Origin of the sequence: Flavobacterium sp. XS2P24 (assembly GCF_030010285.1) — a bacterium.
GTDB lineage: Bacteria > Bacteroidota > Bacteroidia > Flavobacteriales > Flavobacteriaceae > Flavobacterium > Flavobacterium algoritolerans.
On sequence record NZ_JASCRU010000016.1, the window covers coordinates 1 to 56967 of the forward strand.

Consider the following 56967-nt stretch of genomic DNA (forward strand, 5'->3'; position numbering starts at 1 on the left):
GAATAATGTTTCTTCAAGACTAATTCTGCGCATTCTAGCTTAAATGCGTAATCATACTTAACTTTTCTTTCCATAAAAAATGCCCCAAATAGTGTCTAACTTTTTGGGGCATGTTCAAAAAGGGGCTTTTTTTATGCATTTTCGCCAATTTTTATGCGCTTATTTAAACAATTGTCTTAGGGTAATTTCTTTTCTCTCTCTCAATTTGTTTAGAATTTTCAAAAAGGCAATTGCAGTAATATAAGCATCTCCCATTGCGGTATGCCTGTCTTTTTTTGAAATATCAAATTTATCGGCAAGCTCGTCTAAACTATAACTTTCTTTACGTTCTAATAAATTAGATACCAATAACGTTTTTTTATACAAAACTGCTGTGTCTAAAGTCTTGTTTTTTAATTCCGGCAATCCGTTTCTTTCGAGTGCCTTATTAATCATAGTAATGTCAAATATAGTATGATGTGCAATGATAATAGAATCTCCTAAAAAATCTAAAAACTGTTGTAAGGCTTCTAATTCTGTAGGGCGGTCTATGACAAATTCTTTCAGAATTCCATGAATTTTTGCAGTTGCCTGATCGTAATGTTCTTGTTGAATATAAACTTCAAAACTTCCATTAATAGGAATCGTATTGTTTTGAAGAACAATAGCGCCAATGCAAAGTATCCTGTCAGTTGTATAATCAAATCCGGTGGTTTCTGTGTCCAATACAACAAAACGTACCGCATCAATATCGTTTGATAGTTCCTCATCAGATGATTTTTCGGATTTCCCCAATAAATCAAATAAAATAGTTTTACTTTTTTCTATAAAATTTATCATCATAATATATTTGAAGGATTAAATCGGATGGTAATGAGTTCTTGGAGTTCCTTAATGGTTTTGAACGTTCGCTTTAGTTTAATCTTTTCTAATTTAGATAATGCATCGAGAGCAATAAACTGCCCGGAATCATTATGCAAAAGCCCTTGTTTGGTTCTGAATTTCAATAATGCTTTATAGGAATATGAACAGGCTAAATACAATTCTTTATTGTTGGGTTCTAATTCTGCTAATTTTTCAAAACGTTCGGGAGTATTGCTGATTGATTTTACAGAATGTGATAGAATTAAAACTCTTGCTGCATCAATTAGTGGCATTAAAGCGCGTCTTTTTATGTCAAAAAAATCTTTGTGTGCACCATCTTGTTCAACTAAAAACTGTCTGAAGAATCCTGTTGGAGAAGGACTTTGTAGCGCGCCACTGACCAGATGAATATAAAAAACAGGATTTGCTTTTATGTTTTCAAAAATAAATTCTGAAAGCTTGTTTACCAGTTCACTATCTCCATATGACAGACTGTAATCAAAAAATATAAAGGACAATAAGACTTCATTTTTCCCAGGATTTGTGATCCAATGATGAACCTGACTTTCCCATTCGCCAAGACTTAAGCACCACTTAGGGTTAGAAGCCATCATTTCTGCCGGACAGTAATCATAGCCAATTTCAAAAAGTCCTTTGTTGACATGTGTGGCAAATTCTAAAAAATAGTTCTTGGTTTTTTCTTTTAATTCTTCGGGTACATCCTCATAGACTAAGGCATTGTCTTGGTCAGTATGCAATAACTGTTCACTTCTTCCTTGACTTCCCAACGCAAGCCATCCAAATTTTACAGGTGGAGGCGATTTCATTTTCTTCAAGGCTATTTCAATGACTTGCTTGATACAAGCATCATTTAATTCTGTAATTATTTTAGAAGTCAGTGTCATCGGAATATTTTGGTCTAAATATCCTTGTAACAATTGCATTATACTAGCGCGTATTGGTTTTATCTGTTTGGCTTTTTTAGCTCTTTTTACCGCTTTAATCAATACTGCTGGATTATTACCAAGTTCTACCATAACATCATGTTTGGAGAGAATTCCAACAGCTTTGGAATTTGGCGTACCATCTTTCGTAAGGCATAAATGGCTGATATTGCTTTTCATCATGGCCATTTGAGCTTGTGTAACCGTCATTTTCTTTGGATACGTAATAACAGGAGTTGTCATTATTGAGGCCGCAGTTGTTGTGATGGGAAATTCTCCAGTCACAATTTTGTTTCTTAAATCCTTATCTGTAATAATACCGATGGGGAACGAATCTTCGACTACAAGAATGGCACCCACATTTTTTTTGGTCATGGTCTCCGCTATATCTTTTACAATAGTGTTTGAATAACAGGTGATTAGTTTTTTAGAATATTTTACAGGTTGTAAGTCTAATAATTTTCTACCTGTGTCCAGACCTTCCAGATCTATTGTTTCGCCATATAGTTTTCCGCTGTGACTTTTGGAATAAGGATTGTGTGTATTAGAAGCAAAGCTTTCGATTAAAAAATTCCCCACAGCCCTGTTTTCTAGCGCATAAGGTTTGAAAACAGCGATTGGAATTGCGTAAAGAATACTTTCTTCATGAGCTCTGGCTTCCATTTTATAGTTTTCATTGGCTATCAGTGGTCTAAGTCCAAAAATGTCACCTTCGTCACACATATCTAAAACATCATTTTCCAGACTTGTTTTAAGCGCTACTGCTCCTTTGTGAACAACATAAAAATAGGGGTGTGTTTCCTCGTTTTCGGCAAAGACGACGCTGTCCTTTTCTTTATAAATAATGGAGATTTGTTCAGAGATAACTTCGATGTCTTTTTGATGTAAAAAGGAAAAAGGAGGGAAGTTTTTTAAAAAGTCAGCAACTCTATGGGAGATAGTATTTTTCATGGTGCTTATTTGTGTCTAAGGTAATTTATAAAAAATAAAATAAAAAGAAAAAAGACCAAATTTGGGTCTTTTTAATGTTTCCTTATTTAAGGAGGCATATATTTTCAGAATAAAAAAAAAGCTCCCGAAAAGGAGCTTCTTTATCAAAAAATAGTTTGATTATTTATTTTTCTTCATTTTCATATTCAGTACTTCGACTAATAATGAGAAAGATATGGCAAAATATAAGTACCCTTTTGGTACTGGAGTAACGTGATTTCCAAAGATTAAAGCATTCGATAAATGAGCACTTTCAGTAAGCAACATCATTCCAATTAGTATCAAAAAGGATAATCCAAGTATTTGAATAGAAGGATGTTTGTTGACAAAATTCCCAACAGGAACAGCAAATTGCATCATAATTAATACAGAAATAACCACAGCAGTAATCATAATATATAAAGCACCTTCAACTCCGTTTGTCATACCTACCGCGGTAAGAATACTGTCAAAAGAAAAAACTAAATCAATCATGATGATTTGTAAGAGTACGTTCTGGAATGATTTTGTGGCAGCTTTTCCTATTTCTTTTTCTTCATGACCTTTCTCGTCTACTTTTTCACGAATTTCATTGGTACTCTTATAAATTAAGAATAATCCTCCGCCTAGTAAAATAAGACTTTGGCCAGTAATTCCCGCTGAAAACCAACTAAAATCAATATGAAACCAAGGTTCTTTCATTTGAATCAATAAATTGATACCAAACAAAAGTGCAATTCTCATAAACATGGCAAGGAACATTCCTATTTTTGTCGCTCTCTTACGTTGTTCAGCAGGTAATTTCCCTGTGGCAATTGATATGAAAATAATGTTGTCGATTCCTAATACAATTTCCAAAAATGTCAATGTTAAAAGGGCAATCCAAGCATCCGGATTTAAAAATACTTCCATGTTTAGTTCGTTATTATTTATTAATTTGAGTTTGTAAGCTTAATCGGAAATCTTAGTAATGGTTCCTCTTTGTTTTTCATCAACACCAACCATTCCAAATTCAAAGGTATAGGAATTTTTTGTGGTTGTCAAAATTTTCATACCAATAGCCTTTTCCTCAGCCATATTTTTTGGATGCAATTTCAGTAAAACATATTCACAATCATTTACCCATCGTATCGAAGCAGTATCAGTCTTTCCTTCAAAAGTTTCTATTTCAATACTGTCATTACGTTCAAAAAGGGCAATTTTTTTTACGCCGTCAACTTCATATTCAAACTTGAATTTTCCAGTTTTAAAATCCTTGCAATTGCGCTCCGCATCATAGCATGACATTAGTAATAGTAGTGGGAGGAGTAATAGTATTTTTTTCATTTCTTAGTATGTTTACTTTTTAACTATTGTATTTTGATATCGTATTTGTCCAAAAGTCCAATGATTCCTTGTGTAGAAAACTTCGCTTTTCTCATGGGATTGAATTCGGGATCAATTTTAAAATTAGATGCTTTTGAAAAATCGGCTGCGGCTAATTGTGTATTGTTAAAAATAGCACCATCCAAATTACTGTTATCAAAAACGGAACTCGTGAGATTGGTGCCAACAAAACTTACTTCTCTTAACGAGCAAGAATTAAATTTTGTCTTTGGCATTTTTTTATTGGCAAAAGAAGAATAATCCAAAACACATTCTTGAAAATTGACGTTAAACAAGAAATCATCGCATTCCTCAAATTGGATACCCAATAATTTACAGTTTTTGAATTGTACGCCTTTCAAACTTGTTCCTGATAATTTGGTCATAGCAAGATTACAATCAATGAACTCGCAATCCATAAAAGTGCTATAGGAAAAATCACTGTTCGATAAATCACAGTTTTTAAAAACGCAATCTTCAAATTCTCGGTTGTTTACTTTTTTATCGACATAGACGATTTTTTCAAATGTTTTTTGAACGTGAATTAGGTTTTCCATTAGTCGTTAAATAAGCTTTTCATAATTATTTTTAATCCCAAATACATCAAAAGCATAGCTGCTAAACAAGCAATTATTCCTATTGCTAAAACTAAATAATGCCACACATTCTGTTGATTCATAAAAGCATTATAAATCACTGCCGGTCCCAAGAATAATAATGGTAAAGCTCCCGCTAAATATTTAATTCCTTTAGATAATAGTTCTTTGTTCGTTGCCATAATTTAATAATTAAAATTCATAATCCACACAATATCTCAAATCTCTAATTTTACCTATCCATTCGGCAACAATATTATGTGTTGGATGATTTTGGTATTTCTCTAATGTTTCAAACGAATTAAAATAGGAGTGCAGCACGGCATCAAAGTTTGAATATTCACTTTCAATATTAATTCCTACTCGTATTTCAACTATTTCAGGAATATCCTTTTTTAAATCTTCAAGTCTCTCTTTTAGAATAATTGCATTTTCGGCTTTGCTTTTGCCTTCTGCAAAATCTTTTAATTTCCACATTACTATATGGTGAATCATCGTTGTTTATTTTTTAAAATTATCAACGGCTTTCCTTACACTACCGTGTTTTTTCAATAATTCGGCACCTTCTTCATAGGAAACGGGAATTTCTCCCATAATCATTTTCACACCGCGATCGACCAGTTTGCTGTTGCTCAATTGCATATCAACCATTTTGTTGCCTTTCACTTTACCCAGTTGAATCATAGTTGCGGTAGTAATCATATTCAGTACCAGTTTCTGGGCTGTTCCGGCTTTCATTCTAGAACTTCCGGTTACAAATTCTGGACCTACAACTACATCAATAGGGAATTTTGCTGTTTGCGAAAGCGGACTTCCTGCATTACAAGAAATACTTCCTGTGGTTATATTGTTCTCGTTGCACCTTTGTAATCCTCCAATAACATAAGGTGTTGTTCCCGAAGCGGCTATTCCTACCACGACATCATTTTCATTTACATCAAAAGCTTTCAAGTCAATCCAGGCTTGTGTTGCGTTGTCTTCGGCATTTTCTACGGCTCTGCGGATTGCGGTGTCGCCTCCGGCAATTATCCCAATTACCAAATCGAAAGGTACACCAAATGTTGGTGGACATTCCGAAGCATCAAGAATTCCCAAGCGTCCCGAAGTTCCTGCACCAATATAGAATAATCTCCCGCCGAGTTTCATTTTGGCAACGATTTCAGTGACTAAATTTTCTATTTGGGGCAACGCTTTTTCTACGGCAAGTGGAACAGTTTTGTCTTCCTGATTGATATTAGATAACAATTCTTGCACTGACATTTTTTCTAAATGTTCGTATTTTGAAGATTGTTCGGTGGTTTTTGTGAAGGTCATTTTTCGTATAATTGGACAACTCCAAAATTAACCTTTTTTATCACAATCTCGAAATTTTCTATTTTTAGTTTCAGGTTTTTTAGTGTCGAGTTTCTTTAAATTTGATATAAATTGATTTGTTTTTTTTAGTTTTTAATTTCTCATATGGAGAAAGGTTATTGAATCTTTGTTAGATGAACTAAAATATTATATTTGTTAAATATTAAAAAATAAATGGATAGAATAATCTTATTGCAAGGGATTGCACGGATTTCGGTTTTTGTGTCTTTATTGATGGCATTTTTTTTACTGACTGTTAAAACTGAAAATAAATTGGCCAACCGTTTATTTGCCTGGTTTTTTATTATTTCGGCTATTGATCTTAGTGGTTTTTTTGTTACTGATTATATTCAGGATTATATTGATTTGATGATTTTTAGATGGACAATCTGTTTGTTGGCAATGCCCTTATTTTATCTTTATGTATTGTCAGTTTGTTATTCTGATTTTAGATTGAAATGGAAACATTTAGTGCATTTACTTCCTATTTTACTAGTTAATTTAGTTTTTATTCCAAGACTTTATTTAGCCAGTAATTCAGATATGAAACTCTTATCCGGAGATCTTGAGCATATGCCTGAAATATATTTAATCCAGATTTTAATTGAATTTCAATATGTGTTTTATATTGTTAGCGCATTTTTAATTTTGAAGAAATACAGAGAAATTTATCTGGAAAACTATACCAATCCTAGTACTTCGACATACAAGTATCTTTTTCAGATGACTACTGTCTTCCTAATCGCGCACGGTTTGGTTGCATTAAAAAACCTCTTACGGTATAGCGATTACAGACAAATGTTTCTTTGGTTAAATGTAGTTGTAGGAAGTGTAGCTTTATTTATTACCTGTTGGTTAGTGATGAAAGCATTGAATCATCCGGAACTTTTTAGGGGAATTAATTCTAAATTACAATTGACAAAAGATATTCTGCCTGAAGTCGAAGAAAAGACAGCATCTAAAAATGTTCAAGACGATGCGATTTCCAGTCAAATTTCTACATTAAAACAATATATGGCTCAGAAAGAGCCTTTTCTTGATCCATCGCTTACCATACAGGAGCTTGCCAATCAAATTGATATTCCGGTTCGGGATTTATCGGTTTTGATTAATCATCATATAGATCAGCACTTTTTTGATTTTGTCAATGAATATCGTATTCAAAAAGCGATGGGTATTTTAAAAGATCAGTCAAGGAGTCAGCTTACCGTTCTGGAAATTTTATACGAGGTTGGTTTTAACTCTAAATCTTCTTTTAATACCTCTTTTAAAAAACACACTAATTTGACGCCTACAGCTTATAGAAACGCCTTATAATAAGTGGTTTGTAAAAAGTCGTACTTCATACCTGATAAAGTCGAACTGATTTTCTGAATAGAAATTGGTTCGACTTTTTTTTGTCGGTCGAATTCTGAAAATTTCTAAGGCAACTTTGCTTCAAATTAATCGAAACAAGTTTTAAAATTAGAAATCATGAAAAAAGTAAATCTCCTTGTCTTTTTATTATTGCCTTTATTTTGTTTAGCACAGGCATCATTTAAATTAAAAGGAAAAATAGCAAGCGAAACAATTCCATTAGAATGGGTAGATATTTCCATATCGAATTCAGAAGGAAAAATTATAGACGGTTCAACCTCAAAACATGATGGTAGTTTTGAAATCAACCTTAAAAAAGGATCTTATAAAATTGGGATCACCCTTTTACAATTTACAGATTATGAAAAAGAGTTTACAATAGAAAATGATATGGATTTAGGAACAATCATTTTAAAAGAAAGCGCAACCAATTTAAAAGAGGTTATCATTCAATCTAAAAAGAAAACAATCGAACAGAAAACGGATCGTTTGGTTTATAATCTTGAAAACAATGTTACAACAGTTGGCGGAGACGCTTTAAGCGCTATTAATACGGCTCCTGGAGTTGTAGTTCAGAATAATACAATTAATATATTAGGAAAAGGAACTTCCCGTGTTATGATAGATGGACGAATGATTGAATTAGTAGGTGAGGAACTGAATAATTTTTTGAAATCAATTTCGGCTAGTGATATTAAAAATATTGAAATTATCAGCAATCCGCCGGCAAAATATGATGCCGAAGGAACTGGGGGATTGATTAATATTATTATGAAAAAAGGAGTTCGTGATTCCTGGAAAAACACGACTACAGTTTCTTATGATCAAAATAAATATAGTATTTATACTTTAAGAGATAACTTTTTTTACAATAAAAACAAGTTTAGATTTTCTGCCAGCATTAATGCAAAAACAGGTTATTTGAATGCTACAGATGATTTAAAAATGTATTTTCCTGATGGACTTTCCCATATGAAAAGTGCAACAAAGGTAAAAACTGAAAATCTTTCGGGTAAATTGGCTTTAGATTATGATCTTTCAGAACGTACTACTATTGGATTTCAATATTTAAACGATAGAAATAACCCTGATTTTAAATCGGATATTAGAATTGAGAATTACAATATTCAAAACGAATTGGATAATGTTACACTGAACAATAGCTTCACTGATAAAGAATCAAGAAATCAAACGTATAATGCACATTTGATTACCAAACTAGATTCCTTAAAAAGGAAGTTATCTTTTGATGTAGATTATTTTAATTACAGTTCAAAATTCGATAGAAACTTTGTCGCTAATAATTTCACGCCAGATATGACATTTATTGATATAAATCAGTCGGGAAGAAACATTTCGAATCAGGATATTGACAATTGGAGTTTTAAGGCAGATATGGAACATCCGCTTCAAGCGTTGAATTTATCTTATGGTGCAAAAATGAGTTTTACAAATAGTGTAAGTGATGTATTTTATTTCAATACAATTACAGGAACTCCGGAATTAGATTTGAACCAATCCAACCGATTTAAATACACTGAAAACAATCAGGCGGTTTATGTAAATGCAGATAAAAAACTCAATGAAAAATGGAATTTCCAAATGGGATTAAGATTGGAGAACACTCAAACAAATGGATTTTCTGAAACAATGAATCAGGAAACAGAAAATAATTATTTGAAATTATTCCCAACGTTTTATGCTTCTTACAAGAAAAACGAAAACAATACTTTTAGTTTGAATTATGGAAAAAGAATTAACAGACCACGTTTTGACTTATTGAATCCGTTCAGAATTTACATCAACAGCAATAGTTATTCCGAAGGAAATCCGTTTTTAAGACCTTCATTTAGTGATAATTTTGAGTTGGCGCATTCTTATAAAGAGATTTTTAGAACGAGTGTTTTTGTAAATGCAATTACAAACGGTTATGGAGTTTTGTTTACCTCAAATCCGGAAACTAATACTCAGATTGTAACCCGCGAGAATTATTTTAAAAACTTAAATTATGGAATAGGGGAAAGTTACTCGGCAAGTTTTACAGATTGGTGGTCTAGTGAAAATTCATTGTACCTTTTGGGAGCAAAAACAGAATTTATTAAAGATATCAATGCTACACTATCAAACAGTCTACAAATTGATTTTTCTACAAATAATACTTTTTTATTAAGTAAAACGACAAAATTACAAATCGATTTTACGTATACAACGCCTTTTAAATCCGGTTTATATGAAGTAGGATATGCCTCGAGTTTTGATATTAGTTTCAAACAGGATTTGTTTAATAAAACCATGCAGATTGCATTTTTGGCAAATGATATTTTTAATACCTCTTATTTAAAAGACTTTACTTCAGTTATAAACGGTGTAAAACAGGTATATGAGCAGAAAGAAAGTAATCGATTTGTACGTTTATCTGTGGTTTATAATTTTGGAAACAAAAAGATCAATGTACAACAGCGTGATTTTGGAAATAAGGAGGAGAATAAAAGAACTGGAGGTAATTAGAAAATTAAAAGCTAAGAAACAGAAATCTGTTTCTTAGCTTTATAAATTTATATAAAATATGCCAACGCAATTCCTATCACAATCATCGAAACTTTGGCGATATTGAACTTGTGTCCTTCGCTGCTTTCGAAAATAATGGTAGACGAAATATGAAATAATATTCCTATTACAATGGCTGTAATTTCAGTATAATACACGTTTAATATTGGCAAATAATCAGATAAAATAGTTCCTAGCGGCGTCATGATTGCAAAGGTGACCATGAAGAAAAAAATGGCTTTTTTATTCAGACTTGCATTGATGAAAAAAGTAGTCAAAATAATAGCAATAGGTAAATGATGGATGGCAATTCCTATGGCTAAATCATGATGATGGCTTACTGGAAATCCTTCTAAAAATGCATGTATACAAAGGCTGATGAATAATAACCACGGGATTTGTGTCATTATTTCATGTCCGTGAACGTGACCGTGTTCAGCTCCTTTTGAGAAAAATTCCAATATAATCTGGAACAAGATTCCCAGCATGATAAAGAGTCCAATGTTTGGGTTTGCATTTTCATAAATTTCAGGTAATAAATGCATCACCGTTAATGAAAGTAAAAAAGAACCACTGAAAGCCAATAGCAATTTTAGGTTGGTTTTGTTCTTTGGACGTATAATCAATGCGACGATATATCCTATGATTACGGAAAGTAAAGGTAAAAGGTAATTCATTTATTTAAAAATCATGATTAGGCGTTCACTATCTGTTTTATGGAATTTTTTTAATTTGTAATCGCCAAAAATATCCAATCGATAAATTCCGGCTTCTTCCATTAATTCCTCAAAATCTTTTAAGGTAAGGGCTTTTACTTTCTCGGTGAAATGAAATTTTTGACCTTTATCTTCAAAGTCAATTTCTTTGTAAATATGACCGTCTTTCAAATAGCGTTTGATATGAAACTCGATGCCTTCAACCGTTTTTGTTTCTTCAGGAACCAGTGTTTCGAGTACTTGAGCAACATTCATGAAGTCAATCACGGCAAAACCATACTCCGAAAGGCTTTCTTTGATGGCTTTTAAAGTAGTTAGATTGTCTTCGTCATTTTCGAAATAACCAAAGCTGGTAAATAAATTGAAAATAGCATCGAATTTTTCTTCAAAAGGTTCACGCATATCGTGTACTTTGAAATGAAGGGTTTCATTCGTATTTTTAGTGGCTTCGGCAATACTGTTTTCAGATAAATCAGCTCCAAGAACATTAAATCCTAATTGGTTCAAATAAATAGAATGACGGCCTTTGCCACATGCTAAATCCAATACTTTTGCCTTTTCTGGAAGATTAAGATAATGGGTAAGATTATCCATAAAAACTTGCGCTTCTCTATAATTTCTGTCTTTGTAAAGGATGTGATAATACGGAGTGTCAAACCAAGAGGTATACCAGTTTTCAGATGATTTCAGATGATTTTCAGTTGGTGGATTTTGTGCTGCAGACATTTATTCTTTTTCAATTAAGTCGATTGATGCAAATTTAGTGTATTTTTGCAACGAATACTTGATTTTACAATGGAAAATAATTATAAAATGGTTGCCAAAACCTTTTTTGGTTTTGAAGAAATATTAGCGAAAGAATTACAAAACCTTGGCGCACAAAACGTGGAGCAAGGGGTGAGAATGGTTAGTTTTAAAGGAGATAAAGGGTTTATGTACAAAGCAAATTTGTCTTTGCGTACGGCTTTGAAAATCCTGAAACCTATTTATTTTTTCAAGGCAAATAATGAACAGGCTTTATACAAAGGCATTTCGGGAGTGAATTGGTCTAAATTACTGAATGCCAATCAGACTTTTGTGATTGATACAACGGTGCATTCGGAATATTTTAATCACTCGGAATTCGTTTCTCAAAAATGTAAAGATGCGATTGTCGATCAGTTCAGAGAAAGAACGGGGCAACGACCAAGTATTGATAAAGTACATCCTGATTTAAGAATCAACATCCATATCGATAAAGACCAGGTTTCAGTAGCGCTTGATACTTCAGGAAATGCATTGAATCAACGTGGGTACAGAACCGCTACCAATATTGCTCCTATAAACGAAGTTTTGGCAGCAGGAATTCTATTGCTTTCCGGTTGGGACGGTCAAACGGATTTCTTGGATCCAATGTGTGGTTCGGGAACATTCTTAGCTGAAGCAGCTATGATTGCTTGTAATATTCCGGCAAACATCAACCGTAAAGAATTTGCTTTCGAAAAATGGAACGATTGGGACAATGATTTGTTTGATGCTATTTCAGACAGTTTATTGAAACGTATTAGAGAGTTTCATTACACGATAAAAGGCTATGATAAAGCACCAAGTGCGGTTCAAAAAGCCAAAGACAATATCAAAAATGCCAATCTGGATGAATATATTTCGATTGAAGAACAGAACTTTTTTGATACCGAGAAAACTTCAGAAGGAAAATTGCACATAGTTTTCAACCCGCCGTATGATGAGCGTTTGGATATTCACATGGAGGAATTCTACAAAAATATTGGTGATACCTTAAAGAAAAATTACCCAGGAACGAATGCTTGGATGATTACAGCAAATCTGGAAGCATTGAAATTTGTAGGATTAAAACCTTCGAGAAAAATCAAACTTTTTAACGCCGGTTTAGAAGCACGTTTGGTAAAATACGAAATGTACGAAGGAAGTAAGAGAACAAAGTTTCAGGTAACTACTGATAGTGCTGAATAAGCAATATTCAATTTTTTACTTTTCGACCTTTGACTTTAAAATTTTAAGACTTAAAAAAATGACCAAATTACAAATACGAGCATTTCTATACCAACTGGGATGTTTTGCAATATTATTTATTTCCGCGCGATATGTAGTGGCACATTATACTAATTTAACTTCTTTCTGGATTCCATTAACGGCATTTGTTATAGGAACTCTTTTAGCACCAAAATTTCAATCCGTAAAAACTAAAGACGGAGAGAAATTATTCATGAAATGGATTTTCATGAAAGGAATTAAGGAAATAGGGTAGCTTATAAATTACGAATTACGAATTAAAAATTACGATAAGCGCAAAAAAACTAATTAATAGCTTTTATGAAAGAAAATATTATTCAGATTAAAAGCTATGCTTTTGCGGTTCGGATTGTTAAAGTTTATAAATACTTGTGCGAAGAGAAAAAAGAGTATGTTTTGAGTAAACAATTACTTCGCTCTGGTACATCTATAGCTGCAAATATAGAGGAAGCAATTGGTGGGCAAACTGATAAAGATTTTTTTGCAAAACTAAGCATTGCTTATAAAGAAGCTAGAGAAACTCATTATTGGATTAGATTATTAACCGATACAGATTATATTTCTAAAAAAGAAAATGAAAGTTTGCTATTTGATATAAACGAGTTATTGAAAATTATTGGCTCTATTCAAAAAACTTTACGTTCTAAAAATCAATAAGATTTAATTACTGGTTTTTATTCGTAATTCTCGTAATTCCTAATTCGTAATTACTTTTTCTCAGCTTTTTTAGGAACTGCAACAGGTTTTACTTTTTTCTTATAAATAGGGACAAAATATGTAACAGTATAGTTAAATCCTACTCCAAAATCACCATCGTAAGTTCTGTTAAATCCAGGAATATATAAGTTGGAGAAATTCTCCGGTTCTTTGTTGGTTACTAATCGGTTCAATCGAAGACTGAAACCCACAAAAACATTATTGAATACTTTTGCTTTCACTGCGGCCACCACTTCAATCCAACTGGCTGTTAAACCATCAAATTTTTCACCGGAAGGAATTACAGGAACTTCGCCAAAATAAGGATTCGCATTGTAAATTCTATAACTGTTTAATTGCTGATTAAAAGTACTGAAACCATAGCGCATGCCTACGGAAATAATATTTTCCATATCCAGCCAGTTTTCATAAACATTATAATCAAAACCTGCTTTTAGATACGAACCTTTGGTAGTGAAATTAAGGCGGTCATCATCAGTGGTTTTGTTTTCGTTTCCAATTTCGGCAGCCAAAAAATATTTTTTTGTCAATCGATAATCTCCCACAAACTCAATTCCTTTATAATCTTCGTCGTATAAAGCGCGTGTCAATTTGAATAAATCCAGTCCAACACGAATCCCATATCGGTCTGTTTTTACAGGAATCGAATCGTTCTTTATGATTTCAGGACTAATTTCGACCAATGGTAATGGCGCTTCAGGAATCATCTGGTCCGTTTTGGTGTTTTTGGGATCACTTTTTACAGGAGTAGTTTCCTGAGCTTGTACCAAAGTCAACGATAATAGGAGACAAAAACTAAAAAAAGATCTTAATGTGTGTTTCATTTTCGTTTTCTAAGTTACTTTTTTCAACCGAGATGTATTCTATCCATTTTTCATCTGCAACTGCAGCATCGGTATGTGTGTATGGATTTATTGGATCTAATGTAAAGATGGTTTTGTAGCCACAAGCTCTCGACACAAATAATTCTTGGGTCGTATAATCAAATTTTATATTGTCTACGTTTACCAAAGCTGGATTTGTATTGCCAGAATTTAGAGTAAAACTATAACTGGTGCTGGTTCCAACTGTTTTTAGCGGAATCGAAATCGTGCTTCCATTCGTAAGGTATTTAGCATCTCCGGTGGCAGTATTAAAAACAACTCCCTCAGTCATTCCTTCGCCAACTACTTTTAGATTTGTTACATTTTTTAAAACCGAAGGATTCAAGAAATCATAAAAGCTAATCACCAAACGAGGTGTAGTGGGTGTATTTGCATCGCAAATATCATCCTTCTCACAACTGGAGAAGGAAAGTGCTAATGCAAATACCAATAAAATTATTTTTTTCATTTACAATTTGTTTTTGTGTAATTCGGTATGCAATAGGATAGCTGAAGTGAAAATTTCAATGATAATATCAATTTTTTAAATCTGCAATCAACATTCAAGAATCGGCAACCTAAATCGCTATCTTTTTTCCAAAAGTACAACATTCTCCACGTGATGCGTTTGTGGAAACATATCCACAGGACGTACTCGAGTCACTTTGTATTTTTCATCCATTAAAGCTAAATCACGCGCTTGTGTAGCCGAATTACAACTTACATAAACTACTTTTTCGGGAGCAATTTTCATAATTTGTTCAATTACATCTTTGTGCATTCCGTCTCTTGGTGGATCAGTGATGATTACATCAGGATGACCGTGTTGTGCGATGAAACTATCGTTGAAAACAACTTTCATATCCCCTACAAAGAACTCACAATTAGTAATTTCATTGCGTTCAGCATTCAGTTTGGCATCTTTAATAGCTTCAGGAACACTTTCAACACCAATTACTTTTTTTGCTTTTTTCGAAACAAACTGTGCTATAGTTCCCGTACCTGTATATAAATCATACACAATTTCATTTCCGGTAAGACCGGCAAAATCGCGCGTTATTTTATACAATTCGTATGCTTGGTCGGAGTTAGTTTGGTAAAAAGATTTTGCATTAATGCTAAATTTCAAACCTTCCATTTCTTCTAGAATGTAATCTCTTCCTTTATATAATTTAATATCTGTATCGTATAAAGTATCATTCGCTTTATTATTGATAACATATTGCAGCGAAGTAATTTGCGGGAATTTCTCGTAAAGATGGTCGAGAAGTAATTCTCTGTTGGCTTTGTCGTTTTCAAAAAACTGAATCAAAACCATGATTTCACCGGTCGAAGCCGTTCTTAGCATCAAAGTTCTCAATAAACCTTCGTGGGCTCTTGGATTAAAGAAAGTCAAACCATGTTCGTTAGCAAAAGCGCGAACTTCGTTTCTAATTGCATTGGATGGGTCTTCCTGTAAATGACATTTATTAATGTCCAGGATTTTGTCCCACATTTTCGGAATGTGAAAACCAAGTGCGTTTCTGTTTCCTAAATCTTCGGTGCTGTCAATTTCTTTTTCGGTTAACCAACGGCTGTTCGAAAACGAAAATTCCATTTTGTTTCTGTAAAAAAACTGTTTTTCTGAACCAAGAATCGGTTCAAATTCCGGAAGTTCAATTTTTCCAATGCGTTGCAAATGGTTTTTCACCTCATTTTGCTTGTAATACAACTGTTGGCTGTATTTCATATTCTGCCATTTACAACCGCCACAAACACCAAAATGCTCGCAAATAGGCTCTACACGATGCTCTGAATATTCATGAAAATGAACCGCTTTTCCTTCATAATAAGCCTTGCGCTTCTTGAAAGTCTGCACATCAACCACATCGCCCGGAACCACATTCGGGATAAAAACTACTTTTCCATCGGGAGCCTTTGCTACCGAAACGCCTTTTGCACCAGCATCAAGGACTTTTATTTGATGAAAGACAACTTTGTCTGTATTTTTCTTTGCCATAGCGCAAAAATAAGCGTTTGAATGGTTTTATAAATTCAAATTAGGAAATATTTTTAATTTCAAGTGTTTTTTATTCGAGCTATTGCGGCTTACCGCCATAAACCCCCAGTTCCGCAAGCAGTAACACTACGCTTGTAAAGGAGCATTTTTTCTACTCTCTTTAAGGGAACAAGGAATCGCTCTCTACTGACAAGTATTCCAAAGCTTTCGCAAATGAGGGTTTCTCTGTAATTGGGGACAGTGAGTTGTGGGGTAGAGTTGAGTTTTGTTGTTTAGGGAAGATTTCAGATAAGTAATTTTACTTTATTTCGATAAAAAAATATAAGAATAGTATTAAAAAAACGACTTTAAGAACCAAATACTCTTTTTAAACGTATGTTGGTTGAAGTAAAATAGTTAATTTAATATTTTATTTAGAAAATCCTGAGTATTGGTAAGAAATTAATCACTTATTTTGTTCTTTGTTATTTTCTGTTGTTTAAAAAAAAACGAAAACAAATTGTCTATGCAGTTGTATAAAAAATTATCTAACATAGGTTTTCTTAAAAAAAGTTATGCGTTCAAATTTTTGTTTGTCGCATTTATAGGAATTCATATTCCGTTGATTGGGTTGTTGTTTTTTGTGCTTTATGGCAGTAAAACTATTTCTGCAGATACCATTTTAATTTTTGCACTTATAATGACCTTAGTAGCTACAGGTACAACTTTGCTATTTTTAAAGCAGCTAATTAAGCCAATTGAAGTAGCTTCTAAAGCCTTACATGTGTATAGAAACAAGAGAATTGTTCCTTCATTACCAACTAATTTCTCTGACGAAGCAGGTTTATTGATGAGCAATATTCAGGATTCAATCGCTGAAAATGAAAATTTCATTACTGAAAAACAAGATTTAGTGTATTTGCTTTCCCATGATTTAAGAAACTTTGTCGGGAATTCTAAGTCGGTGGCATTACTTATTTTAGAGGAAGAGCCTTCTGAAGCAATAACAGAATTAGCTGAATTAATCCTTCAATCTACAGAACAACAGTATAATTATATTGAAAACTTCATCAAGCTTCTGAAAGAGCAAGATCAAATTATAGAAAAAAAATCCGAAAATGATATTGTTCAGTTTTCTTCTATTTTTTCTGTTGTATCAAAACAATTGGATCAGCTGCTAAGTAATAAAAACCTTAAACTCGATTTATCAATTGAAGTCGAAGAAGCACTCTTGAAAATTGATAAAGTATTATTGATACGAGTTTTAGTAAACTTAATTGATAATGCTATAAAATTCTCGTTTCCGGATAGTGAAATAAAAGTTCGTGTTTATATGCAAGAAGGCAAATTGTTTTTTACAATAGCAGATGCAGGTATAGGTTTTGACCAAAAGCAAAGCCACGAACTATTCAAAAAATTCACTAAAATGAGTAAATTAGGTACGTCAAATGAGCCATCAACAGGAATTGGATTGTATTTATGTAAAAAAATAATAGAAAGACACGATGGACAAATTTTAGCAGAAAGCAATGGAGCTAATAAAGGTGCTACTTTTTCGATTATTTTTTAACGTATTGTATAAAATACAACGAACTTTAAATTTTCGTTAAAAAATCCTATTTCCGAAAGCGTTTTTTTACAAATGAACTAAATTTGAGAAAACATAAAAATTTATAATTATGAAAAGAAATGCAACCGCAGTTTGGAATGGTTCACTTAAAGAAGGAGCCGGGAAACTTACCACACAAAGTACCACATTAAAAGACACACAATATTCTTTCAAATCCCGTTTTGAAGAAGGAGTGGGGACTAATCCGGAAGAATTAGTTGCCGCAGCGCACTCAGGCTGTTTTACGATGCAACTTTCGGCTTATATCACTGAAGCTGGTTTTGAAATAGAGAGTATCGAGACTAAATGTGATATCGACTTGGTGGAAGGAACAATTATTACTTCCCACTTAACGGTAAATGCAAAAATAAGTGCAATTACAGATAATGTTTTTCAAGAATTAGTGACAAAGGCAGAGAAAAATTGTCCTATTTCTAAACTATTGAATGCTGCAATTTCGACGACTGCAACGTTAGCATAAAAATAAAAATTCACATATAAAAAAGGCTCGATTTAACTTAAATCGAGCCTTTTTTATATGATTAAATGATTACCAAAGTTGATGCACTTCTGGTTTTATATAACGCTCATAAATTTCATTCATCGCTGCAATTTTCTCGTAGGTCAATTTAGGTAAATCGTAAACCGATAAATTAGACAGCACATGACTTTCATTGGAAGCGCCAGGAATAATGCAACTTACTTCATCAAAACCTAAAATCCATTGCAAAGCAATTGGAGCCAAGTTCGTGCTTTCAGGAAATAATGCTTTCAATTCTTCTACGGCTTTTAAGCCTAGTTCGTAATTAATGCCGGAGAATGTTTCGCCTTTGTCGAAAGCTTCGCCATTTCGATTAAAATTACGATGATCTTGAGTGTCAAAAGTAGTTTTAGCATTGAATTTACCAGTCAGAAGCCCACTCGCAAGTGGAACTCGAGCAATAATACCAACATCATGTTTTGTTGCTTCTTTGAAAAACAGTTCGGATGGACGCTGACGGAAAAGATTAAAAATAATCTGAACCGAAGTTACATTTGGAAATTCAATCGCTTTTAGTCCTTCTTCCACTTTTTCGACGCTAACGCCAAGATTTAAAATTTTCCCTTGCTCTTTCAAACGGTCAAACATTTCAAATATTTCCAGACGATAAAATACTTCAGTCGGAGGACAATGCAATTGTATTAAATCCAGTGTTTCAAGTCCAGTTCTTCTCAAACTATCTTCCACAAATTGTTGTAACACTTTGGGCTGATAACCTTCATTTACGTGCGGATTAATGTGACGACCGCATTTTGTAGCCACATAAATTCGTTCAGAACGGGAACGAACCACTCGACCTACAGCAGTTTCACTCAATCCGTTTTCATAAACATCGGCAGTGTCAATAAAATTTACGCCATTGTCAATCGCAGTATTGATTAACTCATCTGCGGTTTTATCATTGAAAGCAGAACCCCATTTTCCGCCTACCTGCCATGTTCCAAGTGATATTTCTGAAATTTCAAAATCTGTTTTACCCAGTCTGCGATAGTTCATTTTTTGCTTCTTTTTAAAGTAATAATTTATTTTTGGGATAAGACTTTGGTAATTGCTTTTTCCGCAAGTGGTGCCATTACTTGATATCCTGTTTTATTTGGGTGTACTTCATCATTAGAATACGAGGCAGGCAATCCTTTTCGTTCATCTGCCATAGCCGAAAAGTAATCAAGATATAGAATGCCATTGGCGTCAGCGTAATTTTTTATCATTTTATTGAGAGCCATTACTTTTTCAGCAGGATTTTGATTGGGTTTCCAAGAGAAATCATAAGCGGGCAATACAGAACAAAGAATGACTTTAATCTGGTTTGCTTTTGCCAATTCGGCCATCGAAAAAATATTATTTGCAATCATATCCAATGTTGCAGGACCGGTATTGCCGGCAATATCATTTATCCCAGCCAAAATAAGTACAGCGGCGGGTTTTAAAGCGATAACATCAGCTCTGAAACGTATCAGCATCTGAGGCGTAGTTTGACCGCTAATACCGCGATTAACGTATGGTTTTCTGGTAAAATATTCGGGGTCGGTTATACTCCAAAATTCAGTTATGGAATCTCCCATAAATACAATTCTTTTTTGTCCGGGTGTTACCGGTTTCAGATTTGCATTTTCATTTTGGTATTTATTTAAATTTGGCCAGTCTTGAGCCTGTACTTTTCCTCCCATAATGATTGATAAAAATAGAATGCAGTAAATTAATGGTGTGTTTTTCATTTGTAACCAGATTATAAAGTTTGAATCAGTTAATAGTGTATTGATTAAAATAGAAATTGTTCTTGCTTAAAATCGAAACAACCTTCCTTTTTATATCCGAAAGATACAGAAAAGGAAGGTTATTTTTATAACGTGTAATTAATTTAATCAAACAAATCTGAAGATAAATAGCGATCGCCACGGTCACAGATAATGGCTACAATAACTCCTGATTCTAATTCTTCGGCCATTTTTATTGCAGCTGCAACTGAACCGCCACTGCTCATTCCTGCAAAAACTCCTTCTTCCAGAGCCAAACGTTTGGTCATGGCTCGTGCTTCTTCTTCAGAGACTTCAATGATTGTATCTACTTTTTTTGCGTCAAAAATTTTAGGTAAATATTCTTCTGGCCATTTTCTGATTCCCGGAATTTGAGATCCATCGCTGGGTTGAGCGCCTACAATTTGAATCGCAGGATTCATTTCCTTCAAATAGGTAGATGTGCCTATAATGGTTCCCGTTGTTCCCATAGCAGAAACAAAATGGGTTACGGTTCCTTCTGTATCATTCCATATTTCAGGGCCTGTAGTTTTATAATGTGCTTTCCAGTTGTCGTCATTTGCAAACTGATTGAGCATGATGTAACCGCCTTCGGCTACTTTTTTATCAGCATAATCTCTGGAGCCTATTATTCCGGTATCTGCAGGTGTCAAAATTACGGTTGCGCCATAAGCACGCATGGTTTGGGTGCGTTCTTTGGTGGAATCTTCTGGAAGCACCAATTCGATTTCGATATTGAATAATTGGGCAATCATCGCCAAAGCAATTCCCGTATTTCCGCTGGTTGCTTCAATGAGTTTGTCACCTTTTTTGATTTCTCCTCTTTCCAGTGCAGAAGCTATCATGTTGTAGGCTGCCCGATCTTTTACACTGCCACCGGGATTGTCTCCTTCTAGTTTGAGTAAAAGTTTTATGTTTTTATTTTGTATCAAATTAGTAGTTTCTACTAAAGGCGTGTTTCCAATAAGGTCTAATATTTTTTGTGATTTCATGCTGTTTGATGTCTTAAATTGTAATAATCAGATTTTAAGTTGATTACAATTAGTATTCGTTTTTGAACAATGTTTTTTAAAGGGGGATTTTAAAAACAGCAACAACAATAGCAGAAAGGAATATTTTTGTAGTTCAGTGACATTTTCATGGGTTTTAAAACGAATCGCAAAGATATTGAACTATTTCGAATTATTTCTTTCTTAAACATAAAGCTATCTTGTTTATTTAGACACTTTTGTTAAATAAATGGATAGTAAATGCAGTGGGAATTACTGTTTTAACTTTTTAAGATAAAAAGTTGGGGCGTATCTGTTTTATTTTCAATGTATAGGAGCTGAATTATTAGTTTTGATGAAAGTGTTTTTTTAAATTAGCCAATAAATAACAATCCATGAAATCCAAGACTACTTTTATAAGCGATATTTCCCAAAAAGAATTTCCAATAGCGGATAAAATTGCTGCCAAAACCATTCGAAACCCAATATTGGCACTTATTCAAAATGATTACCCTGATTTTGATGAGGAGAAATTCCTATCAATCGGGGAGTTGAATATGTATCGGGAGAAATACATTTCTAATTATTTATTGGTCGAAATAGGGGAGTTGTCAAATCTGGAAACCAGAGTTATCGGTTCCTTGAACGAAGATAAATCATTAGTGAGTACTGTAGAGGATGAAATAGGTGTTCGTACAGTGGGGCAAAAAGTAGCGGATAAAGTTGCTGCTTTTGGCGGAAGCTGGAAATTTATAATCCTTTTTGGAGTATTTATTCTTTTTTGGATTCTCATTAATATTTATGTTTTCTTGAATAAAGGATTTGATCCGTACCCATTTATTTTGTTGAATTTAATTTTGTCGTGTCTTGCCGCACTTCAAGCTCCAGTAATTATGATGAGTCAAAATCGTCAGGAAGAAAAAGATAGGGAAAGAGCCAAAAAAGATTATATGATAAATCTGAAATCAGAACTGGAAATTAGAATGCTTCATGAAAAACTGGATCATTTAATCATGCACCAACAAGAAGAATTAATAGAAATTCAAAAAGTCCAAATCGAAATGATGAATGATATTTTGACTCGAATCAAATAATATTTTTGTTCTAAAAAAATCAAAAAAAGAACTTTTTAGTAGTGCTTAAAATAATAACCCACAATCATAAAAATGCCATTTAAGATTGCTGAGCCAATGATGATTTTTTTGTAATTCCTGTTTTTGTCGATAAAATTAAAACCTAGAATTCCTAGAAATAACAGGGTGGTAAAAATGGCTGGATACATCTTAAAAGCACCTTCAAAATTGCCATTCAAAAGCAACAAAAAACTCCTCTGAAAACCACAGCCCAAACACTCTATTCCAAAGAGTGTTTTGCTTAAACAAGGGAGCATATATTTTTCTAAATACAATGGTTTTTCTTTTTACAATTTTACGAAAAAATAAGAAACGGTTGCGATAATAATTGATGTAATTTTAAATTCATTACTTTTGAAAACTGATATTTAAAAAGATGAGAAAGTTTATAATTCCAATAATGGTTGTGGCGATAACTGTTGCTTTATACGAGCAGGTAAGTGCCGAAAAAAATGTGTATATAATGGTAATTGCAATTGTGGTTTTCATGATGGGAATGATGCAATTGAGTGCCAAGACGCCAAGTAAAAATCAAGATAAAGAAGACGAAAATGTTTAACAAAGGAGATAAGGTTTCAGTACTCGATGAAGCCATCAATGGAGTAGTGTTGTCAGTCAACGAGAAGCAAGTTACGATTGAAACAGAGGATGGATTCATGATGACATTTTTTGTCAATGAATTAATTAAAATAAACGATTCCAGTAACTTACTTGATTCCATTAGAAGAATTAATGTAAGTGAGGTTTCAAAAGAAAAAGAGATGCCAAAACCACGAAGTTTTGTAAAAGAAAAGAAATCAAAGCACGAAATTCCCGCTCCGGAGTTTGATTTACACATCGAAAAACTGGTACCAAATAAACGCGGAATGTCGAATTATGATATTCTGACTTTGCAGACTGATACGGCAAAACGACACATAGAATTTGCCATCCGAAATCGCATTCCAAAGATTGTTTTTATTCACGGCGTGGGTGAAGGAGTTCTAAAAGCAGAGCTGGATTTTTTATTGGGACGCTATGATAACATTGCTTTTCAAGAAGGGAATTATCAAAAATATGGTCAAGGTGCAACAGAAGTTTTTATCAAGCAAAGTGCCATGTAAGTTTTATTTTAGTTTTTAAAAGCTCAAAAAAAAGGTCCGATTTTCAAGCAAATTTTCTAATGAAAACAGCTTAAAAATCGGACCTTTTTTTGGGACTAAAAACAGTTGTTTTTTGCCTCTATTTTTGCTTCTTATTTGGGATTAATTTGTAGTCAATAATTCACCATAAATGTAATTATCACCCAAAATAAAATCACTGCTTCCTTTCTTCATTTTTGCTTTTTTAAGGACAACGGTGTGTTTGAAACCAGCTCCTAAAGTAGCAGTTGTTACCTCAATAATTCCGCTTTCGTTTGCCACTCCAGCCACTGCAATCCATTCTTCACTTACTGCAGGAGTTGCCGGAAAAGTAGTGTTGCAAAAATAAGCACCCGTAAGTAAACCGGAGAATAATCGATATGTAAGTTTGTTTTTTGTGTCACTGATTAATCCGGTTCTTGGAGCGTTTAGCGGTGTCGCTTCATTAACAATTAAAGCGGGATCAATGTCTAAAATAAGTGCTTCACTACTATTGTAATCATACAATTGTTTTGAAGAACTGCATTGTTCAAGCGTTTTATTGAATGCAAAAGGTAAAGGTGTAGCACTAATTATATAGTCCCCAAAAGGGAATGTTTCGTAAACTTGTGTTCCGTTACTTTTTACAAATGTGATGTTTTTAAAGGTAATATTATGATTGTAACCTGTAATTTTAGTACTGTTATCAGTAGTATTTGTAGTTTTGATAGCGGTAGTATTTATAACTATTTTTCCACCTGAAGTAGTCCATTGATCCATAACAATTGGCGTTGCAGGCGGAATGGTTTCGCAAATGGTTGAGGAAGTTACGGCGCCATTGTAAAAGCGATATAGTACACGATTTGAAGTATTAATGTCTAATTCCTGCGATATAGTTTCAGTTGGGAAAGTAAATCCCAGAACTTCAAGAATAAGGGCTTCGCTATCTTTTAGTTTATAGATAATATCATTTGTAGTACAATTTTGTGCGGCAATATCTTCAAAACTAATGTCTTCTTGAATCAAATCTCCATCATCACAACCGTTTAACAGTAACGCAAAAACCAGTAGGCTTACAACTCTTTTCATTTTTATAATATTTGTAACAAAAATAGAATTTTTAATTTGTTCCAATTGCATTCCCCTTTAAAAATAGATTATTTAACAGGATATTGGGTTTTTAAATTTCAAATAGTGAGAGCAATACAATAGCATGTGCTTTATTGTATTGCTGCTATTGGATGAATTCAAAGCGAATAGAAATCATTATCTTTGCGCAAATTTTACACTATAATGAGACCTAACAAATATTATTTAGCTGCTTTCTCTGCCTTTTTTATCTGGGGTTTTTTTAGTTTAGCATTAAAACCATTACACAATTATCCTTCTTTAGACATTTTATTTTACCGTGTTTTTTTTAGTGTGGCGCTGATGGTAATTATCAATGTCGTTTTTCGACGCAATATCATGCTGCAAAATTGGAATCATTTCAAATCGATGACAGCAAAACAAAAGCAAAGTGTTATCACGTTGACACTTGGCGGCGGCGTATTTCTATCCTCAAACTGGTTTGTTTTTATTTATGTGATGAATCACGTTAGTGTAAAAGCGGCTTCATTAGCGTATATGATTTGCCCAATTTTAACGACCATACTGGCTTTTTTTATATTAAAAGAGAAACTGAGTAAATGGCAATGGGTTGCCGTTTTGATAAGTGCCTTTAGTTGTATTTTATTGTCATTGAATCATTTTGAAGACATTTTTTACAGCCTTATTACGGCAGCCACGTATGCAATGTATTTAGTGAGTCAACGAAAAAATAGTGAATTGGATAAATTCCTAGTTTTGACAATTCAATTGGTTTTTACGGCAATAATTCTGCTTCCTTTTTATCCCAATTATAGCGGAGATTTGCCCACAGAACCCTTATTCTATGGATGTTTACTGGTAATCGTAGTCTTTTTTACGATTATTCCGTTGTTTTTAAACTTGTACGCATTAAAAGGAATTAATTCGTCTGCAGTTGGGATTATGATTTATATTAATCCGATTATTGGGTTTTTATTAGCGATATTTTATTATAATGAAAACGTTAGTTCACTTCAGTTATTTTCCTATTTCCTGATTATGATTTCGATAGTTGTTTTTAATGAAAAGCTTATTTTTTCTAGAAAATCGAAAAGTATTCCAGCAGAAATAGAGGGTTTAAAATAATTTATAATTTTCAAAAAAATGAAAAAAGTATATCTCGATAACGCTTCTACAACCGCTATTCGTACCGAAGTAATCCAGGAAATGACCAAAGTAATGACGGAAGATTATGGGAATCCATCGTCAACGCATAGTTTGGGTCGTGCCGCCAAAAGTATATTGGAACTTTCCAGAAAATCTATTGCTAAGAATTTAAATGCGACTGCACAGGAAATTATTTTCACATCTTGTGGCACCGAAGCTAACAATTGGATTCTTCGTTCTGCGGTTAAGGATTTACAGGTAAAACGAATTATTACCAGTAAAATAGAGCACCATGCGGTTTTATACACGGCTCTGGTTTTAGAAAAAGAGTACGATATTCAAATTGATTATGTGAATGTGAAACCAAATGGAGAAATTGATATTACCCATTTAGTAGAGTTGCTTTCGAAGGAAAAGAAAACATTGGTCAGCCTAATGCACGTGAATAATGAAACGGGGAATGTTCTGGATTTGGAACGAATAGGTCGCATCTGTCAAGAACATAATGTTTTATTTCATTCGGATACGGTACAATCCATTGGAAAAGCAACGATTGATTTGCAAACGATTCCTGTTGATTTTATTGTGGCAAGTGCCCATAAATTTCATGGACCTAAAGGCGTTGGTTTTGCTTTTATTCGAAAAAATTCAGGGTTGCAACCCTTGTTTTTTGGTGGCGAACAGGAAAAAGGATTGCGCGCCGGAACCGAAGCATTGCATCAAATCGCTGGTATGGCAAAAGCATTGGACGTTTCCTATACCAACTTAGAAACTGAACAAAAGCATATTGCGGAGTTGAAAAGTTATTTGATTGACCAACTCAAAATTGAATTTCCGGAATTTAAAATTAATGGAAATCCGGATGGTTTTTATACCGTTTTGAATGTTTTATTACCTTTTGCAGCAGCAAAAACAGCGATGATATTATTCCATTTGGACATGAAAGGAATTGCAGTTTCCCGCGGAAGCGCCTGTCAGTCAGGAAGTGTAAAGCCTTCGCATGTTTTAGCCGAAATGCTTTCTGAAGAAGATTTGAAGAAACCGAGTTTGCGTATATCGTTCAGTCATTTCAATACAAAAGAGGATATTGATTTACTTATTGAAGCGTTGAAAAGTATCTAAAAAAGAATAATCATAATGAATGTTAATTTATGTACGGATAAACTAGATTAGTGAAAATGATACGTTTGATTTCAGGTATATTTTTCCATTATTAGTCGGGCTTTAAAATAGCATAAAGTCGATTCGGCTCCTTGATTGATGTTAATGTGTTTGTCTTCCAGTCCATCATAGGACGCCCCATTTTCTGGATTGTACATGATTTGTTTCAAATGATTATTTCCTAAAAACCAGATGAAAGCCAGTTTAAGTTGGTCTTTGTATTTTTTATTTCGGGTAACTTCATAGAATAAATCCAATGCAATAATGGTAGTTGCCACTTCAATAGGTTGTTCTCCGTAGAAAATCCTTTCATTTTCTTTCTTAAACCAACCTCTGTTTGAGATTACTTTCAGTTGTCCTTTCATAAAATAATGAGAAAGTAGAAAATCAAATGTGATTGCCGCAATTTTTTTGTACTTAGGATTTTTGGTTACTAAATAACTGTACATCATCGCTTCCGGCAAAACGTTATTGGCATAGGTCATATAATCCTCGTACCAGCACCAATTTTCAGCTGAATTGATATTATAATGGCGCAAAAGTTCATCGGCAAGTTTCTCTATATGGGTCTTTATCTCTTCGTCTTTATAAATAGAATGATATAAATATAGGCCTTTCAACGCATACGCAATTGCTCTTGGAGATTTAATATCATCAATTCTTTTGATGGCTTTATCCCAACATTTTACCGCTTGGCAAATCATTTCTAATGGTAAAGTGTCCCTGTGGGAAATTACGGTTCCTAAACTCCATAATGCTCTGCCGTTAGCATCTTCAAGATTTACTTCTTTGTTTTGTTTGGTTAATTGATGGTCAAAATCTTTGTAGTTGTCAAACCAACCGTTGTTTTGCTGTATGCCTTCTATGAAATTCAGATATGTATTTGCTAGTTTTAAGGTGTTTTTATCCGGAAAAGCTTTATTATACAGAACCATATTGATCAATGCTCTGGCATTATCATCTAATGTGTAACCTGATTCAGGATCGGGCTGGCTGAATTTTGAAAACTGAAGTATTCCAAAATCAGTAGTGAGTTTCTTGATATGGTCTAGTTTTATAGGAGGAAAATTGAACCTTAAATCTTCTTCTCGATTGGTTAATTGGTCAAAAAGCAATCGATATTGAATAGCAATATTTTCCCAGTTAGTGGCGTGTGACAACGAAAAGGCATTTTTGCCCATCGCTATTCGTTCTTCTTTATTTTCAATCAAGTATACTATTGCGTTTTTGAATTCTTCTGAGCTTTCAAAACTATTCAAAAGTATTCCGTTGCCATTTACCAATTCTTCAACGGCGTGCGGAATTGGAGTAGAAACTACAGTGCAACCGCAACTCATGGCATAAGCAAATGTCCCGCTTACGGCTTGATTAGGGTCTTTGGAAGAGAATAAATAAATGTCTGATAAAGTTAAATATTCCAGTAATTGCGACAATTGCAGGTATTCATTAATGAAAATGACATTGTTTTCCAGATGAAGTTCTTGTACAATATTGATAAGACTGTTTCGGTACATTTCTCCGTCTTGACGGATTATTTCAGGATGTGTTTTTCCAATCACCAAAAAAACTACTTCGGGATTTTTTTTAACAATTTCAGGTAACGCTTGTAATACGGTTTCGATGCCTTTATTTTGGCTGATTAAACCAAATGTAGCCATCACTATTTTATCCGAGAAACCATAAGTGTTCTTTAAAATGTTTTTTTGTTCCCATAATACATTGTGATTGCCATGCGGAATTACAATAGTTTTGGTTTTTTCAACACTGTAATTAGTAGTCAAAATTGTCTGTGAGTTTTTAGTAAGCACAATGATACGATCAGATAAATCAGCTATTGCATGAACTATTTTCTTTCTTTTTTCATCCGGATTGGGTAGCACGGTATGAAAAACAGTAACAATTGGTTTGTTTAAAGCTAATATAAAAGAGAGTATATAATCCCCATATTCTCCCCTGAATAAACCAAATTCATGTTGAATGCACACAAGTCCTATATCGTTTCGTTCATTTATTTTTTCGGCAACCATTCGGTAATGTTCCAATGAATCAACGGGTAAAATAAAGCTTACTTCATTATTATATTCAAAGTGTTGCTCACTATTTTGCAAAGCGCATACTTCAACCGGCAATGTATCTCCAAAAACAATTTTCACTGCATTGACAATATCATTTGAAAAAGTTGCTATACCACATTCTCTTGGTGGATACGAACTTACAAGTAACATTTTTATTCCTTTTTGGAGTTTCATGGCGCTTTTTCTAAGATTGCTTTCTCAATTCAAGTAGCAATTCATTAATGTCTAATTTTGCTACTGCAACATGCTTATCCGCTACACCATAATAGAGGTAAAGGTCATTTCCAAATAAAGCATGACCGGTTGGGAATACTATGTTTCTAACTTCGCCTTCTATTTCCCATTCCTTGGTAGGAGAAAATAGCGGATAAAGTAATCTGGAAATTTCAATTTCGGGTTTGTCTAATTGCAGTAATGCGGCTTTGGCATGATATATTTTTCCTGTTGTAGTTTCCTGAACACCATGATAGATTATCAACCAGCCAAATTCAGTTTCTATAGGCGGTCCGCCGGCACCAATGTAGTTTACCTCAAAGATATCTTTTGGATCAAGTACGATATGATTGACAAGGTTTTTAAGATAATCTTCCCAAAAAGATTCGGTTAAATCCTTCCAATCATCAAATTGTACAATCTGAATTCCAGGCCAAATGCGGTGCAATAACACAAATTTTCCGTTTATTTTCCTTGGAAATAAAACCACATCTTTATCTCTAAGCAATCTGTGTTCATCTTCAACTAATCCTATTTGAGCAAAAAGGTTATAGTATTGATGGTATTTTGGATTTAACTTGTTTTTATTGATGTCACAAAAAGTTACAAAATTTTCATATTCTTGGTAATTTACATGCGGAGTTATGATTCCATGTTTCTCAAAATGAATCAAATCCTTTGACGTAGCTAATGCTCCCATTGCATTGACACCATCATAAGCAGTATAGGTGATATAATAAGTGTCCTCAATTTTTACAATTCGGGCATCTTCTACGCCGTGTTTTTCGTAATCGAAATCACGGGTTATCAGCGGTTTTTCATGCCTTTCCTTTACTTTAAGTGGGCCATCCATTTTTGCATAGCCTATGGTTGAAAAATTTCCATGTTCTACCGCTCGGTATAAAACATGAATGGTATTTCCATCCTGATAGATACCGGGATTGAACACACCGTTATTTTCAAATGTATTGTCAGTAGGACTTAGAATTATTCCTAATTTCTCTATTGTAACCATGATTCTATCTATTTTGCAGTTCAATATTTTTTATCCACTTCTTCTTTCTTTGGATCTTTATTTCTTGCTTTTTCCTGTTTTTTAAAATAACCCCGAAATAAAAAATTGTGTTTCAAGGCTTCCATATTTTCATTCAAACGGGAACTCGCTTCGTTAATATTTGTCATCGTAGAGTCTATTTTTCGAACTAATGCCGGATTATTCGATAAGTAGTTTATAGCTCCTTTTCCATCTTTAATGTTTGCAATTGTCGCATTGAGGTTGCTTACTACTTTGTTTATTTCAGTGCTGGATTTGTCTAAATTGCGAACGACTGCTTTCATATCATTGGCAACAGCCGTATCTTTCAAAAATCCTATCACATTATCTTTATTTTCTAAGGAAGAAATGAGTCGGTTTAATTTTGTCACAGATTCGGAAGTTCCTTTTCCGGTAATTTTTAAGTACTGCATGGTTTCTTTTAGGTTATTGGCTACAGTGGAATCTTTAATCAATAAACCCACTGTTCCTTTACCTTGATTGATTTCCTGCGTAATTTTTAGTAAATCAGCCGTAAAAAGCGCCGCATTTTTGTTGGTCACACCAAGGGTATTCAGTAAATCATCAGTACGGATTCGGCTTAAAGATTTAATCTCATCGCCGGGACTCACAGAGGCTTCCATCCCTTTACCTGGGATAATATTTATAATCATATTACCTACCAAACCATCAGAGCCAATCGTGGCAATTGCATTTTTTCTGATGTGAGGAAAAATGGTTTTATCAATGAGCATATCCACTTTGATGGTGGAGTCATTAATCATTTCTATTCCGCGGACAGTACCTACATTTATTCCGGAATATCGTACATTATTTCCTAATTGTAGGCCGCTTACGTTATTAAAAACCGCCTCAAGGTGATTGGTTTTTCCAAACATTTTTTGCTTATCGCCAATGAAATACACTGCCAGTACAAATAGCGTTAATCCAATGATTACAAAAAGTCCAAGGCGCAGTTTTTGTGATGTCGTTTTTTCCATATGTATTCTTATTTAAAGAAAGCTTGTACTTTAGGATCTGTTGAGGTTGATAATTCCTCAAAAGTTCCTTCGATATAATTGATACCGTCAACCAATAAAATCATTCGGTTCGAAATCACTCTGGCGCAATCCACATCGTGTGTTATGATAATTGCCGAAGTGTTGTATTTTTTTTGGATAGACATCATTAGCAGCAAAATTTCCTTTGCCGTAATAGGATCTAAACCAGTAGTTGGTTCATCATAAAGAATTATTCTTGGCTGCAGAATTAAAGTTCTGGCCAAAGCGATTCTTCGTTTCATTCCTCCCGAAAGCTCTTCGGGCATTAAATTTATGGTATGAGCCAGCCCCACATTTTCTAAAGCTTCCATAACCAGTGGCGTGGTATCGGTTATTTTTCCAAATTTTTTTTTGTGACGCCTTAAGGGAAATTCTAAATTTTCCCTGACGGTCATTGAGTCATAGAGTGCGCTTCCCTGAAAAAGAAAACCTACTTCTGTCCGAAGGTCATCCAGTTCTTCCCGGCTGAGTTCGCTAATATCCTTTCCCATTATTACAACAGTTCCACTGTCATGTTCTTCTAATCCAATAAGGCATTTTATCATAACAGATTTCCCTGAACCTGATTTTCCCATGATTACCAGATTTTCTCCTTCATTCAAAACCATATTAAAACCATCCAAAACATGATTATCACCATAGCTTTTTTTTAAGTCTTTGATTTCTATTATGGCCTTTTGATTTGGTATAGATGTATTCATAATCAGTTATAAATCATAAAAAATATCAGTGATAAAAACAGCAATAAAATCAATAATAAACAATAACATCGAGGTAAAAACCACCGCAGAATTAGCTGCTAAACCGACACCTGCAGTTCCTTTTTTACAATAATATCCTTTAAAACAACCCACTAACCCGATGGCAAAACCAAAAAAGAACGTTTTGATGGTTGCCGGTATTAAATCCCCAAATTCCAATGCATCAAAAACCTGATTGTAATACAATAAAAAAGAAACATTCCCTTTTATGTTTTCTACTAAAAATGAACCAAAAATGGCAATGGCATCTCCAAAAAAAACCAGAATAGGAAGCATGAAAGTAGTTGCTAATATGCGGGTTACCACTAAATATTTGAAAGGATTTGTACCGGAAACTTCCATGGCGTCAATTTGTTCTGTAACTCTCATAGAACCTAATTCAGCACCAATACCGGAACCAATACGACCAGCACAAATTAAAGCGGTAATGATGGGCCCAATTTCTCTGATAAGTGAAATACTTACCATGGACGGCATCCAGGAAACGGCTCCGAATTCCTGCAATGTGGGGCGTGACTGTAAAGTGAATACTAAGCCAATGATAAATCCTGTAACTGCAACAAGCAACAAGGAACGATTTCCCATATAAAAGCATTGTCTAAGGAACTCTTTGAATTCCGAAGGGCTTTTAAAAGCTTCTTTAAAAAAACGCCCGGCAAAATAGGAGAGTTCGCCAACTTCAAGTAAAAAACTTTTAAACAATTCGATTATTTTAAAAATACTATTCATTAGCAAATGAATTAATTTTTAATAAAAAAACAGCTACTCAAATATACGATTATTTGTCTGATTATCAGTATTTAAAGGTGTTGTTCAGCTGTTTTTTTTAGGGTTTTGTCGAAAAAAAACAGATTTTAAAAAACAACGATGTTTTTTAAATAGGAACTTCTATTTTGACTTTCTTACGAGGAATTTAAAAATGGGATTTTGACAAAAATGAAAATAAAATTAAAAAAGGGAACACAAATTATTTTCAAAAAAAATCACACAAATAGTCATAAAAGAAAGCGTATTAATCAAAGTCTATTTGTTCCTGTTTTTAATCCATTTCTCTATTTCTCCGGCCCAAAATACAATGCTTGATATCGCTAAGGTGAGTCCCAATTCATATAAAGATAAAGGTTGGGTCTTAAAAATTTCGTTAAAGAAAGGCATGTAAATAATCATGAATTGAAGGACAATGGTTATCAATAGGGCACCAACCATAGGTCTGTTAGAAAAAAAACCAATTTTAAATATAGATTCACGGCCGGAACGAATAACCATTACATGTCCCAACTGGCTAAAACAAAGCACCGTAAAAGCCATCGTTTGCCAATGTGTATTAGCATTATATATCGCGTAAGCTTGCATTCCTATGGTGACGCAGCCCATTAAAAAACCAATCCATAAAATGTGTAAAGCCATTCCGTTTGAAAAAATATTTTTCTTAGGATTTCTGGGGGAACGTTTCATAATATTTGTTTCAGATGGTTCTGAGGCTAGTGCTAATCCGGGTAAACCGTCCGTTACCAGATTAATCCACAGGATGTGAATTGCCAATAGCGGAATGGGTAACCCAAAAAATGGAGCTAAAAAAATCGCCCATATTTCGCCTGAGTTTCCTGTCATAATGTATTTAATAAATTTTAGGATGTTGTCAAATATTTTTCTGCCGTGTTTAACAGCAATAATAATGGTAGCAAAATTATCATCCAATAAAATCATGTGCGAGGCTTCTTTAGAAACTTCGGTTCCGTTGATTCCCATAGCAATACCAATATCAGCATTTTTTAACGCCGGAGCATCATTCACACCATCGCCAGTCATTGCCACAAAATGATTTTTGGATTGTAAAGCATTAATGATTCTTAGTTTCTGTTCTGGATTTACACGGGCATACACTCTTACCTTTTCGACAATTTGTATAAATTCACTCTGTGTTAATGCAGTTAGTTCTGAACCTGTTAAAACTAGGTCGTCATCCGTGACAATAATGCCTAGCTTTTCGGCAATTGCTTTGGCGGTCAGCTTGTGGTCACCCGTAATCATTACCGGAATAATACCGGCTTCCTTACATTCAGAAACTGCTTGTTTTGCTTCTTCTCGTGGTGGATCAATCATGCCTACAAACCCAATAAGTGTTAATTCATTTTCTATCAAATTAGCATCTGAAGTATCCGGTAAGGACGGAAGTGTTTTCATTGCGTACCCTAAAACCCGATATCCTTTTTCGGCCATTTCGTTGACTTTACGTTCAAATTCAGGAATAAGTGATTTTTGATTGTCATTCAGTTTGTGAAACAATACATCGACAGCCCCTTTTGTAATCACGATTATTTCACCATTAGAATTTTGGGTTTGATGCATTGTAGTCATGCATTTTCTTTTAGAATCGAAAGGCAATTCTCCAATTCGAGGTAATTTTAGTTCTAAATCAGAGCGATTCAAATTTTTATCGGATGCATATTGTACCAATGCCAACTCTGTTGAATCGCCCAACCATTTTCCGTTTTCATCTTTTGTAACATCATTATTTAAAGCGATAGCGTGCAGCAATGTGTTTTTTTCTTTAAAAAAAGGCTCATACTCTGTATCCGATGTCTCAAAAATTTCCTGTACAGTCATTTTATTCAACGTAAGAGTTCCCGTTTTATCAGAACAGATGTACGTCACGGAACCCAAAGTTTCCACAGCCGGTAATTTTCGAATAAGTGCATTGCTTTTAGCTAATTTTTTGGCACCAAAAGCAAGAGCAATCGTAACTAATGCTGGTAAAGCTTCAGGAATTGCGGCAACAGCGAGTGAAATAGAAGTAATTAACATGGTCAAAACAGATTCTCCCCGCAACCATCCGATTAAGAAAATTATAGCGCAGATAATAAGTATAATCACTGATAATCGTTTGCCAAAAGCTGCTAACCTTTTTTGTAAAGGCGTAGAGGTTTCATCGGTTTGGATCATTTTTGCGATGTGTCCAAGTTCAGTATGCATTCCAGTTGCTGTAACGTAAGCCAGCGCTCGTCCGTTAGTTACAAATGTTCCTTTGTACCCCATATTGGTTTGGTCACCAAGCGCATAATTTCCTTCGGGAAGTTCCTCAGGATTTTTTTCTACATTGTTTGATTCGCCCGTAAGTGCTGATTCATCTACTTTTATTTGATGGGTTTCAAAAAAACGGACATCAGCAGGAATAACATTTCCCGCTTCAAGTACCACTACATCACCAGGAACGATATCCGATGCAGGAAGGTCGATTGTTTTTCCTTCACGTAAAATACGGGCATGGTTTGCGACCATATTCTTTAATGCTTCCATTGCTTTTTCAGCCCGATATTCTTGGATAAATCCCACGACAGCATTAATAATAATGATGGCTAGAATAATTATTGTATCCGTAACATCTCCTATTATGCCTGAGATAATTGCCGCAGCGATAAGGATGAGAATCATAAAATCAGATAACTGAGAAAGCACCATCTGTAGAATTGTCTTCTTTTTTTTATCTTCAATTTGATTTTTCCCATGTTCGCACAAGCGTTCTGATGCCGTAATATCATCAATACCGGATGGAGTTGTATTTAGCAACTGTGTTATTTCTGATAGCGGTAGTAAATGCCAGTTCATATTTTTTACTTTTTATATTCAGTAAAAAGAATATTGGGATTCTCAAATCTCAACTTTCATACAAACGCAATCTGTTTTTAGTGGAAACAAGCTCATTTTGCAAAGCATCAATTTTTTGTAATAGATTAAACACTACATCAATTCCCTCAGTATTAAGATCTAATTCCTGATGGATGCGTATCATTTTCTCTATTTCATAGATGGCATCCGGATGGATATATTGTGTTTCTTCGATTGTTTTTATTTCGAGTAAACCCATTTCGCTGAGGTTGTCAAAAAAGGAGAGTTCCACTTTATAATGAATGCATAATGCAGGTATCGGTATGAGGCTTTCTATATTCATGACGTTCTTAACTTTGCGAGTTCCGTAAATAATTCTTTTTCTTTTTCAGTAATATTTGTGGGTATTTGCACTTCATAGGTAATGTATAAATCTCCAAATTCACCTTCCTTTTTATAAACTGGAAATCCTTTTCCTTTCAGTTTTACTTTTGTTCCGTTTTGGGTTCCTGGTTTTACGGTTAGTTTTACTTTTCCGTCAAAAGTATCTGCGGAGATATCGCCTCCCAATATGGCAGTATATAAATCTAAAGAAACAGTGGAGTAGAGGTTGTGCTTGTCTAATTTAAAGTTGGTATGGTTTTCAATAGTGAAAGTGATGTACAAATCTCCTTTTGGGCCACCGCCAGCGCCTTCGCCACCAAGCCCGCTAATTTTTATTTGCTGCCCATTTTCGACTCCGGCAGGAATAGTAATACGGATGTTTTTGCCGTTAATTGTCAAGGTGCGTTTATGGGTGGTGTACACGTCTTTTAGATCAAGATGCAGTTCAGCATTAAAATCCTGCCCCTTGAACTGTGCACTACGACGACCTCCACTTCCTGACGAACGACCTCCAAACATAGACTCAAAAAAATCAGAGAAATCTCCGCCACCACTGAATCCGCCAAAACCATCTTGTTGACCACCTCTATGGTACTGCTGTTGTTGTTTTGATTTTTCAAATTCCTCCGCATGTTGCCAGTTTTCGCCATAGTCATCATATTTTTTACGATTCTCGGCATGGCTCAATACTTCATTGGCCTCATTGATTTCCTTGAATTTTCTTTCGGCTTCCTTATCGTTGGGATTTAAGTCGGGATGGTATTTACGGGCCAGTTTTCGATAGGCCTTTTTAATCTCGGCTTCGGTTGCTTTTTTGTCCACTTCAAGAATCTTGTAATAGTCTATAAATGCCATCTGGATTGTTTTTATATAATTTGTAGGCTTTATTAATACTTTAATCGAAGGTATTTACTGTTTAATGAACTCACAATCTGCTTTAATTTGTACTTCATCACTAATCATTTTCGAAGGGAATTTGGAACCTACATTAAATTCAGAACGTTTTAAAATTCCGCTAAACTGAAAGCCTGCAGTAATTGCTTTTGATTGTTCATTCACTATAGTTCCTCTATACCACATAGTAATTATTGCCGGTTTTGTGATTCCATGTAATGTGAGTGTTCCTACAAGTTTGTATTTATTCTTCCCGATTTTTTTTATGGAGATGCTTTTAAAACTCATTCTAGGATATTTTTCCACATCAAAGAAATCAGCACTTCGTAAATGATTATCCCGCATTTCTACTTCGGTGTCAATAGAGGCAACATCAGTCGAAAGTTCAAATACAGCATCACTAAAATCCGTTTTGTTAGTTGTTGCGGTTATCTCAAATTTTTTAAATAATCCCGCTATATCCGAAATACCATGATGCACGGTGCTAAAAGTAAGTTTTGAGTGCATTGGATCTGCTTTCCATGTTGTTTGTGCCAGCAGAAAAGTAGATAAAAATAGTGTTGCGATGATGGTTGTTATTTTTTTCATGAGGTATTATTTTTAATTATTTGATAGGGTATAAAGATGTCAGGAGTTTGTAATCTTGCTATTATCAATATCTATGTGCATGAAAAAGACAGCACAAATGATTGAGATTTTTAGACATTTTGCACTATCAAATTTAATTAATTTTCAGGTATTAAAATAGGAATAAATATCTTTATTTCAGGTGTTTATGAAAATAATAAAAACTCTAAAAGGAGTTTTTATGGAATAGTTTTTTTTACCAAGAATGTTTTTCAATTCTTATATTGGTAGTAATTCATCTTCCATAGCTTTTAAATCCTGTTTCTTTTTTAGGTCTTTCAATATAGATTTATACTCTAAAAATTCGATGTCTTTTGGATTTATTTGCAGCACAAAATTTATTTTCCCCAACAAATGTTCGAGATAATTTTTTTGGTTAATTTCTTTGTATTCGCGGTGTTCCTCGAAACCAAATTTCTTGATATAATACATGGCTTGTCTTAAATCATTGCGTTTGTGGAATGCCACTTGCGGTTTTTCATTCACAACAATTCCAGTCACGGTTTGACGTGTATTGGCCGTCATGAGTTTAGTCTTGTTTTTATTGATGCGAAGGTTTAATTTTTCAATAGTTTCAATGACTTTATGGAGCAGTTTATTTTCATCAAAATCCCCCGAAAAACTCATATCGTCAGCATAACGGGTATATCTTATTTTATGCAATTTGCAGTAAGCGGCAATCTCAGCATCGGCATCTTTAAAAATTAAATTCGAAAGATATGGACTTGTAGGTGCGCCTTGAGGCAAAGTTCTGTCTCGTGTGCATAATTTGGAGAGCAGTCTTGATACCATTTTAGAATATCCCAATTGATGAAACTCTTTTTCAACTAATTCAATGGTAATTGATTGGAAGAAATTTTCTAAGTCTAATGTATATACTTTAGGCTGATTTTTATGAAATTTCAGGTTTTCAATAAGGCTTACATTGGTTTTGTATGCTTTCGCAAAAGGGCTAATGGGAACTTTATTGAGGATATTTCTCAAAATCCAGAGTTGGATTTCTTTCAAGCTCGGAAGCGGTTCAGAAATAAGTCGTTTTGTGCCATTTTTTTTTGAAATCTCAAAATCACGGTAAAAATAGCGGGGATAAACAGCCGCTTTTTTTAAATATTCTTTCTTGTATCCCACTAGAAGTGATAAATGGGTTGGATTGTAAATAACCGGTACGTCATGAGAAAATAATACTTCGGCATAATCCAGACAACGTTGAATATTAGGCAGCGAATAGCCTAGTCTGTGTGATTTTTCGGTAAAGGTTTCTTTGTATTGAGTAAAATCCATAGCGTTGAAATCGTTAATGGAGTAGGGACTATTCTGTCCCTAACCCCGATTAAGAATACCGGTTTAAAAGTTCGGAGCTCTGCGGAGAATCTTTTAAACCTGGTGCTTGAAAGAACATTCAATTACAGAGCAGTGACTCACGGCTCCGATGTTAACCTGGGCTAACAAATTTCTTTGAGAAATGAACTAGAAAAATAATTCATCCTGACTGGGAATAAACACTATTTTACTGCTTAATTTGGGAATTTTACTCTCCAAATCTTTTTGAATCCAATCCTCTTTTTTTTTAGTTTTTAGTCGGTGTGGTTCCATTGTTATTTATTTATAAAATGCTTATTATTAATGTTTTAAATGATTAAAAATCATATATAAAGTTAGTTAAAAATAATTTATTAACAGTACTAATAGTGATAATTTTTTCAACAATGATTTTGATTTTAGAAACAGAATATACTTTTTTGTTTTGGCACAAAAAAAGACTTTCAACCCTTGATTTCTATTCTATAAATCAATTATTGAATCGCTTATAGGGAGTATAGGTGACTATTATTTCTATTATTCGGGTAACGCAATACGAAAGAAAGTTAATGGATTTTGTAAATAGATTGTTCTTAGTTTTGAGTGATTGGAGTGTTATGCTTTGGCATTGAGCAATAATTTCGATGAGGTGTGCTTGAAACATTTTAGAAAATAAATCAGAATTTATTTCAACATTCATTTCAAGGCTTCCATACGAACTTAAATTATTCAGATTAAATGATCCTATTGTGGTCCAATTGCCATCTATTACTGCCACTTTTCCATGTAAGACGGATTGGTCCCATTCGTACAATTCAATATTATAGTTAAGCAGTTTGTCATAGAGATAGCAGGTAGCGCGCCTTGTGAGCGGTAAATCTGATTTTCCCGAAAGAATTAATTTAATTTTCACCTTATTTTTAGATGCTTTTTTCAAGGCTCGAATGATTCGAATCCCAGGCAGAAAATAACTTCCCACAATAATGATGTCTTTTTTCGCATTTCTAATGGATTTTATATACCCATCACAAATCTCATTTTTGCCTTTTAACCAGTCATTCTGAAGAATACGAACCATGGCATCTTCCTGAACAAGAAACGAAGATTTTATTTTGCTGTTGTGTAAGTGTCTTTTTTTGAAATAGATATCGGCACACAATTTTTGAAGTGGTTCGGCAATTTCTCCTTTTAATTGAACAGCATAGTCGAGCCAAGGAGCTTCTGTATCCGAACCACAATATTTATCGGCTACATTTATACCGCCAATAAGCACGACTTTTGCATCAGCAACAATAACTTTTCGGTGTAGTCTTCTGCCTAGGTAAAAAGTATAGGTTGAAAATAAAGGAGCAAAAAAACGAATGTTTATGCCGCTTTGTCTCATTTCTTTTAGTATTTCTGAGGGAAATGATAAAGACCCCAAACCATCCAAAAGGACATAAACCTGAACCTTACGTGAAGCGGCTTCTTTTAATGCTTTAATAATTCTATTTCCGGTTGCATCGTTTTCAAAAAGATACATTTGCATGTGAATTTCAATCTGTGAATTCCGAATAATAGCCTCTAATCGAGAAAAATAATCTTCGCCACTGTAAACAAGTTCCAGATTTTTTGGAGCAATAAGGCTATTTTTACTTTCTATCATGGGCTTTATTTATTTTCACTTCGTTAATTAAAAGAAATTCCATAAGATTTTCAACATCCAAAATACCAACAACTTTATTATTTTCCATAACGAGCATTAATCTTGATTTATTGAGTTGAATGAGCTCAAAAACTTTTTCTAAAAGAGAATCGCTGTCGAGGTAAACTAAATTTCGGTCCATGACGTTGTAAATAAATTCATCATCTCCTTTTTTTGAAAGTGCCATAATAATTTGGTCCCGATTCAGTGTTCCTACCGGAATGCCTTCTTCAGTAATCAGGAAATTCTTGTTTTGGCTGTCCAATACTAATTCAACCGCTGTTTTTACAGTATCATTTGCATCAATCGTAGGATATTGTTTCATGACAACATCATGCACTTTAAAGCCTTTCAAGATGAATTTAGACTCCGTATAATCTGCTTCAACCTGAGCTCCAATAATGACAAAAATACCGATAAAAACTAAAATCGGGGAAGTGAAAAATCCAAAAATAATGAATCCCATTGCCAATAGTTGTCCTATCCGTGCCGAAATTCTTGTGGCAACATGCCTTTGTAACTTGAACGATAATAGCGCCCGTAAAATCCTGCCGCCATCCATAGGGAATGCGGGGATTAAATTGAAAAGTGCCAACCAGAAATTGACTAAAAAGAAATTAAGAAAGAAATTATTCGCGTTCACGCCATTAGATAATTCTGCCATTAATTGTTCTGAAGTATCCGGAATCGTAATGAAAATCCCTGTGATAAAGGCCAATGTAATATTTACCAAAGGCCCCGCAAAAGCAACTATTAATTCTTCGGATGGTTTTTCTGGTAATCGTTCCAGTCTGGCCAATCCGCCAATGGGTAAAAGGGTGATGTCTTTGGTTTTTATGTTGTAATTTTTTGCGGCTAAAGCATGACCGAGTTCGTGTAATAAAACAGTAACGAAAATGCACAAGATAAACACCACAGACCAAATTATTTGAGTGACATTTTGCCCTGATTTATAGTTCATGAAAATGATAAACAGAATAAGTAAAGTGAATGTCCAGTGTATGAATATTCCAATACCAGATACTTTTCCGAGTTTAAAGGATCCTTTCATCTTTTGAGTTTTTAATACTGCTAACCGCAGCATGATTATAAAAAACAGACAAACAATAAAATATTCTATTCGTTTACAAATGATTTCAAAACGGGTATCAATTCACCTCATTTCCAGAAATACCATTATAGGCCCAGGCATTCAAATTCGCAATTGTAGTGTGTGCAATTCCCTCTAATGCCTCGTTTGTCAAAAAACCTTGATGTCCGGTAACCATCACATTAGGATGGGAACGAAGTTTTAAAAACAAATCATCATGTATTGGAGTATCAGTATGATCTTGAAAAAATATTGGTTTCTCTTTTTCGTAAACATCTAATCCTGCTGCGCCAATGGTTTTATTTTCGATTGCTTCTAATAAGTCTTTTGTATTTACAATTCCTCCACGGGCAGTATTAATAAAAATCACTCCTTTTTTCATTAATGAAAATGTGCTTTTATTAAACAGATGGTTTGTTGTTCCATTGAGTAGATAATGAACGGATATCACATCAGCAGTGGCACATAAATCTTTTAGTGAAACGTAAGTAATTGGAATTTCATCCATGAGTTCCTTGTTTACCTTAATATCAAAGGCTATTATTTTACAACCAAAACCATGCATTATTTTCGCAAATGCAGCTCCTATTTTTCCAGTTCCTACAATACCTATTGTTTTTCCATGCAAATCAAAACCCACCAAATGATCCAAACGATAATCACCAATTTGCATTAACGTCTGACCTAAAACCAGTTTTCTGTTTAGTGCCATTAGCAAGGCTACGGCGAGTTCAGCTATGGCGTAAGGCGAATATTCAGGAACATTTGCCACTTTCATAGCTAATGATTTTGCTCGGGCCAAATCAACATGATCATAGCCTACGGAACGCAGAGCAATATATTTTACACCACAAGTATATAGTTTCTGCAATACTGTCTCTGAAGCATCATCAGAAGTAAAAAGTGAAACAGCATCAAATCCTTTGGCAAGGGCTGCGGTACTTTCATTCAAAGGTTGCTCCGTAAAAACTAATTCGTGATTACCATGCGCTGCTTTTTCAAGGAAAGCCTTATCAAAACCCAATATGCTATAGACTAATACTTTCATTTTTGCTGTTTTTCATTTCTAAAAAAATACTTGTTAAGGTAGTGAATTTTTAGCAAACTTGTTTCAGTAATTTCAATTCTTATTTTTAAATTTAATGAATATAAGTTGTTTTTAATCAGCGGTTTTAAAGAGCAAACGGATGCTTATGTTGCTTCTCAAATTGGTGTTTTTTATCAAAAAAATTAATTCCGATAAAGCATCTTTTTTACGGCACTTATGATATCATTTTTTTGAGGAATAGCAGCTTCTTCCAAATGCGCAGGGTAGGGAATAGGGACTTCAATACCACACAATCGTTGTACGGGAGTATTCAAATTATAAAAGCCGTTTTCCATAATACGCGCGCTCACTTCTGAAGAAATACTCACAGAGCGCCAAGCATCTTCTACTATCAATACCCGATGTGTTTTGGCAATCGAAGCCAAGAAAGTGGCCTCGTCTAATGGTCGCAAAACCCTTAAGTCAATGACTTCTGCATCAATCCCAACGGTAGCTAATTCGGCAGCAGCCTCTAAACTTTTATACACTCCGGTTCCGTAAGTGATAATCGAAATGTCCTTTCCTTCTCGTAACACTTTAGCTTTAGTAATAGAGGCAATTGGCAAATCAGTCGCTATTTCTTTTTCGAGATTAAGCAGCATCGTATATTCAAACAATAACACAGGGTCAGGACTTTGCAGGGCGGCATACAGCATGCTTCTTGCATCTTCGTGCGTTCCCACTGATAGGACAATTAATCCTGGAATGTGTGCATAAAAAGGTTCCCAACTATGCGAATGTTGTGCTCCTAACTGGCGTCCAATACCGCTTCCCATACGTATAATTAGAGGAACATTCAATTGTCCGCCGGACATGTGCTGTAAAGTAGCCGCATTGTTCACAATTTGATCTATTGCGAATAAACTGAAATTGACTGTCATTATTTCAATAATGGGTTTCATACCAGCCATTGCTGCTCCAATTCCGGCTCCAACAAAACCAGCTTCTAAAAGTGGGACATCCATAATGCGTTCTTCACCAAATTCCTGCAATAATCCTTTGCTTACAGCAAAAGCTCCTCCATAACGGCCCACATCTTCGCCCATCAAAAAGACGCGTTTATCATTTTGCAATGCTTCGCGAAGGCCTTGATTCAGAGCCTCACGATAGGTGATGGATTGTGTGGCCATGTTGCTTTTCATGAGAAGGATTGATTATTGTTGTTTGCTTTTCCAACGTTTTAAAGCGGGTAAAATATTTACGGCTTTTTGAATCATATAACTGGGAAGTTTTCTTTTTTCCATATAGGTTTGTACAGCATTTTTCATGTCGTCCAGATTCATTTCCGGATTTTTAAAATCACTGTTCACATAACAATACTTGCAATAATCATTGCTTTTGATACCGTTATTTTCGGTTCCTTTTAGTTTGTCTGCATGAAGAGGCATACCGCAACTTTGACAAAATTGGATGTCTTCCATTCTGTTTTCTTTCAATGAGTTTAGTGTAAAGTTTTTCATGGTGTTTTTTGATTTTAATGTTTATAGTTTAAATTTCGGTGTAAACAAATTTTGTCAATTGCTCTAATGGTTCCCGAGCGCTTTCTTCGGCAAAATCCAGTGCTTTCTGGATTTTTGTTTTTATTTTACTTTCAAAACCAGCAATCTCACTTTCCGTAATCCATTGTTGTTGCAAAAGAAACTGCTCAAATTGCGGAATCGGATCTCGTCTTTTCCATTCCTCCACTTTCTTTTTAGCACGGTATAATTCGACATCAAACATGGAGTATGCTCTAAAACGATAGGTGTTACAAATCAGTAAATAGGGTTTTCCGGTACTTTTTATTTTTTCTACAGCCGCATTGGCAGCCTGCATTACTTTTATTAAATTCATACCATCAACGGTTGAAGATGCAATACCTTTTTTTTCTAATTCTACTACAGTATGCGAATACCGGACTGTGTTGCCTTTAGCATACAGATTATTTTCACAGACAAATAAAACAGGAACTTTCCAGAGTGCCGCCAGATTCTGAGCCTCCTGAAATTCACATTTGGTAATGTCATCTTCGCTAAAGAAGCAACAGATAATGTTATTTTTCTTTTGTTTTTTGGATGCCAATGCCATTCCAACAGCTATTGAAAGATTGCCACTCAATACAGCATTATTTCCGTGAAAATTTTTTGAAGCATCAAAAAGGTGCATGGAGCCACCTCGACCTCGGCTGCAGCCTTCTATTTTTCCATACATTTCTGCCATGATTACATCAGGATCAATGCCACGTGCCAAAGCATGACCATGTTCCCGATAGGTGCTCAATACAGTATCGTTATCAGTTAAAGCCTGTATTATCCCTACTGCTGTGGCTTCTTCACCAATGTATAAGTGCAGGAATCCTCTGATTTTGGCTTTAGTGTATAACTCAGCAGCTTTTTCTTCAAATCGCCGAATGAGCAGCATTTGATATAAAAGTAAAAGTCCTTTTTTCGCATCCATGAATTATCTTTTTTGAATCAGTTTTTGACTCGTTATTTTACTCTTGTGCTACTATTGAAATCTAGTACTCGGATAATTATGCTCTGTTTTTTTGGAAATATTTTCTGAATACTATTCTAGAAAGAATTGCCAAGTGGAACAAGATTATACTCAATAATTATTTCTGGCTCTAACCGAATGGTTGTTTTAATGGCATTTGAAATCAAACAGGCCTTTTCACTCAACTCCAAAATATGTTTTGCCCGTTCTGGTTTTTGGGAGTAATGGATGACGAGTTTGGGTTGAAGAATGATTTCGGTTATGGTATGTTTCCCATTGATTTTATCGACAATACAAGTCGATTTACTCTCAAAACTTATAAACTGAAGTTTTGAATTTTCGGCAATCGACAGAAAAGTAGTTAATAGACAACTGTTTATTGCAGCAACAAACAGGTGCTCTGGAGACCAAATTTTATCCATTCCTTTCGGGAATTCAGGAGGTGTCGCGACTTCAATATTTTGAAGCAAAACGGGAGAACTTAAGATCCCTTTCCTTTTGTCGGACCATTTTAGATTTACTTCGTAAGTATACATTCTATACATTTTTTAGTGGTATTAAAACTCAAAAATTATTGTGCGACAAATCCGCCATCTACTGCCATTGCATGTCCAGTTACAAATGAAGCTTCGTCTGAACACATCCAGACCACTGCATTTGCTATCTCTTCGGGTTTGCCAAAACGTCCTATTGGCTCTAAACCTGTAAATTGTTCTATTGCTTCTTTCGTTTTTCCGGTAAGTCGATCAATCATAGGTGTTTGTATGACTCCCGGGCAAACAACATTTATTCTGATTCCTAGTTTAGAACATTCTAAAGCTGCTGTTTTTGATAATCCAATAACGCCGTGTTTAGACGCTACATAAGCAGGTAAACCAGCGAATCCAACTAATCCGGCTACAGAAGCACAGTTCACAATAGCTCCTTTGCCTTGTTTTACTATTTCGGGAATCTCATATTTCATGCATAGCCAAATTCCTTTTAAATTGATACCTATGGTTCGATCCCAGTTTTCTTCGGTGCAATCTTGTGTAACAGCGGATATTCCTTCGACACCTGCATTGTTATAAGCATAATCCAAACGTCCAAAAGTTGCTATAGTTTTTTCAACCATCGCTTTTACGTCTTCGGTTTTTGAAACATCGCATTTGATGAAAATGGTTTCGGCACCTAAATCCTTGATAAGCCGCATCGTTTCACTGTTTTCTATCCAATCCACGACAACTACTTTAGCTCCTTTTTGGGCGAAAGCCAAGGCAGTAGATTTACCGATTCCTGAGGAACCACCCGTCACGATGGCTACTTTATTTTTGAATGTTGCTTCCATAATCAAATCGATTTACATTAGAATTTTTCTTTTTGTTTTCTTTTCCGCTTCCAAAATATTTTCAATTCCTTTTATTAGAGCATCTGGATTAAACGAGATACTGTCAATTCCTTCGTTCACTAAAAATTTCGCAAATTGGGGGAGATCGCTCGGAGCTTGTCCGCACAATCCCACTTTTATTTCAAAACGTTTGGCCACCCGAATCGTTTCTTTAATTAAAGATTTGACAGCAGGATTTTCTTCGCTGAACAAATAACTTACCAGTGCGGAATCGCGGTCTAAACCTAATGTGAGTTGCGTTAAATCATTGGAACCAATAGAAAATCCGTCAAAGAGTTTTGCAAATTCATCGGCCATTAATACATTACTCGGAATCTCAATCATGACATATACCTGTAATCCGTTAATGCCTTGTACCAATCCGTTTTTAGACATTTCGGTAAGTACATTTTCACCTTCTTCAACGGTTCTGCAAAAAGGAATCATCAGTTTTACATTGTGCAGTCCCATTTCGTTTCGTACTTTTTTCATGGCTTCGCATTCTAAAGCAAACCCTTTTCGATAAAAATCACTGTAATAACGCGAGGCACCACGGAAACCAATCATGGGATTTTCCTCATCTGGCTCGTAATATTTCCCTCCGATGAGGTTGGCATATTCGTTACTTTTAAAATCACTCATTCGAACAATTACCTCTTTTGGATAAAAAGCGGCGGCAACAATTGCTACAGCTTCAGCCAGTTTATCAATGAAATAGTTTTTAGGATCTTCATAGCCTTTTGTCATTGCGACTATTTCGGAAATAATTTTCTCATCTGTTATTTTTTCAGGTTCGCACAACGCCAACGGATGAATTTTAATAGTATTCGAAATGGCAAATTCCATTCGCATCAAACCCACGCCCTGATTGGGATAATGGCTTAACTCAAACGCTCTTTCGGGATCAGCAAGAATAAGCATGGGAGCTGTTTTTGGCATTTCAAGTTTGCTGAAATCCTGTTCTGATACTTCCCATTTCAATTTTCCGTCATAGATGTTTCCTTCTTTGCCTTCGGCACAGGAAACGGTGATTTCCTGACCATTTTTTATAACAGAAGTAGCGTTTCCACAACCCACAACGGCAACGGTTCCTAGTTCTCGGGCAACAATCGCTGCATGGCTGGTACGTCCGCCTTTGTTGGTGATAATTGCTGAGGCTCTTTTCATGATGGGATCCCAATCCGGATTAGTCAAATCGGTTACTATGATTTCCCCGTTTTGCAATAAATCGCCTTCTTGTGGACTGTTTAGAATACGCGCTTTTCCGGAAGCAATTTTATCGCCAAGCGCAATTCCTTGCGTCAAAAGCGTGCTTTTTTCTTTGAGTTTGTAAATTTCCCGAACTTGTTTATTGGCTTTTCCATGTACGGTTTCCGGTCGGGCCTGAACGATGTAGAGTTGGTTATTCAAACCGTCTTTTGCCCATTCAATATCCATTGGTTTTTTATAATGTTTTTCAATTTTAGAACACCATTGAGAGAGTTGAATAACTTCTTTATTTGTTAGCGAAAACTGATTTTGTTTTTCGAAAGAAGTATCGGTGTTGATAATGGTATTTTCTGCCGATGTGGTTGCTGATTTTTCAGCATAAATCATCGTGAATTCTTTTCTCCCGCACTGTCTTTTCAGAATGGGATTCAAATCCGGATTTTCTAAAGTAGGTTTAAAAACCATCCATTCATCAGGAGTTACCGTTCCCTGAACAATATTTTCTCCTAATCCCCAACACCCGTTGATGATGATGGTGTTTTCGAAACCGCTGTCGGGATCAATGGTAAACGCTACGCCGGACGAAGCTTTATCGCTTCGTACCATTTGCTGTACGCCAACAGAAATGGCAACGTCTAATGCAGCAAAACCCATGTCATGACGATACTTGATGGCTCGATCTGTAAATAAGGATACAAAACAGCGATGAACTGCATCCAATAATTGGGAGTCACCGTTGATGTTTAAAAACGATTGCATTTGACCTGCAAAACTCGCAGTTGGTAAATCCTCAGACGTAGCACTGCTTCGCACGGCCACATCAAGAGTATTGCTGTTGCATTGTTCACTAAGGGATTGGTAGGCAGCGTAAATTTCATCCCGAATTTCGTTCGGAATGGCAGCTGATAAAATAAGGCTTCTGGCTTTTTCTCCAATGGAAGAAAGATTGGAATAGTGTTGTGTATCTAATGAAAATAATAAATCCTTCAATGGTTTTTCCAGATTATTCATTTTCCTGAAAAGACGATATCCTTCAGCAGTCACAGCAAACCCATTAGGAATACGAATCCCTATTGGATTGAGTTGATTGTACATTTCGCCGAGAGAAGCGTTTTTGCCACCAACTTTACCAATAGCATCAATACCAATTTGGTCAAAAAACAGTATGTATTTGTACTTCCCCATTTCGTATGTTTTTTAAGTATAAACAGACCATTATTGGTATGCTAGATTAGAAACAATAGAAAATTACTGGGGCGGATTTTTTAGTTAATTAGGATAGTAAATTTTGTAATGCTGAAGTAGGTTTGAAATTTACATATCAAGTTTAAAAGATGAGGTAGTAGGTGTTCCTGACTGTTTAAACCAATACTGTAAATTTAAACAAATAATTATTTCATCGGTACAAAAAACATACTTTTTTTTAATATTTTTTATTTTAAGTATTTAATATACAGTTGTTTGTGTTTTTATTTCGTTTAAGTCAATATAAGTTACAACTCACTGCAGAATGGTGCTGTTTTAGATCAAAATTTATTTTTTTTGAAATATCGAGCCATAGCGATTTCTATTTAGTGAAGACTAAAATAGATAAAATTCGTTGCAGATGAAGTTTAGGAAATTATTTTGGATTATATAAGTGGATGGATTGCCCCACTAATTTCCATTGTCCTTTTATTTTTTCTAATAATCGAATTTCATAAGAAAAAGTTTTTTTGCCATCCTTAGCCGTAGATTCTTCGTCATGGCTTACCCAAGCATTATTCCCATTAATACTCATTTTATAATTTGTATTTACAGAAAAACCGCCATTTCCCATGGCATTAGGATTGGTGTTAATCATAGCAGTTGGCGGAATATCAAGTGTTACTCCATCAGCAGTAGAAATTAATATTCGGCTGTACGGTTGAATGTGCCAGCACTCCGTATGACCTTTACTATCAGCAGCTCTCCATGTTGCGGATTCTTTTTCCAGTAGTTTTTTTATAACTGCAGCTTCATCAATCTTTTGGCTATAACTTGCCATGTTGATAATTAGGATAAGAAAAAAAGATGCTGTCCACTTCATATTGTTCGTATTTTTTTGGTTTGGAATAATTGTCTTACTCGTTTTAAGGCTAATTTAAGTAAATATATTGTTTTATACCATAAAAACAAACTAATGCTCAGTTGTTTGCAGTTTAGTGCAGTTGTCTAATTGTGGTTTTAAATGTCTCAATTTGTCTTCTGTGACGTAAAATATGAACTATTGCATGTTCCATTAATTGTTCGATGTCATAAAGTTGTCCCCAAGAAGTCCTAATTTTTTTTGAAGCCTCTAATTCTTCAAGCACATCATCCTCAATAGTTGCAAATGTTTCCTGTGTAAATTTTAGAACGTTATCTAAATCATTTATATAGTCAGCAATGGAACTTCGATTTACTTTTTCGGGACGTACAGTATTCTTGTTTTTAAAATTCTGAATGTAAACACAATAAGAATATCCGGAACTCACCACATGAGAAAGTATCGTTTGAATGGATTTGCAATCCGGATTTAGCGTCGCATGATCTACTGTAAATGTTAAGTCCTCCTCTGAAATATCATGAATTACGTGCTGCAATTCAATAATCGCTTTTTGATATTCAGCTAATAATGCGCTAACCGCGTTTTGATTGTTATTCATTTGTTGAATTAAAGTCTTGATTCTCTTAATTATTCATTTCCTTTTTTAATCCATTTTCCAACTTCGGGAGCGACATAATTTTCCATTTTATTAAGCAAATCTGCGGCATTATCGCTCACCAGTATCATTTGCTGATTGGTTGGTTTTAGAAAACCTTTATCGACCATGTTTGCAACAAATTCCAGCAGTAAATCATAAAAACCATCGACATTCAAAATTCCGATTGGTTTTTTATGGAGCCCAAGTTGCGCCCAAGTCAGCATTTCGAAAAATTCTTCCAGAGTTCCAAATCCGCCAGGCAAAGCAATTATGCCATCGCTAAGTTCATTCATTTTGGTTTTTCTCTCATGCATACTTTCAACGATGAATAATTCGGTTAATCTATCGTGTGCGATTTCTTTGTTCATCAGAAAGCTTGGTAAAACACCAAATACTTTTCCGTTATGATTTAAAACGCCATCTGCAACACTTCCCATAAGACCTACTTTTGCGCCGCCATAAACGAGTTCATAATTATTTTCGGCCATTATTTGTCCCAGTTTGAAAGCTTGAATTTCATAATTTTTTTCGTTTCCAAAACTGGATCCACAGAACACAGTAATTCTTTTCATGTATAAAATGTTTCTTATTTATTTTTATTTGATAATTTGTAGGAAGACTAATTTAGATAATTTTGGATTAAATTAAGCTTATTCTTCGGATTTGCCACCCGAGCGATAGCGAACAGGCGAAGCAAATCATCCAAAATACTAAACCTACTTTCCATTAAGCCTATTGCCTAAATCCGTTGTAGCATCTATGTAAAAGCATAACTTAGAGTTACTAAAACGAAGATTATGCAATTACAAGACGCCTTAAGAAAACCAAAGATATTCATTGGTTTAGATATTCACAAAAAAAGCTGGAGCGTTTCCATTCAAACTGATTTGTTTTTTCACGGAACATACTCGATGCCTTCTGTTGCCGAGGATTTATTTCAATATGTGGAGCAAACATTCCCTAATCACGAAGTGGATTTAGTTTATGAAGCAGGCTACTGCGGGTTTTCCGCAGCCCGCTATTTTTTAAACTTAGGCTGGAGCGTTTTGGTGGTCAATCCATCCGATGTTAAGACAGGCGATAAGGAGCGCTATCAAAAAAACAGACGCTTTAGATTCCAGTAATCGGTCCAATCAATTAAAGGCAAGGGTTCTCTGGGGAGTTTATATTTCTACTGAAGCACACGAACAGTTTACGACTTTGACCGCCATAGAGACCAAGTGACCAAGAAACTCCGACATAGCAAATTGCATATCAAAAGTATGTTGCTCTTTCATGGTTAAGTTGGCACAAAACACAACTTATTTTAGGACGTTTTTATATTCAATGATTTTTTAAAGAGCTTTTCTTTTCAAAACGGAATCCATTGAATAGGTACCGCTTCCCAATAAAAATAGGGCAATATAGCACAGTAAATACATTAATGCAGATTCCATTGTTCCCAGATCATCATTTATGTGAACAATAAACACGGCTACTGCCATGGTAATAATTAGCGGAATCAATGCCAGTCTGGTCCATAATCCGATTACAATTAATAAAGAGCATACAACTTCGGCAAAAACAGTCAAAGTCAATGATGCCGGAACACCAATGCCTATTGGGTCACCAAATTCCATTGTACCATTTATTAATTTCATCAGTTTAGGAATGCCATGACTCAACATCAACAAACCAAGTGTTAATCGTAAAATAAGCGAAGCCCAATCGGTTGCATTAGCGGACCAAGAAGTTGGGGAGAACAGTTTTTGAATCATAATTTAAAGTTTTTAGTATTGTGTTCTTACAAACGTAAGATATTTTTGCAAGAATTTGCTGTATGGAATAGCTTATTTTAGCGATAGCCCGAAGCTCTTATTGTTTTTTATTCTCTTGTTTTGGAATGAATTTTTCAATGCTAATTACGGCCAAAATTCCAAGCACGTAGGCAAGCAAATCCATCCAGGCGAAAGAATTTCCAAGAACAACTATAGCAATTTTGTAATGCTGTAATCCTAATTTTTCAACCATATTAAAATATTGTGCAATTTCGATAGCAAATGAAAAGAGCAACACAAGACCAGCGGCAGCCCAAACCGATACGTTTAGAAACGATTTCAGGAAACAATAGAGTAGTATGACCACTAAAAAATCTCCAAAATAAGGTCTTATAAAGTTGTCATGAACAAACAAAGCGATGACTGTTTCCAAGAGAAAAAGGAATATTGTAAAAGCAAAATAAGTGCGGTTGAATTGAAGCATTTTGGTTGTTTAATTATTTAGGATTTTACTTTTTATTGCATTCGTTTTTGTTGTTCACTGATTTGTATTGTTTTTTCAAGCCGTGATAGTCTGGTTTTTTCTTGTTTTGCTGTCATTATCCAATGTATCATTACCTTTTTGTAGGAAGGCGCTTGTGCATTAAAAAAGTCCCAAGCTAGTGGGTTCTCTTTAAATTGGCTTTCGTAATTTGGGGCAAGAGCAACCGGCTCTTTCTCGTGAGAATAAATTCGGGATTTATTTTCTGTACGTAAATCAAATGCTTTTTGCCCTTCAAGAGTCATTAGTCCGGCTTTTGTGAGTTCCTCAACTTTCTGGATGTTGATGGCACTCCAAATACTGCTGCTTCTTCGTGGCGTAAAACGAATACTGTAACTTTCAGCATCAATTGATCTTCGTACACCGTCAATCCAACCAAAGCAAAGTGCTTGATCCACGGATTGCGACCAAGTCATGGAAGGTTTGCCGCTATTCACTTTATAGAAACCAACGAGAAGTTCCGTTTCCTCTTTGTGGTGCTTTTCTAACCATTCTCTAAATGATGCTTGTGTTGCAAAAAAGGTTGGTGTCATTTTTAAATGAAGTTTATTAAATATCGCAGAAAAATACAAAAAAAGAGGAATTCAGATTGCCCGTATTTACAACAATCGTTAGCGCAGTTTTGCAAACTGTGCCCATTCCAATTGGCAACTAAAATAAATCTAATAAAATCACGTCTAATTCATTTTCTAATCCTGCATAATTTCTTGCAGAACTGAAATAATAATCTTCCGGCATCGTTACAATTTTTTCATTTACAGGATTGTTGTGAATGTAGTCAATTTTCTGTTTTATAAATTTATTGCTATATATATGTTCCGCATGATAACCGTTTTGCCAAACTTTATATTGTTGTTCTTGTTTTATATGCTCACAAGCTTTTTTAAAATAATCCAGCATCCATTCTCTTCTGCTTTCTGGTTCTTGAATAATAGTTTGAATAATTTTTTTAGAGGTATATTTTTTAAAATCTCGCACTACATCTGATAAGATAAAACCATTTGTTGCTTTGCAAAGTAAATGAATATGGCTGTGCATAATGCAATATCCATAGATTTCTAAGCCCTTTTGATCTTGACAGTAGTGTAGCGCTTGTATGATGATTTGTTTTTGATTTAATCTTGTAAAAACATCGACCCAACCCATTGTAGTTATCGTAATAAAATATGCATCTTCGGTTGTTGTGGCTTTATACTTTGTAGACATTTTTTGTTATTATTGTATTATTTGCTCACTGTTGTGGGCACAGTTTGCAAAACTGCGCTAACGATCCGTATATCAGCGCGGTCGGGGTTTTGTAAGTAAAAATCAGACTATTTACTGCAATATATGCCGATAATAAGAATATTAATGCTAATCCAACTATTGCAAATACTATCATTTTTATTGTGTTTTTGATATTCTTAAAAAATATGGTTCTACTGTTTTATTGTTGGATAAATTTATAGAATCTTTTTCAGATAATGTTGTTGAAATATCATAAGTGTCATTATAATATTCTATTATTTTACCCTCAGGTAAAATAAGTTTCATACCTTTTCTATTACCTTTTTTATAGCCAAGCGAATTAAATTCTTTCAATAAACTTGCTAAAACATTTACATCTTTTGAGAAAATGGTAAGTAATTCGGATTTATTTTCTTTTGAATTATAGCTTATTGTATAGTGTATATTATCCTTTTTGAATGAAAGGTTTTCTCCACCCATTGTGTTTTCATTAGTTACTTCGTCAACAAATTCATAATTATTTTGTGCTATCCAAACTTTATACTTATCAATAGGTAATTCAAGTATTTCTTCTAATAATGTAACACTAATAACTTCACTTTGTTCTGTTGAGTACTTTTCCTCTGTCTTATTAGAGTCAATTTTTTCATTTATTGAAGACTCAATTATTACTTCTTTTTTTGGCTCTATAAAACAAGCTGTTAAAGAAAAACACAGGAATACTAATAAAACTTTTTTCATCCTTAAATTATTTTTATTTTAAAATTAGTAAAAAACAACGAAATAATAAATAAACCAAAAGAGATGTAAATACCATATATCAAATCTTTTATAAAAGCTTGTGTATAATAATAACTTTTGATAGAATACTTATTAAATTCTGTATCTTTAAATGAAAAGTCATAGATTGTAAATCCATTACCATTTGTTTTTATTTCATTATTAAAAAATGTAGAATATATAATTTGACTAACTTTATCTCCATACGTATTATATGTTTGAGTTATACCTTCTACATCTGTTGGTACGTCTGTGTGAGAGTATACAGAAATATAGCTGAACTGCCCAAAATGTTCTAATCCATATAGAATTCCAAATCCTAATAAAAAAGACAATACCAAATTCCTTATATGTACTTTTTTGATTTCTATTATTTTACTCATAAAGATTAATTTTAAGCTGCAATTTATGAAATATTTTTCTTATATTTGGTAATCACTTTAATTACTTAATTATGACTTACGATGATGCTTTAGAAATTATAGAACGAGAAGGAGAGTATGCTTACGGTTATAACGTGACAAAAAAGCGTGTAATAGTTCCTTTAAATAGTCCTTATCAAGGCAAGTTTATTGCTGATTTAAATTTAAAATATTTGTCCAAAGAAGATGTGAAAAATTACGCTGAAGATGGAGAATTTACTATTTGGGAATTTTTAGTTCAGTATATAAAAGGAGAGACTTTTAAATATTAAATTTCTCTATATTTACACTAAATACAACTTTTATTTCAGGATATTCTTGGTGTAATATAACTTGTATTTTATACTGATTCTGATAAGAGTTTATTAGATTATTTATTTTTTCTTCTAATTCAGTTCTTATAGGTTGTAATTTTATTTTAATTTGTTTTTCTATTTCCTCTGTATCCCTATTTTTAATTTCAGGTTTAAATTTTCTATTACAAAATATTCTGTCCATTTTCTGTTTAGTTGTTTCTAAACATTGGTTAGTCGCTTTTATAACTTTTGTTGTAAGCTGACCACCAACAGGGCGCGCGCTAGGCGCTGTTCCCAATTGCGCTTAGCGTGAAGTTGGGAGAAGTGCGCGCCCTGTTGGAAAAGATGCTCGCGCATTTTTTCCAACTAGTATGTAAGCGAAACAAACCATCGTAAATACACCCAAATATAGGTAGATTGGCGAAGGTTTGTTTCGCTTTATTGATTTTCAAATATATTAAAATTTTCTTACAAATCGTAAAAGTACTTTTATTAGCTAGATGTTTATTTCAATAGAAATGGGATTATTTTAGTTGGTTAATCCGAAAGCTTTTGGGACGCTTTTTTACTTTATAGGATGAAAAACATTTTTTTGATGTAGATTTCAAATTAACCTATCTTTGCCAGCCGAACAATCGGGTGAAATACGTTACTATGAAGTTTGATTTATTAAAAAAAGATCCGCAGTCCAAAGCCAGAGCGGGAACTGTTACCACTGATCACGGTGTGATTGAAACCCCAATTTTTATGCCTGTAGGAACCGTAGGTTCTGTAAAAGGGGTGCATCAACGCGAATTGAAAGACGATATAAACCCGGATATTATCTTGGGAAATACCTACCATTTATACTTGCGTCCACAAACCGAAATCCTGGAGAAAGCGGGTGGTTTGCATAAATTCATGAACTGGGACCGTAATATTTTGACGGATTCTGGTGGCTACCAAGTGTATTCACTTTCGGCCAACCGAAAAATTAAGGAAGAAGGAGTGAAGTTCAAATCGCATATTGACGGTTCGTACCACTTTTTTACGCCAGAGAATGTGATGGAAATTCAACGTACCATTGGTGCCGATATTATCATGGCTTTTGATGAGTGTACGCCGTATCCTTGTGATTACAACTACGCAAAACGTTCGATGAAAATGACGCACCGTTGGTTAGACCGTTGCATCAATCATTTAGACACGCAGCCTTTTAAATACGGATACGAACAAACGTTTTTCCCAATTGTTCAGGGAAGTTGTTATAAAGATTTACGCCAACAATCAGCGGAATATATTGCGAATTCCAATCAACAAGGAAATGCGATTGGTGGACTTTCAGTAGGGGAACCTGCGGAGGAAATGTATGCGATGACCGAAGTGGTTTGTGAAATTTTACCGGAAGACAAACCGCGTTACCTGATGGGCGTGGGAACTCCGATAAATATTCTAGAAAATATTGCTCTTGGAATTGACATGTTTGACTGTGTGATGCCTACGCGTAACGCCAGAAACGGAATGTTATTTACAGCAAATGGTACAATAAATATCAAAAACAAAAAGTGGGAAGATGATTTTTCACCAATTGACGAA

The 56967-nt window shown here is 34.4% G+C and carries 62 protein-coding genes (1 of these 62 only partly in view); 15 read left to right on the forward strand and 47 right to left on the reverse strand.

Annotation, left to right across the window (positions count from 1 at the left end; genetic code table 11):
- Window positions 1-159 precede the first annotated feature (159 nt).
- From QLS31_RS10980 to murQ, 8 genes are all read right to left on the reverse strand, one after another.
- On the reverse strand, window positions 160-819 hold the full coding sequence (locus tag QLS31_RS10980; protein ID WP_282743900.1) for a 3'-5' exonuclease: 660 nt from the start codon (window positions 817-819) through the stop codon (window positions 160-162).
- Window positions 819-2738 carry a DUF294 nucleotidyltransferase-like domain-containing protein gene (locus QLS31_RS10985; protein WP_282743901.1) on the reverse strand — a complete coding sequence of 640 codons (1920 nt, stop codon included), beginning with the start codon at window positions 2736-2738 and terminating at the stop codon, window positions 819-821. Before QLS31_RS10985 ends, QLS31_RS10980 begins: the two co-directional genes overlap by 1 nt.
- A 159-nt stretch (window positions 2739-2897) precedes the next feature.
- Window positions 2898-3668, reverse strand: coding sequence for a TerC family protein (locus QLS31_RS10990; protein ID WP_121342520.1), 771 nt, complete (start codon window positions 3666-3668; stop codon window positions 2898-2900).
- Window positions 3669-3707: 39 nt separating this feature from the next.
- Entirely contained in the window at window positions 3708-4082 is a 375-nt protein-coding gene (locus tag QLS31_RS10995; protein ID WP_282743902.1) for a DNA topoisomerase IV, read from the reverse strand.
- Window positions 4083-4105: 23 nt separating this feature from the next.
- The gene (locus QLS31_RS11000) at window positions 4106-4678 is read right to left on the reverse strand and encodes a pentapeptide repeat-containing protein (protein WP_282743903.1); all 573 of its coding nucleotides are present in this window, start codon (window positions 4676-4678) and stop codon (window positions 4106-4108) included.
- A complete protein-coding gene (locus QLS31_RS11005) occupies window positions 4678-4899 on the reverse strand; it encodes a DUF6095 family protein (protein ID WP_099714792.1) in 222 nt (73 codons plus the stop codon). The genes QLS31_RS11000 and QLS31_RS11005 overlap by 1 nt, the downstream gene beginning before the upstream one ends.
- A 10-nt stretch (window positions 4900-4909) precedes the next feature.
- On the reverse strand, window positions 4910-5212 hold the full coding sequence (locus QLS31_RS11010) for a Dabb family protein (protein WP_099714793.1): 303 nt from the start codon (window positions 5210-5212) through the stop codon (window positions 4910-4912).
- Window positions 5213-5218: 6 nt separating this feature from the next.
- On the reverse strand, window positions 5219-6031 hold the full coding sequence (gene murQ, locus QLS31_RS11015; RefSeq protein ID WP_282712423.1) for an N-acetylmuramic acid 6-phosphate etherase: 813 nt from the start codon (window positions 6029-6031) through the stop codon (window positions 5219-5221).
- 213 nt (window positions 6032-6244) lie between these two features.
- Between murQ and QLS31_RS11020 the strand changes: the two genes are divergently transcribed.
- Together QLS31_RS11020 and QLS31_RS11025 are read left to right on the forward strand one after the other, a co-directional pair.
- The gene (locus QLS31_RS11020) at window positions 6245-7387 is read left to right on the forward strand and encodes a helix-turn-helix domain-containing protein (RefSeq protein ID WP_282743906.1); all 1143 of its coding nucleotides are present in this window, start codon (window positions 6245-6247) and stop codon (window positions 7385-7387) included.
- Window positions 7388-7543: 156 nt separating this feature from the next.
- Window positions 7544-9934, forward strand: coding sequence for an outer membrane beta-barrel family protein (locus tag QLS31_RS11025; protein ID WP_282743907.1), 2391 nt, complete (start codon window positions 7544-7546; stop codon window positions 9932-9934).
- A 47-nt stretch (window positions 9935-9981) separates the two neighbouring features.
- Here QLS31_RS11025 and QLS31_RS11030 read toward each other — a convergent pair whose 3' ends face one another.
- Together QLS31_RS11030 and QLS31_RS11035 are read right to left on the reverse strand one after the other, a co-directional pair.
- On the reverse strand, window positions 9982-10650 hold the full coding sequence (locus QLS31_RS11030) for a ZIP family metal transporter (protein ID WP_282743908.1): 669 nt from the start codon (window positions 10648-10650) through the stop codon (window positions 9982-9984).
- Window positions 10651-11415 carry a class I SAM-dependent methyltransferase gene (locus QLS31_RS11035; RefSeq protein ID WP_282743909.1) on the reverse strand — a complete coding sequence of 255 codons (765 nt, stop codon included), beginning with the start codon at window positions 11413-11415 and terminating at the stop codon, window positions 10651-10653.
- A 69-nt stretch (window positions 11416-11484) separates the two neighbouring features.
- Between QLS31_RS11035 and QLS31_RS11040 the strand changes: the two genes are divergently transcribed.
- The 3 genes from QLS31_RS11040 (at window position 11485) to QLS31_RS11050 (ending at window position 13377) form a co-directional block, all read left to right on the forward strand.
- Window positions 11485-12660, forward strand: a complete 1176-nt coding sequence (locus tag QLS31_RS11040) for a THUMP domain-containing protein (RefSeq protein WP_121342514.1) — start codon at window positions 11485-11487, stop codon at window positions 12658-12660.
- 58 nt (window positions 12661-12718) lie between these two features.
- The gene (locus QLS31_RS11045) at window positions 12719-12955 is read left to right on the forward strand and encodes a hypothetical protein (RefSeq protein WP_099714800.1); all 237 of its coding nucleotides are present in this window, start codon (window positions 12719-12721) and stop codon (window positions 12953-12955) included.
- Window positions 12956-13020: 65 nt separating this feature from the next.
- Window positions 13021-13377, forward strand: coding sequence for a four helix bundle protein (locus QLS31_RS11050; RefSeq protein ID WP_282743910.1), 357 nt, complete (start codon window positions 13021-13023; stop codon window positions 13375-13377).
- 50 nt (window positions 13378-13427) lie between these two features.
- Here QLS31_RS11050 and QLS31_RS11055 read toward each other — a convergent pair whose 3' ends face one another.
- The 3 genes from QLS31_RS11055 to rlmD all read right to left on the reverse strand — a co-directional run bounded on the left by QLS31_RS11055 (window position 13428) and on the right by rlmD (window position 16299).
- Window positions 13428-14261: a DUF6048 family protein gene (locus QLS31_RS11055; protein WP_282743911.1), complete on the reverse strand. Its 834-nt coding sequence runs from the start codon at window positions 14259-14261 to the stop codon at window positions 13428-13430.
- A complete protein-coding gene (locus QLS31_RS11060) occupies window positions 14233-14769 on the reverse strand; it encodes a DUF6452 family protein (RefSeq protein ID WP_282743912.1) in 537 nt (178 codons plus the stop codon). Before QLS31_RS11060 ends, QLS31_RS11055 begins: the two co-directional genes overlap by 29 nt.
- A 117-nt stretch (window positions 14770-14886) precedes the next feature.
- Window positions 14887-16299: a 23S rRNA (uracil(1939)-C(5))-methyltransferase RlmD gene (gene rlmD, locus QLS31_RS11065; RefSeq protein WP_282743913.1), complete on the reverse strand. Its 1413-nt coding sequence runs from the start codon at window positions 16297-16299 to the stop codon at window positions 14887-14889.
- Between the two features lie 505 nt (window positions 16300-16804).
- On the opposite strand from rlmD, the gene QLS31_RS11070 reads away from it, so the two are divergent.
- Together QLS31_RS11070 and QLS31_RS11075 are read left to right on the forward strand one after the other, a co-directional pair.
- On the forward strand, window positions 16805-17848 hold the full coding sequence (locus tag QLS31_RS11070; RefSeq protein ID WP_282712435.1) for a HAMP domain-containing sensor histidine kinase: 1044 nt from the start codon (window positions 16805-16807) through the stop codon (window positions 17846-17848).
- A 109-nt stretch (window positions 17849-17957) separates the two neighbouring features.
- Window positions 17958-18368, forward strand: coding sequence for an OsmC family peroxiredoxin (locus tag QLS31_RS11075; RefSeq protein ID WP_282712436.1), 411 nt, complete (start codon window positions 17958-17960; stop codon window positions 18366-18368).
- 69 nt (window positions 18369-18437) lie between these two features.
- On the opposite strand, the gene QLS31_RS11080 is transcribed toward QLS31_RS11075, so the two are convergent.
- The 3 genes from QLS31_RS11080 to cysM form a co-directional block, all read right to left on the reverse strand.
- Window positions 18438-19424, reverse strand: coding sequence for an aldo/keto reductase (locus QLS31_RS11080; protein WP_282743914.1), 987 nt, complete (start codon window positions 19422-19424; stop codon window positions 18438-18440).
- Between the two features lie 26 nt (window positions 19425-19450).
- Window positions 19451-20143: an SGNH/GDSL hydrolase family protein gene (locus QLS31_RS11085; protein ID WP_282743915.1), complete on the reverse strand. Its 693-nt coding sequence runs from the start codon at window positions 20141-20143 to the stop codon at window positions 19451-19453.
- A 143-nt stretch (window positions 20144-20286) separates the two neighbouring features.
- The gene (gene cysM, locus QLS31_RS11090) at window positions 20287-21174 is read right to left on the reverse strand and encodes a cysteine synthase CysM (protein ID WP_282743916.1); all 888 of its coding nucleotides are present in this window, start codon (window positions 21172-21174) and stop codon (window positions 20287-20289) included.
- A gap of 392 nt (window positions 21175-21566) precedes the next feature.
- On the opposite strand from cysM, the gene QLS31_RS11095 reads away from it, so the two are divergent.
- Window positions 21567-22265: a DUF1003 domain-containing protein gene (locus QLS31_RS11095; protein WP_282743917.1), complete on the forward strand. Its 699-nt coding sequence runs from the start codon at window positions 21567-21569 to the stop codon at window positions 22263-22265.
- A gap of 35 nt (window positions 22266-22300) precedes the next feature.
- Here the strand turns inward: QLS31_RS11095 and QLS31_RS11100 are convergent, their stop codons facing one another.
- Window positions 22301-22579: a DUF2752 domain-containing protein gene (locus QLS31_RS11100; RefSeq protein ID WP_282743918.1), complete on the reverse strand. Its 279-nt coding sequence runs from the start codon at window positions 22577-22579 to the stop codon at window positions 22301-22303.
- 101 nt (window positions 22580-22680) lie between these two features.
- Here QLS31_RS11100 and QLS31_RS11105 point away from each other — a divergent pair, with 101 nt between their 5' ends.
- Complete coding sequence (locus tag QLS31_RS11105) at window positions 22681-22863, forward strand: hypothetical protein (protein WP_099714810.1); 183 nt, start codon at window positions 22681-22683, stop codon at window positions 22861-22863.
- The gene (locus QLS31_RS11110; protein WP_121342507.1) at window positions 22856-23407 is read left to right on the forward strand and encodes a Smr/MutS family protein; all 552 of its coding nucleotides are present in this window, start codon (window positions 22856-22858) and stop codon (window positions 23405-23407) included. The genes QLS31_RS11105 and QLS31_RS11110 overlap by 8 nt, the downstream gene beginning before the upstream one ends.
- 141 nt (window positions 23408-23548) lie before the next feature.
- On the opposite strand, the gene QLS31_RS11115 is transcribed toward QLS31_RS11110, so the two are convergent.
- A complete protein-coding gene (locus tag QLS31_RS11115; protein ID WP_282743919.1) occupies window positions 23549-24493 on the reverse strand; it encodes a hypothetical protein in 945 nt (314 codons plus the stop codon).
- A 204-nt stretch (window positions 24494-24697) separates the two neighbouring features.
- Between QLS31_RS11115 and QLS31_RS11120 the strand changes: the two genes are divergently transcribed.
- On the forward strand, window positions 24698-25618 hold the full coding sequence (locus tag QLS31_RS11120) for an EamA family transporter (RefSeq protein WP_282743920.1): 921 nt from the start codon (window positions 24698-24700) through the stop codon (window positions 25616-25618).
- A gap of 18 nt (window positions 25619-25636) precedes the next feature.
- A complete protein-coding gene (locus tag QLS31_RS11125) occupies window positions 25637-26761 on the forward strand; it encodes a cysteine desulfurase family protein (protein ID WP_282743921.1) in 1125 nt (374 codons plus the stop codon).
- Between the two features lie 71 nt (window positions 26762-26832).
- Here QLS31_RS11125 and QLS31_RS11130 read toward each other — a convergent pair whose 3' ends face one another.
- The 22 genes from QLS31_RS11130 to QLS31_RS11235 form a co-directional block, all read right to left on the reverse strand.
- The gene (locus QLS31_RS11130; RefSeq protein WP_282743922.1) at window positions 26833-29049 is read right to left on the reverse strand and encodes a glycosyltransferase; all 2217 of its coding nucleotides are present in this window, start codon (window positions 29047-29049) and stop codon (window positions 26833-26835) included.
- A 10-nt stretch (window positions 29050-29059) separates the two neighbouring features.
- A complete protein-coding gene (locus tag QLS31_RS11135; RefSeq protein ID WP_282743923.1) occupies window positions 29060-30103 on the reverse strand; it encodes a pesticidal protein Cry7Aa in 1044 nt (347 codons plus the stop codon).
- A gap of 20 nt (window positions 30104-30123) precedes the next feature.
- Window positions 30124-31122 carry an MlaD family protein gene (locus tag QLS31_RS11140; protein WP_282743924.1) on the reverse strand — a complete coding sequence of 333 codons (999 nt, stop codon included), beginning with the start codon at window positions 31120-31122 and terminating at the stop codon, window positions 30124-30126.
- Between the two features lie 8 nt (window positions 31123-31130).
- Window positions 31131-31883 carry an ATP-binding cassette domain-containing protein gene (locus tag QLS31_RS11145; RefSeq protein ID WP_121342500.1) on the reverse strand — a complete coding sequence of 251 codons (753 nt, stop codon included), beginning with the start codon at window positions 31881-31883 and terminating at the stop codon, window positions 31131-31133.
- A 6-nt stretch (window positions 31884-31889) separates the two neighbouring features.
- On the reverse strand, window positions 31890-32672 hold the full coding sequence (locus tag QLS31_RS11150; RefSeq protein ID WP_282743925.1) for an ABC transporter permease: 783 nt from the start codon (window positions 32670-32672) through the stop codon (window positions 31890-31892).
- Window positions 32673-32966: 294 nt separating this feature from the next.
- Window positions 32967-35549, reverse strand: a complete 2583-nt coding sequence (locus QLS31_RS11155; RefSeq protein ID WP_282743926.1) for a cation-translocating P-type ATPase — start codon at window positions 35547-35549, stop codon at window positions 32967-32969.
- Window positions 35550-35598: 49 nt separating this feature from the next.
- Complete coding sequence (locus tag QLS31_RS11160) at window positions 35599-35892, reverse strand: chaperone modulator CbpM (protein WP_282743927.1); 294 nt, start codon at window positions 35890-35892, stop codon at window positions 35599-35601.
- Entirely contained in the window at window positions 35889-36788 is a 900-nt protein-coding gene (locus QLS31_RS11165; protein WP_282743928.1) for a J domain-containing protein, read from the reverse strand. Before QLS31_RS11165 ends, QLS31_RS11160 begins: the two co-directional genes overlap by 4 nt.
- A gap of 54 nt (window positions 36789-36842) precedes the next feature.
- Window positions 36843-37415, reverse strand: a complete 573-nt coding sequence (locus QLS31_RS11170) for a YceI family protein (RefSeq protein ID WP_282743929.1) — start codon at window positions 37413-37415, stop codon at window positions 36843-36845.
- A 258-nt stretch (window positions 37416-37673) separates the two neighbouring features.
- The gene (locus QLS31_RS11175) at window positions 37674-38735 is read right to left on the reverse strand and encodes a reverse transcriptase domain-containing protein (RefSeq protein ID WP_282743930.1); all 1062 of its coding nucleotides are present in this window, start codon (window positions 38733-38735) and stop codon (window positions 37674-37676) included.
- 508 nt (window positions 38736-39243) lie between these two features.
- Window positions 39244-40398 carry a phospholipase D-like domain-containing protein gene (locus QLS31_RS11180; RefSeq protein WP_282743931.1) on the reverse strand — a complete coding sequence of 385 codons (1155 nt, stop codon included), beginning with the start codon at window positions 40396-40398 and terminating at the stop codon, window positions 39244-39246.
- The gene (locus QLS31_RS11185) at window positions 40385-41488 is read right to left on the reverse strand and encodes a site-2 protease family protein (protein WP_158234593.1); all 1104 of its coding nucleotides are present in this window, start codon (window positions 41486-41488) and stop codon (window positions 40385-40387) included. Before QLS31_RS11185 ends, QLS31_RS11180 begins: the two co-directional genes overlap by 14 nt.
- 97 nt (window positions 41489-41585) lie before the next feature.
- Window positions 41586-42575, reverse strand: a complete 990-nt coding sequence (locus QLS31_RS11190) for a 2-hydroxyacid dehydrogenase (RefSeq protein ID WP_282743932.1) — start codon at window positions 42573-42575, stop codon at window positions 41586-41588.
- 182 nt (window positions 42576-42757) lie between these two features.
- On the reverse strand, window positions 42758-43756 hold the full coding sequence (locus tag QLS31_RS11195) for a pyruvate dehydrogenase complex E1 component subunit beta (RefSeq protein ID WP_282743933.1): 999 nt from the start codon (window positions 43754-43756) through the stop codon (window positions 42758-42760).
- 12 nt (window positions 43757-43768) lie between these two features.
- Entirely contained in the window at window positions 43769-44074 is a 306-nt protein-coding gene (locus QLS31_RS11200) for a zinc ribbon domain-containing protein (protein ID WP_199074777.1), read from the reverse strand.
- Between the two features lie 28 nt (window positions 44075-44102).
- Window positions 44103-45050 (reverse strand): thiamine pyrophosphate-dependent enzyme, encoded by a 948-nt coding sequence (locus tag QLS31_RS11205; RefSeq protein ID WP_282743934.1) that lies wholly within the window; start codon window positions 45048-45050, stop codon window positions 44103-44105.
- 116 nt (window positions 45051-45166) lie between these two features.
- Complete coding sequence (locus QLS31_RS11210) at window positions 45167-45625, reverse strand: OsmC family protein (RefSeq protein WP_233206876.1); 459 nt, start codon at window positions 45623-45625, stop codon at window positions 45167-45169.
- A gap of 35 nt (window positions 45626-45660) precedes the next feature.
- On the reverse strand, window positions 45661-46416 hold the full coding sequence (locus tag QLS31_RS11215) for an SDR family oxidoreductase (protein ID WP_282743935.1): 756 nt from the start codon (window positions 46414-46416) through the stop codon (window positions 45661-45663).
- A 12-nt stretch (window positions 46417-46428) separates the two neighbouring features.
- Complete coding sequence (gene ppsA, locus QLS31_RS11220) at window positions 46429-48849, reverse strand: phosphoenolpyruvate synthase (RefSeq protein WP_282743936.1); 2421 nt, start codon at window positions 48847-48849, stop codon at window positions 46429-46431.
- Between the two features lie 436 nt (window positions 48850-49285).
- On the reverse strand, window positions 49286-49732 hold the full coding sequence (locus QLS31_RS11225; protein WP_282743937.1) for an endo-arabinase: 447 nt from the start codon (window positions 49730-49732) through the stop codon (window positions 49286-49288).
- Between the two features lie 112 nt (window positions 49733-49844).
- Window positions 49845-50330 (reverse strand): DinB family protein, encoded by a 486-nt coding sequence (locus QLS31_RS11230; protein WP_282743938.1) that lies wholly within the window; start codon window positions 50328-50330, stop codon window positions 49845-49847.
- A gap of 29 nt (window positions 50331-50359) precedes the next feature.
- Entirely contained in the window at window positions 50360-50941 is a 582-nt protein-coding gene (locus QLS31_RS11235) for a TIGR00730 family Rossman fold protein (protein ID WP_282743939.1), read from the reverse strand.
- Between the two features lie 225 nt (window positions 50942-51166).
- Here QLS31_RS11235 and QLS31_RS11240 point away from each other — a divergent pair, with 225 nt between their 5' ends.
- The gene (locus tag QLS31_RS11240; RefSeq protein ID WP_282743940.1) at window positions 51167-51493 is read left to right on the forward strand and encodes a hypothetical protein; all 327 of its coding nucleotides are present in this window, start codon (window positions 51167-51169) and stop codon (window positions 51491-51493) included.
- A 210-nt stretch (window positions 51494-51703) separates the two neighbouring features.
- Here QLS31_RS11240 and QLS31_RS11245 read toward each other — a convergent pair whose 3' ends face one another.
- From QLS31_RS11245 to QLS31_RS11270, 6 genes are all read right to left on the reverse strand, one after another.
- Window positions 51704-52126, reverse strand: a complete 423-nt coding sequence (locus QLS31_RS11245) for a DoxX family protein (RefSeq protein WP_282743941.1) — start codon at window positions 52124-52126, stop codon at window positions 51704-51706.
- Between the two features lie 97 nt (window positions 52127-52223).
- Complete coding sequence (locus QLS31_RS11250) at window positions 52224-52610, reverse strand: DUF2809 domain-containing protein (protein ID WP_282743942.1); 387 nt, start codon at window positions 52608-52610, stop codon at window positions 52224-52226.
- Window positions 52611-52642: 32 nt separating this feature from the next.
- The gene (locus QLS31_RS11255) at window positions 52643-53200 is read right to left on the reverse strand and encodes a YdeI/OmpD-associated family protein (protein ID WP_282743943.1); all 558 of its coding nucleotides are present in this window, start codon (window positions 53198-53200) and stop codon (window positions 52643-52645) included.
- 118 nt (window positions 53201-53318) lie between these two features.
- Window positions 53319-53873: a transposase gene (locus QLS31_RS11260; RefSeq protein WP_282743945.1), complete on the reverse strand. Its 555-nt coding sequence runs from the start codon at window positions 53871-53873 to the stop codon at window positions 53319-53321.
- Between the two features lie 177 nt (window positions 53874-54050).
- On the reverse strand, window positions 54051-54635 hold the full coding sequence (locus tag QLS31_RS11265) for a hypothetical protein (RefSeq protein ID WP_282743946.1): 585 nt from the start codon (window positions 54633-54635) through the stop codon (window positions 54051-54053).
- A gap of 2 nt (window positions 54636-54637) precedes the next feature.
- Window positions 54638-55057, reverse strand: coding sequence for a hypothetical protein (locus QLS31_RS11270; RefSeq protein ID WP_282743947.1), 420 nt, complete (start codon window positions 55055-55057; stop codon window positions 54638-54640).
- Between the two features lie 71 nt (window positions 55058-55128).
- On the opposite strand from QLS31_RS11270, the gene QLS31_RS11275 reads away from it, so the two are divergent.
- The gene (locus QLS31_RS11275; RefSeq protein ID WP_282743948.1) at window positions 55129-55368 is read left to right on the forward strand and encodes a hypothetical protein; all 240 of its coding nucleotides are present in this window, start codon (window positions 55129-55131) and stop codon (window positions 55366-55368) included.
- On the opposite strand, the gene QLS31_RS11280 is transcribed toward QLS31_RS11275, so the two are convergent.
- A complete protein-coding gene (locus QLS31_RS11280; protein ID WP_282743949.1) occupies window positions 55358-55690 on the reverse strand; it encodes a hypothetical protein in 333 nt (110 codons plus the stop codon). The two genes, QLS31_RS11275 and QLS31_RS11280, sit on opposite strands and share 11 nt — an antisense overlap.
- A 356-nt stretch (window positions 55691-56046) precedes the next feature.
- Here QLS31_RS11280 and tgt point away from each other — a divergent pair, with 356 nt between their 5' ends.
- Window positions 56047-56967: the 5' portion of a tRNA guanosine(34) transglycosylase Tgt gene (tgt, locus tag QLS31_RS11285; protein WP_099716030.1), read on the forward strand. It continues 210 nt past the right edge of the window; 921 of the gene's 1131 nt are visible here — the first part of the coding sequence; its start codon is at window positions 56047-56049; its stop codon lies beyond the right edge, outside the window.

What these genes read in the sequence shown, in the direction of transcription:
- QLS31_RS10980 (WP_282743900.1), bottom strand. Translation starts at nt 819, where the DNA reads ATGATAAATTTTATAGAAAAAAGTAAAACTATTTTATTTGATTTATTG.
- QLS31_RS11185 (WP_158234593.1), bottom strand. Translation starts at nt 41,488, where the DNA reads ATGAAAGGATCCTTTAAACTCGGAAAAGTATCTGGTATTGGAATATTC.
- QLS31_RS11190 (WP_282743932.1), bottom strand. Translation starts at nt 42,575, where the DNA reads ATGAAAGTATTAGTCTATAGCATATTGGGTTTTGATAAGGCTTTCCTT.
- QLS31_RS11120 (WP_282743920.1), top strand. Translation starts at nt 24,698, where the DNA reads ATGAGACCTAACAAATATTATTTAGCTGCTTTCTCTGCCTTTTTTATC.
- QLS31_RS11140 (WP_282743924.1), bottom strand. Translation starts at nt 31,122, where the DNA reads ATGGAAAAAACGACATCACAAAAACTGCGCCTTGGACTTTTTGTAATC.
- QLS31_RS11235 (WP_282743939.1), bottom strand. Translation starts at nt 50,941, where the DNA reads ATGAAAAGAATTACTGTGTTCTGTGGATCCAGTTTTGGAAACGAAAAA.
- QLS31_RS11010 (WP_099714793.1), bottom strand. Translation starts at nt 5,212, where the DNA reads ATGATTCACCATATAGTAATGTGGAAATTAAAAGATTTTGCAGAAGGC.
- QLS31_RS11000 (WP_282743903.1), bottom strand. Translation starts at nt 4,678, where the DNA reads ATGGAAAACCTAATTCACGTTCAAAAAACATTTGAAAAAATCGTCTAT.
- QLS31_RS11200 (WP_199074777.1), bottom strand. Translation starts at nt 44,074, where the DNA reads ATGAAAAACTTTACACTAAACTCATTGAAAGAAAACAGAATGGAAGAC.
- QLS31_RS11150 (WP_282743925.1), bottom strand. Translation starts at nt 32,672, where the DNA reads ATGAATAGTATTTTTAAAATAATCGAATTGTTTAAAAGTTTTTTACTT.
- QLS31_RS11050 (WP_282743910.1), top strand. Translation starts at nt 13,021, where the DNA reads ATGAAAGAAAATATTATTCAGATTAAAAGCTATGCTTTTGCGGTTCGG.
- QLS31_RS11030 (WP_282743908.1), bottom strand. Translation starts at nt 10,650, where the DNA reads ATGAATTACCTTTTACCTTTACTTTCCGTAATCATAGGATATATCGTC.
- QLS31_RS11175 (WP_282743930.1), bottom strand. Translation starts at nt 38,735, where the DNA reads ATGGATTTTACTCAATACAAAGAAACCTTTACCGAAAAATCACACAGA.
- QLS31_RS11195 (WP_282743933.1), bottom strand. Translation starts at nt 43,756, where the DNA reads ATGAAAAGCAACATGGCCACACAATCCATCACCTATCGTGAGGCTCTG.
- QLS31_RS10995 (WP_282743902.1), bottom strand. Translation starts at nt 4,082, where the DNA reads ATGAAAAAAATACTATTACTCCTCCCACTACTATTACTAATGTCATGC.
- ppsA (WP_282743936.1), bottom strand. Translation starts at nt 48,849, where the DNA reads ATGGGGAAGTACAAATACATACTGTTTTTTGACCAAATTGGTATTGAT.
- QLS31_RS11210 (WP_233206876.1), bottom strand. Translation starts at nt 45,625, where the DNA reads ATGTATACTTACGAAGTAAATCTAAAATGGTCCGACAAAAGGAAAGGG.
- QLS31_RS11125 (WP_282743921.1), top strand. Translation starts at nt 25,637, where the DNA reads ATGAAAAAAGTATATCTCGATAACGCTTCTACAACCGCTATTCGTACC.
- murQ (WP_282712423.1), bottom strand. Translation starts at nt 6,031, where the DNA reads ATGACCTTCACAAAAACCACCGAACAATCTTCAAAATACGAACATTTA.
- QLS31_RS11005 (WP_099714792.1), bottom strand. Translation starts at nt 4,899, where the DNA reads ATGGCAACGAACAAAGAACTATTATCTAAAGGAATTAAATATTTAGCG.
- QLS31_RS11170 (WP_282743929.1), bottom strand. Translation starts at nt 37,415, where the DNA reads ATGAAAAAAATAACAACCATCATCGCAACACTATTTTTATCTACTTTT.
- QLS31_RS11245 (WP_282743941.1), bottom strand. Translation starts at nt 52,126, where the DNA reads ATGATTCAAAAACTGTTCTCCCCAACTTCTTGGTCCGCTAATGCAACC.
- QLS31_RS10985 (WP_282743901.1), bottom strand. Translation starts at nt 2,738, where the DNA reads ATGAAAAATACTATCTCCCATAGAGTTGCTGACTTTTTAAAAAACTTC.
- QLS31_RS11240 (WP_282743940.1), top strand. Translation starts at nt 51,167, where the DNA reads ATGCAATTACAAGACGCCTTAAGAAAACCAAAGATATTCATTGGTTTA.
- QLS31_RS11085 (WP_282743915.1), bottom strand. Translation starts at nt 20,143, where the DNA reads ATGAAAAACACACCATTAATTTACTGCATTCTATTTTTATCAATCATT.
- QLS31_RS11275 (WP_282743948.1), top strand. Translation starts at nt 55,129, where the DNA reads ATGACTTACGATGATGCTTTAGAAATTATAGAACGAGAAGGAGAGTAT.
- QLS31_RS11070 (WP_282712435.1), top strand. Translation starts at nt 16,805, where the DNA reads ATGCAGTTGTATAAAAAATTATCTAACATAGGTTTTCTTAAAAAAAGT.
- QLS31_RS11105 (WP_099714810.1), top strand. Translation starts at nt 22,681, where the DNA reads ATGAGAAAGTTTATAATTCCAATAATGGTTGTGGCGATAACTGTTGCT.
- cysM (WP_282743916.1), bottom strand. Translation starts at nt 21,174, where the DNA reads ATGAAATCACAAAAAATATTAGACCTTATTGGAAACACGCCTTTAGTA.
- QLS31_RS11215 (WP_282743935.1), bottom strand. Translation starts at nt 46,416, where the DNA reads ATGGAAGCAACATTCAAAAATAAAGTAGCCATCGTGACGGGTGGTTCC.
- QLS31_RS11055 (WP_282743911.1), bottom strand. Translation starts at nt 14,261, where the DNA reads ATGAAACACACATTAAGATCTTTTTTTAGTTTTTGTCTCCTATTATCG.
- QLS31_RS11165 (WP_282743928.1), bottom strand. Translation starts at nt 36,788, where the DNA reads ATGGCATTTATAGACTATTACAAGATTCTTGAAGTGGACAAAAAAGCA.
- QLS31_RS11205 (WP_282743934.1), bottom strand. Translation starts at nt 45,050, where the DNA reads ATGGATGCGAAAAAAGGACTTTTACTTTTATATCAAATGCTGCTCATT.
- QLS31_RS11135 (WP_282743923.1), bottom strand. Translation starts at nt 30,103, where the DNA reads ATGGTTACAATAGAGAAATTAGGAATAATTCTAAGTCCTACTGACAAT.
- QLS31_RS11180 (WP_282743931.1), bottom strand. Translation starts at nt 40,398, where the DNA reads ATGATAGAAAGTAAAAATAGCCTTATTGCTCCAAAAAATCTGGAACTT.
- QLS31_RS11230 (WP_282743938.1), bottom strand. Translation starts at nt 50,330, where the DNA reads ATGAATAACAATCAAAACGCGGTTAGCGCATTATTAGCTGAATATCAA.
- QLS31_RS11115 (WP_282743919.1), bottom strand. Translation starts at nt 24,493, where the DNA reads ATGAAAAGAGTTGTAAGCCTACTGGTTTTTGCGTTACTGTTAAACGGT.
- QLS31_RS11080 (WP_282743914.1), bottom strand. Translation starts at nt 19,424, where the DNA reads ATGAACTATCGCAGACTGGGTAAAACAGATTTTGAAATTTCAGAAATA.
- QLS31_RS11145 (WP_121342500.1), bottom strand. Translation starts at nt 31,883, where the DNA reads ATGAATACATCTATACCAAATCAAAAGGCCATAATAGAAATCAAAGAC.
- rlmD (WP_282743913.1), bottom strand. Translation starts at nt 16,299, where the DNA reads ATGGCAAAGAAAAATACAGACAAAGTTGTCTTTCATCAAATAAAAGTC.
- QLS31_RS11265 (WP_282743946.1), bottom strand. Translation starts at nt 54,635, where the DNA reads ATGAAAAAAGTTTTATTAGTATTCCTGTGTTTTTCTTTAACAGCTTGT.
- QLS31_RS11130 (WP_282743922.1), bottom strand. Translation starts at nt 29,049, where the DNA reads ATGAAACTCCAAAAAGGAATAAAAATGTTACTTGTAAGTTCGTATCCA.
- QLS31_RS11270 (WP_282743947.1), bottom strand. Translation starts at nt 55,057, where the DNA reads ATGAGTAAAATAATAGAAATCAAAAAAGTACATATAAGGAATTTGGTA.
- QLS31_RS11095 (WP_282743917.1), top strand. Translation starts at nt 21,567, where the DNA reads ATGAAATCCAAGACTACTTTTATAAGCGATATTTCCCAAAAAGAATTT.
- QLS31_RS11060 (WP_282743912.1), bottom strand. Translation starts at nt 14,769, where the DNA reads ATGAAAAAAATAATTTTATTGGTATTTGCATTAGCACTTTCCTTCTCC.
- QLS31_RS11020 (WP_282743906.1), top strand. Translation starts at nt 6,245, where the DNA reads ATGGATAGAATAATCTTATTGCAAGGGATTGCACGGATTTCGGTTTTT.
- QLS31_RS10990 (WP_121342520.1), bottom strand. Translation starts at nt 3,668, where the DNA reads ATGGAAGTATTTTTAAATCCGGATGCTTGGATTGCCCTTTTAACATTG.
- QLS31_RS11160 (WP_282743927.1), bottom strand. Translation starts at nt 35,892, where the DNA reads ATGAATATAGAAAGCCTCATACCGATACCTGCATTATGCATTCATTAT.
- QLS31_RS11250 (WP_282743942.1), bottom strand. Translation starts at nt 52,610, where the DNA reads ATGCTTCAATTCAACCGCACTTATTTTGCTTTTACAATATTCCTTTTT.
- QLS31_RS11075 (WP_282712436.1), top strand. Translation starts at nt 17,958, where the DNA reads ATGAAAAGAAATGCAACCGCAGTTTGGAATGGTTCACTTAAAGAAGGA.
- QLS31_RS11040 (WP_121342514.1), top strand. Translation starts at nt 11,485, where the DNA reads ATGGAAAATAATTATAAAATGGTTGCCAAAACCTTTTTTGGTTTTGAA.
- QLS31_RS11045 (WP_099714800.1), top strand. Translation starts at nt 12,719, where the DNA reads ATGACCAAATTACAAATACGAGCATTTCTATACCAACTGGGATGTTTT.
- QLS31_RS11255 (WP_282743943.1), bottom strand. Translation starts at nt 53,200, where the DNA reads ATGACACCAACCTTTTTTGCAACACAAGCATCATTTAGAGAATGGTTA.
- QLS31_RS11260 (WP_282743945.1), bottom strand. Translation starts at nt 53,873, where the DNA reads ATGTCTACAAAGTATAAAGCCACAACAACCGAAGATGCATATTTTATT.
- QLS31_RS11035 (WP_282743909.1), bottom strand. Translation starts at nt 11,415, where the DNA reads ATGTCTGCAGCACAAAATCCACCAACTGAAAATCATCTGAAATCATCT.
- QLS31_RS11110 (WP_121342507.1), top strand. Translation starts at nt 22,856, where the DNA reads ATGTTTAACAAAGGAGATAAGGTTTCAGTACTCGATGAAGCCATCAAT.
- QLS31_RS11155 (WP_282743926.1), bottom strand. Translation starts at nt 35,549, where the DNA reads ATGAACTGGCATTTACTACCGCTATCAGAAATAACACAGTTGCTAAAT.
- QLS31_RS11025 (WP_282743907.1), top strand. Translation starts at nt 7,544, where the DNA reads ATGAAAAAAGTAAATCTCCTTGTCTTTTTATTATTGCCTTTATTTTGT.
- QLS31_RS11225 (WP_282743937.1), bottom strand. Translation starts at nt 49,732, where the DNA reads ATGAAGTGGACAGCATCTTTTTTTCTTATCCTAATTATCAACATGGCA.